Annotated in this window: 47 protein-coding genes, 1 tRNA gene and 2 pseudogenes (2 of these 50 cut by a window edge); 24 read left to right on the top strand and 26 right to left on the bottom strand. The window is 70.3% G+C overall.

What is annotated here, in order from left to right:
• The 3 genes from AB0C36_RS02895 to AB0C36_RS02885 all read left to right on the top strand — a co-directional run.
• A protein-coding gene (locus AB0C36_RS02895) for a sensor histidine kinase (protein WP_358348236.1) crosses the window boundary here: on the top strand, positions 1–519 show its 3' end. Its footprint begins 690 nt before the window's first position; only the last 519 of its 1,209 coding nucleotides appear in the window; its start codon lies off the left edge, out of view; it ends in the stop codon at positions 517–519.
• On the top strand, positions 516–1,181 hold the full coding sequence (locus AB0C36_RS02890; RefSeq protein WP_358348234.1) for a response regulator: 666 nt from the start codon (positions 516–518) through the stop codon (positions 1,179–1,181). Before AB0C36_RS02895 ends, AB0C36_RS02890 begins: the two co-directional genes overlap by 4 nt.
• Positions 1,182–1,344: 163 nt before the next feature.
• Entirely contained in the window at positions 1,345–3,534 is a 2,190-nt protein-coding gene (locus tag AB0C36_RS02885; RefSeq protein ID WP_358348232.1) for an MMPL family transporter, read from the top strand.
• A gap of 160 nt (positions 3,535–3,694) precedes the next feature.
• Here AB0C36_RS02885 and AB0C36_RS02880 read toward each other — a convergent pair whose 3' ends face one another.
• The 3 genes from AB0C36_RS02880 to AB0C36_RS02870 form a co-directional block, all read right to left on the bottom strand.
• On the bottom strand, positions 3,695–4,225 hold the full coding sequence (locus AB0C36_RS02880; protein WP_358348229.1) for an Lrp/AsnC family transcriptional regulator: 531 nt from the start codon (positions 4,223–4,225) through the stop codon (positions 3,695–3,697).
• A gap of 94 nt (positions 4,226–4,319) precedes the next feature.
• On the bottom strand, positions 4,320–5,744 hold the full coding sequence (locus AB0C36_RS02875; protein ID WP_358348227.1) for an NAD(P)/FAD-dependent oxidoreductase: 1,425 nt from the start codon (positions 5,742–5,744) through the stop codon (positions 4,320–4,322).
• A 193-nt stretch (positions 5,745–5,937) separates the two neighbouring features.
• On the bottom strand, positions 5,938–7,386 hold the full coding sequence (locus tag AB0C36_RS02870) for an aldehyde dehydrogenase family protein (protein ID WP_358348225.1): 1,449 nt from the start codon (positions 7,384–7,386) through the stop codon (positions 5,938–5,940).
• Between the two features lie 218 nt (positions 7,387–7,604).
• On the opposite strand from AB0C36_RS02870, the gene AB0C36_RS02865 reads away from it, so the two are divergent.
• A complete protein-coding gene (locus AB0C36_RS02865; protein WP_358348223.1) occupies positions 7,605–9,041 on the top strand; it encodes an APC family permease in 1,437 nt (478 codons plus the stop codon).
• A gap of 110 nt (positions 9,042–9,151) precedes the next feature.
• Positions 9,152–9,475 (top strand): DMT family transporter, encoded by a 324-nt coding sequence (locus AB0C36_RS02860; protein WP_358348220.1) that lies wholly within the window; start codon positions 9,152–9,154, stop codon positions 9,473–9,475.
• A 115-nt stretch (positions 9,476–9,590) separates the two neighbouring features.
• Here the strand turns inward: AB0C36_RS02860 and AB0C36_RS02855 are convergent, their stop codons facing one another.
• Positions 9,591–9,998: a hypothetical protein gene (locus AB0C36_RS02855; RefSeq protein WP_358348217.1), complete on the bottom strand. Its 408-nt coding sequence runs from the start codon at positions 9,996–9,998 to the stop codon at positions 9,591–9,593.
• An 833-nt stretch (positions 9,999–10,831) separates the two neighbouring features.
• Between AB0C36_RS02855 and AB0C36_RS02850 the strand changes: the two genes are divergently transcribed.
• Positions 10,832–12,028, top strand: coding sequence for a hypothetical protein (locus tag AB0C36_RS02850; RefSeq protein WP_358348214.1), 1,197 nt, complete (start codon positions 10,832–10,834; stop codon positions 12,026–12,028).
• 208 nt (positions 12,029–12,236) lie between these two features.
• Here the strand turns inward: AB0C36_RS02850 and AB0C36_RS02845 are convergent.
• A tRNA-Val gene (locus tag AB0C36_RS02845) sits at positions 12,237–12,313 on the bottom strand.
• A gap of 162 nt (positions 12,314–12,475) precedes the next feature.
• Between AB0C36_RS02845 and AB0C36_RS02840 the strand changes: the two genes are divergently transcribed.
• Positions 12,476–13,840, top strand: a complete 1,365-nt coding sequence (locus AB0C36_RS02840; protein ID WP_358348211.1) for a hypothetical protein — start codon at positions 12,476–12,478, stop codon at positions 13,838–13,840.
• A 239-nt stretch (positions 13,841–14,079) separates the two neighbouring features.
• Complete coding sequence (locus AB0C36_RS02835) at positions 14,080–14,562, top strand: hypothetical protein (RefSeq protein ID WP_358348208.1); 483 nt, start codon at positions 14,080–14,082, stop codon at positions 14,560–14,562.
• A 40-nt stretch (positions 14,563–14,602) separates the two neighbouring features.
• On the opposite strand, the gene AB0C36_RS02830 is transcribed toward AB0C36_RS02835, so the two are convergent.
• The 4 genes and pseudogenes from AB0C36_RS02830 to AB0C36_RS02815 all read right to left on the bottom strand — a co-directional run.
• Complete coding sequence (locus AB0C36_RS02830; RefSeq protein ID WP_358348205.1) at positions 14,603–15,460, bottom strand: HAD family hydrolase; 858 nt, start codon at positions 15,458–15,460, stop codon at positions 14,603–14,605.
• Positions 15,457–16,611 carry a cysteine protease StiP family protein gene (locus tag AB0C36_RS02825; RefSeq protein ID WP_435838968.1) on the bottom strand — a complete coding sequence of 385 codons (1,155 nt, stop codon included), beginning with the start codon at positions 16,609–16,611 and terminating at the stop codon, positions 15,457–15,459. The genes AB0C36_RS02830 and AB0C36_RS02825 overlap by 4 nt, the downstream gene beginning before the upstream one ends.
• Entirely contained in the window at positions 16,608–18,164 is a 1,557-nt protein-coding gene (locus tag AB0C36_RS02820) for a phosphoribosyltransferase family protein (RefSeq protein WP_358348290.1), read from the bottom strand. Before AB0C36_RS02820 ends, AB0C36_RS02825 begins: the two co-directional genes overlap by 4 nt.
• A 341-nt stretch (positions 18,165–18,505) precedes the next feature.
• Positions 18,506–19,666, bottom strand: a pseudogene (locus AB0C36_RS02815) (HpcH/HpaI aldolase/citrate lyase family protein); the annotation flags it as partial.
• A 434-nt stretch (positions 19,667–20,100) separates the two neighbouring features.
• On the opposite strand from AB0C36_RS02815, the gene AB0C36_RS02810 reads away from it, so the two are divergent.
• Positions 20,101–21,564, top strand: a complete 1,464-nt coding sequence (locus AB0C36_RS02810) for a TerD family protein (RefSeq protein ID WP_358348202.1) — start codon at positions 20,101–20,103, stop codon at positions 21,562–21,564.
• 105 nt (positions 21,565–21,669) lie between these two features.
• Here AB0C36_RS02810 and AB0C36_RS02805 read toward each other — a convergent pair whose 3' ends face one another.
• The 5 genes from AB0C36_RS02805 to AB0C36_RS02785 form a co-directional block, all read right to left on the bottom strand.
• Positions 21,670–22,356: a TerD family protein gene (locus tag AB0C36_RS02805; protein WP_358348199.1), complete on the bottom strand. Its 687-nt coding sequence runs from the start codon at positions 22,354–22,356 to the stop codon at positions 21,670–21,672.
• A gap of 261 nt (positions 22,357–22,617) precedes the next feature.
• Positions 22,618–23,793 (bottom strand): DUF475 domain-containing protein, encoded by a 1,176-nt coding sequence (locus tag AB0C36_RS02800; protein ID WP_358348196.1) that lies wholly within the window; start codon positions 23,791–23,793, stop codon positions 22,618–22,620.
• Between the two features lie 122 nt (positions 23,794–23,915).
• Complete coding sequence (locus AB0C36_RS02795) at positions 23,916–24,494, bottom strand: TerD family protein (protein ID WP_358348194.1); 579 nt, start codon at positions 24,492–24,494, stop codon at positions 23,916–23,918.
• 174 nt (positions 24,495–24,668) lie between these two features.
• Positions 24,669–25,244: a TerD family protein gene (locus tag AB0C36_RS02790; protein WP_358348191.1), complete on the bottom strand. Its 576-nt coding sequence runs from the start codon at positions 25,242–25,244 to the stop codon at positions 24,669–24,671.
• 197 nt (positions 25,245–25,441) lie between these two features.
• Complete coding sequence (locus AB0C36_RS02785) at positions 25,442–25,900, bottom strand: peroxiredoxin (RefSeq protein ID WP_358348188.1); 459 nt, start codon at positions 25,898–25,900, stop codon at positions 25,442–25,444.
• A 151-nt stretch (positions 25,901–26,051) separates the two neighbouring features.
• On the opposite strand from AB0C36_RS02785, the gene AB0C36_RS02780 reads away from it, so the two are divergent.
• Positions 26,052–27,005: a maleylpyruvate isomerase family mycothiol-dependent enzyme gene (locus AB0C36_RS02780; RefSeq protein WP_358348185.1), complete on the top strand. Its 954-nt coding sequence runs from the start codon at positions 26,052–26,054 to the stop codon at positions 27,003–27,005.
• Between the two features lie 262 nt (positions 27,006–27,267).
• On the opposite strand, the gene AB0C36_RS02775 is transcribed toward AB0C36_RS02780, so the two are convergent.
• Together AB0C36_RS02775 and AB0C36_RS02770 are read right to left on the bottom strand one after the other, a co-directional pair.
• Complete coding sequence (locus AB0C36_RS02775) at positions 27,268–27,714, bottom strand: DUF3052 domain-containing protein (RefSeq protein WP_358348183.1); 447 nt, start codon at positions 27,712–27,714, stop codon at positions 27,268–27,270.
• Positions 27,715–28,010: 296 nt separating this feature from the next.
• Positions 28,011–28,253, bottom strand: a complete 243-nt coding sequence (locus AB0C36_RS02770; RefSeq protein WP_358348180.1) for a DUF1918 domain-containing protein — start codon at positions 28,251–28,253, stop codon at positions 28,011–28,013.
• A 440-nt stretch (positions 28,254–28,693) separates the two neighbouring features.
• On the opposite strand from AB0C36_RS02770, the gene aceE reads away from it, so the two are divergent.
• The 4 genes from aceE to AB0C36_RS02750 all read left to right on the top strand — a co-directional run bounded on the left by aceE (position 28,694) and on the right by AB0C36_RS02750 (position 34,549).
• Entirely contained in the window at positions 28,694–31,459 is a 2,766-nt protein-coding gene (aceE, locus tag AB0C36_RS02765) for a pyruvate dehydrogenase (acetyl-transferring), homodimeric type (RefSeq protein WP_435838967.1), read from the top strand.
• 352 nt (positions 31,460–31,811) lie between these two features.
• Positions 31,812–32,792 (top strand): ABC transporter substrate-binding protein, encoded by a 981-nt coding sequence (locus tag AB0C36_RS02760; RefSeq protein WP_358348174.1) that lies wholly within the window; start codon positions 31,812–31,814, stop codon positions 32,790–32,792.
• 27 nt (positions 32,793–32,819) lie between these two features.
• A complete protein-coding gene (locus AB0C36_RS02755) occupies positions 32,820–33,773 on the top strand; it encodes an amino acid ABC transporter permease (protein ID WP_435838966.1) in 954 nt (317 codons plus the stop codon).
• Positions 33,770–34,549 carry an amino acid ABC transporter ATP-binding protein gene (locus tag AB0C36_RS02750; protein WP_358348171.1) on the top strand — a complete coding sequence of 260 codons (780 nt, stop codon included), beginning with the start codon at positions 33,770–33,772 and terminating at the stop codon, positions 34,547–34,549. The genes AB0C36_RS02755 and AB0C36_RS02750 overlap by 4 nt, the downstream gene beginning before the upstream one ends.
• 96 nt (positions 34,550–34,645) lie before the next feature.
• Here AB0C36_RS02750 and AB0C36_RS02745 read toward each other — a convergent pair whose 3' ends face one another.
• The 10 genes from AB0C36_RS02745 to AB0C36_RS02700 form a co-directional block, all read right to left on the bottom strand.
• Complete coding sequence (locus tag AB0C36_RS02745; RefSeq protein WP_358348168.1) at positions 34,646–35,761, bottom strand: winged helix DNA-binding domain-containing protein; 1,116 nt, start codon at positions 35,759–35,761, stop codon at positions 34,646–34,648.
• 116 nt (positions 35,762–35,877) lie between these two features.
• The gene (locus AB0C36_RS02740; RefSeq protein ID WP_358348165.1) at positions 35,878–36,846 is read right to left on the bottom strand and encodes a carbohydrate ABC transporter permease; all 969 of its coding nucleotides are present in this window, start codon (positions 36,844–36,846) and stop codon (positions 35,878–35,880) included.
• Positions 36,843–38,216, bottom strand: coding sequence for a carbohydrate ABC transporter permease (locus AB0C36_RS02735; RefSeq protein WP_358348162.1), 1,374 nt, complete (start codon positions 38,214–38,216; stop codon positions 36,843–36,845). Before AB0C36_RS02735 ends, AB0C36_RS02740 begins: the two co-directional genes overlap by 4 nt.
• Before the next feature lie 23 nt (positions 38,217–38,239).
• On the bottom strand, positions 38,240–39,562 hold the full coding sequence (locus AB0C36_RS02730; protein WP_358348159.1) for an ABC transporter substrate-binding protein: 1,323 nt from the start codon (positions 39,560–39,562) through the stop codon (positions 38,240–38,242).
• The gene (locus tag AB0C36_RS02725; protein WP_358348156.1) at positions 39,559–40,809 is read right to left on the bottom strand and encodes an ABC transporter ATP-binding protein; all 1,251 of its coding nucleotides are present in this window, start codon (positions 40,807–40,809) and stop codon (positions 39,559–39,561) included. The genes AB0C36_RS02730 and AB0C36_RS02725 overlap by 4 nt, the downstream gene beginning before the upstream one ends.
• Positions 40,810–41,053: 244 nt before the next feature.
• Complete coding sequence (locus tag AB0C36_RS02720) at positions 41,054–42,136, bottom strand: aldo/keto reductase (protein ID WP_358348152.1); 1,083 nt, start codon at positions 42,134–42,136, stop codon at positions 41,054–41,056.
• Complete coding sequence (locus tag AB0C36_RS02715; RefSeq protein WP_358348149.1) at positions 42,133–42,621, bottom strand: MerR family transcriptional regulator; 489 nt, start codon at positions 42,619–42,621, stop codon at positions 42,133–42,135. Before AB0C36_RS02715 ends, AB0C36_RS02720 begins: the two co-directional genes overlap by 4 nt.
• A 99-nt stretch (positions 42,622–42,720) precedes the next feature.
• Positions 42,721–43,914, bottom strand: coding sequence for a saccharopine dehydrogenase family protein (locus tag AB0C36_RS02710; protein WP_358348146.1), 1,194 nt, complete (start codon positions 43,912–43,914; stop codon positions 42,721–42,723).
• Positions 43,915–44,038: 124 nt separating this feature from the next.
• Complete coding sequence (locus AB0C36_RS02705; protein ID WP_435838965.1) at positions 44,039–47,191, bottom strand: DEAD/DEAH box helicase; 3,153 nt, start codon at positions 47,189–47,191, stop codon at positions 44,039–44,041.
• 95 nt (positions 47,192–47,286) lie between these two features.
• Complete coding sequence (locus AB0C36_RS02700) at positions 47,287–48,018, bottom strand: pirin family protein (protein WP_358348140.1); 732 nt, start codon at positions 48,016–48,018, stop codon at positions 47,287–47,289.
• 292 nt (positions 48,019–48,310) lie between these two features.
• Between AB0C36_RS02700 and AB0C36_RS02695 the strand changes: the two genes are divergently transcribed.
• The 10 genes and pseudogenes from AB0C36_RS02695 to AB0C36_RS02650 all read left to right on the top strand — a co-directional run.
• Positions 48,311–49,249: an ABC transporter substrate-binding protein gene (locus AB0C36_RS02695; protein WP_358348138.1), complete on the top strand. Its 939-nt coding sequence runs from the start codon at positions 48,311–48,313 to the stop codon at positions 49,247–49,249.
• Positions 49,246–50,313: a FecCD family ABC transporter permease gene (locus tag AB0C36_RS02690; protein WP_358348135.1), complete on the top strand. Its 1,068-nt coding sequence runs from the start codon at positions 49,246–49,248 to the stop codon at positions 50,311–50,313. Before AB0C36_RS02695 ends, AB0C36_RS02690 begins: the two co-directional genes overlap by 4 nt.
• The gene (locus tag AB0C36_RS02685) at positions 50,310–51,146 is read left to right on the top strand and encodes an ABC transporter ATP-binding protein (RefSeq protein WP_358348133.1); all 837 of its coding nucleotides are present in this window, start codon (positions 50,310–50,312) and stop codon (positions 51,144–51,146) included. The genes AB0C36_RS02690 and AB0C36_RS02685 overlap by 4 nt, the downstream gene beginning before the upstream one ends.
• The gene (locus AB0C36_RS02680; RefSeq protein ID WP_358348130.1) at positions 51,143–52,024 is read left to right on the top strand and encodes an adenosylcobinamide amidohydrolase; all 882 of its coding nucleotides are present in this window, start codon (positions 51,143–51,145) and stop codon (positions 52,022–52,024) included. Before AB0C36_RS02685 ends, AB0C36_RS02680 begins: the two co-directional genes overlap by 4 nt.
• Positions 52,012–53,208, top strand: a complete 1,197-nt coding sequence (locus AB0C36_RS02675; RefSeq protein ID WP_435838964.1) for a PucR family transcriptional regulator — start codon at positions 52,012–52,014, stop codon at positions 53,206–53,208. Before AB0C36_RS02680 ends, AB0C36_RS02675 begins: the two co-directional genes overlap by 13 nt.
• A gap of 79 nt (positions 53,209–53,287) precedes the next feature.
• Positions 53,288–54,214: pseudogene (locus AB0C36_RS02670) on the top strand (ACP S-malonyltransferase); the annotation flags it as partial.
• Positions 54,215–54,521: 307 nt separating this feature from the next.
• Positions 54,522–55,532 carry a beta-ketoacyl-ACP synthase III gene (locus AB0C36_RS02665; RefSeq protein ID WP_358348125.1) on the top strand — a complete coding sequence of 337 codons (1,011 nt, stop codon included), beginning with the start codon at positions 54,522–54,524 and terminating at the stop codon, positions 55,530–55,532.
• 142 nt (positions 55,533–55,674) lie between these two features.
• A complete protein-coding gene (locus AB0C36_RS02660; protein WP_358348122.1) occupies positions 55,675–55,917 on the top strand; it encodes an acyl carrier protein in 243 nt (80 codons plus the stop codon).
• A 151-nt stretch (positions 55,918–56,068) separates the two neighbouring features.
• Positions 56,069–57,367 (top strand): beta-ketoacyl-ACP synthase II, encoded by a 1,299-nt coding sequence (fabF, locus tag AB0C36_RS02655; RefSeq protein WP_358348119.1) that lies wholly within the window; start codon positions 56,069–56,071, stop codon positions 57,365–57,367.
• Between the two features lie 40 nt (positions 57,368–57,407).
• Positions 57,408–57,671: the beginning of an acyl-CoA carboxylase subunit beta gene (locus AB0C36_RS02650; RefSeq protein ID WP_358348116.1), read on the top strand. The gene runs 1,158 nt beyond the window's last position; 264 of the gene's 1,422 nt are visible here — the first part of the coding sequence; it begins with the start codon at positions 57,408–57,410; the stop codon falls past the right edge of the window.

Below are 57,671 nucleotides of genomic sequence, written 5' to 3'. Positions count from 1 at the left end.
GAGGCGCTCGGCGCCATCAAGACGGCAAGCCGCGAGACGCTCCGCGAACTGCGCACGACCCTCGGGGTGCTGCGGCAGGTCGACGAGGACGCGCCCACCGCGCCGGCGGCCGGGCTCGCGCGCCGGGCCGACCTCGTCGCGTACGCCGAACTCGCCGGGCTGGACGTGCGCTCCGAAACCGAGGGCGAGCCCCGCGAACTCCCGGTCGAAGTGGACCTCGCGGCCTTCCGCATCATGCAGGAATCGTTGACCAACGTGACCCGGCACGCCGCCGCCGCGTCCGTGGTACTGCGCGTCGTGTACGGCGTGACCGGGGTGCGCGTCGAGGTGGCGGACGACGGGGCAGGCTCCCCTCGCCGTGCCAAGGAGCCCGCGGGAGAGGGATCCGGCAACGGCATCCGCGGCATGCGCGAGCGCGCCCGGGCGCTCGGCGGCGAGCTGACCGCGGGCCCCCTTCCCGGCGGAGGCTTCCGGGTGCGCGCGTACCTTCCCTACGAGGCAGAGGAGATCTCCGGATGATCCGGGTGCTGCTGGCCGACGACCAGCGTTTGGTGCGGGCCGGGTTCCGCTCGATCCTGGAGGACGAGGACGACGTCACGATCGTCGGCGAGGCCTCCGACGGCGAGCAGGCCGTCGCGCTGGCCCGCGAACACCGGCCCGACGTGCTGCTGATGGACATCCGCATGCCCGGCGTCGACGGGCTGGAGGCCGCCCGCCGCATCGCCGCCGACCCGGCGCTCGCCGACGTGCGGGTGGTCATCCTCACGACGTTCGACCTCGACGACTACATCTACGGCGCGTTGCGCGCGGGCGCGACGGGCTTCCTGGTGAAGGACACCGAGCCCGAGGAGCTGATCCAGGCGGTGCGCGTCGCGGCCCGCGGCGACGCGCTGATCAGCCCGTCGATCACCCGGCGCCTGATCGCCGAGTTCGCGGGGCGCGTCAAGCAGCCGGAGCCGAACCCGCGCCTCAACGGCCTCACCGAGCGGGAGCGCGAGGTCATGGAGCTGGTGGCCGGCGGGCTGACCAACGACGAGATCGCGGCGCGCCTCGTGCTGTCCCCGGCGACCGCGAAGACGCACGTCAGCCGGATCATGACGAAGTTGTCGGTGCGGGACCGCTCGCAGTTGGTGGTGCTGGCGTACGAGTCGGGCATGGTCAGCCCGGGCTGGCTGGGCTGACGCCGACTCCCGCGGTACGCCCGGCCGGGGCGGGCCGCGTCGGCCGTACCCGGACCGCAACCGTGGGGGTACGCGCCCGCGCCGACCCGCAACCCGTGGGGTACGCCGGGTGTCCGCCCCAGGCCGACGCCCGGCCCCGAGCCGTCACCCCACGCTGTGGGACATGACGCAGACACAAGGCACCAGCATCCGTCCCCCGGCGGACCCACCCCGCCGAAGCAGCGTGTTCGCCCGGCTCGCCGGCTGGTCGCAGCGCCGCCGCTGGGCTGCGCTCGCCGTCTGGCTGCTCGTCGTGGTGGCGACCGCGGTGGGCGCGCAGGCCGTCGGCAGCGCGTGGAAGAACGACTTCTCGCTGCCGGGCACCGAGTCGCAGGAGGTCACCGATCTCCTGGAGAAGCACGGCGCGGTGCAGGCGGGCGACACCGTCGAGATCGTCTTCAAGTCGGACGGCGGGGTCGCCGCCGACCGCGACGCGGTGACGAAGGTCGCCGACGCGGTGCGCGTCTCGCCCGGAGTCGCCGACGTCCGCACGCCGTTCGACGACCCGTCCGCGGTCTCCGGGGACGGCCGCATCTGGTTCGCCACCGTGACCCTGACGGGGCTCTCCACGGATGTCCCCGCGGAGGACATCCGCACGATCATCGACATCGCGCAGGACGCCGAGACCGACACGCTGCAGGTCGAGGTCGGCGGGGGCGCCGTGCGCGAGGCCCAGGAGGAATCCGGCGGTGCCGCCGAGGGCGCGGGCATGCTCGCCGCGCTGGTGATCCTGGTCCTGCTGTTCGGCTCGGTGCTGGCCGCCGCACTCCCCCTGATCACCGCGCTGTTCGCGGTGGGCGGCGCGATCGGCGTCATCACGATGGCGTCGCACGTTTTCACGGTGGCCGACTTCACGCCGCCGATCATGATGCTGGTCGGCCTCGGTGTCGGGGTGGACTACGCGCTGCTGATCTTCTACCGCTTCCGCCACGAACTGCTGCGCGGCGCCGAGCCGGCCGACGCGACGCGCACCGCATTGGACGCCGCCGGACGCACGGTCTTCTTCGCGGGCTGCACGGTCATCATCGCGCTGCTCGGCCTGGTGACCCTCGGCCTGGGCTCCCTCCAGGGCGTCGCCCTCTCGGTCGCGCTGACCGTGCTGGTGACGATGGCCGCGTCGTTGACCCTGCTGCCCGCGCTGCTCGCGGTGTTCGGCAAGCGCCTGCGCCGCAACGTGATGAAGAAGGTCGCCAAGGCCGAGCGCAAGGGCAAGGCGGAGGGCGCGGGTTGGCGCCGCATGGCCGCCGGGGTGCAGCGGCGTCCGTTCGCCGCGCTGCTGGTCGCGGTGGTCGCGCTGCTGGCGCTGTGCGCGCCGGCGCTGGACATGCGGCTCGGGTTCGCGGACGCGGGCAACGACGCGGAGAGCACCACGAGCCGGCAGGCGTACGACCTGATGGCGGAGGGCTTCGGCCCGGGCTTCAACGGTCCGCTCGTGGTGGTCGCCGAGGGCGGCGCCGAGACGAGCGAGGAACTGCGGCGTACGCTCGACGAGTTCCCCGGCGTCGCGGCGGCGACCCCGCCGATGCCCTCGCGGGACGGCGTGCTGGGCACGGTGCTGGCGTTCCCCGACAGCGCCCCGCAGGACGAGGCGACCGAGGACCTGGTCCGGGCGCTGCGCGACGGCGGGCTCGACGCGTTCGAGGCCCGGACCGGCGCCGAGGTGTACGTCGGCGGCGCGACGGCCGCCGAGGTGGACTTCTCCGAGACCGTCGCCGACCGCCTGCCGCTGTTCGTGGCGGTCGTGGTGGGCCTGTCCTCGCTGCTGCTGCTCCTGGTGTTCCGCTCGGTGCTCATCCCGCTCAAGGCCGCGGTACTGAACCTGCTGAGCATCGGCGCCTCGATGGGCGTCATGACGCTGGTGTTCCAGCACGGCTGGTTCGGTGTGCAGCCCGGTCCGATCGAGGCGTTCCTGCCGGTCATGATCTTCGCGATCGTGTTCGGACTGTCCATGGACTACGAGGTGTTCCTACTGTCGCGCATCCACGAGGAGTGGGAGCGTACGAAGGACTCCGCGCACGCGGTCCGCGAGGGCCTGGCCACGACCGGCCGCGTCATCACCGCGGCGGCGGCGATCATGATCGTGGTGTTCGGCGCCTTCCTGCTGAGCCCGGACCGCATGATGCAGCAGTTCGGCCTGGGCCTCGCGGTGGCGATCCTGCTGGACGCGCTGGTGATCCGGTGCCTGATCGTGCCGGCCGTGATGCAGCTGCTGGGCGACCGGGCGTGGTGGCTGCCCAAGGGCCTGGCGAAGTGCCTTCCCCGCGTGGCGCTGGAGGGCTCGCCGCGGGAGCCGGCGGCACCGGTCCGCGGCTGACGCGGAGCTGGCTCCAGACGCACGACGCGGCGAGGCCCGCCCCCTTGGTCGCAGGGGGCGGGCCTGGCCGCTTTGCCGGGTCTTCCCGCGTTGCGCGTGCTCGGCGCGTGCTAGGCGTGTGCTCGGCGCGTGCTCGGCGTGTGCTCGGCGCGTGCTCGGCTCAGCGCGGCGCGCGCTGGTCCATGCCGCCGTTCGACCCGGCGTCGGGGACGTCCAGCAGCCCGGTCTCGACGCCGCCGACGCCCCAGCCGTACGCGAGCTTGTGCACTTCGAGCACGAAGAACGAGTCGGTGGAGACCACTCCGTCGATCAGGTGCATCCGGCGGTTCAGCAGGTCGGTGAAGTGGTCGGTGTCCCGGCAGATCACCTCGACCATGATGTCGTACTGCCCGGCGGTCATGACGACGTACGAGGTCTCCGGCAGTTCGCGCAGCGCGCGGCACACCTCGTGGGCGCTGCCGGGCCGCACGCGCATGCCGATCATGGCGAGCCGGTCGAAGCCGATCGTCAGCGGATTGGCGATGCCGACGATCTGCAACACCCCGGTGTCCTCCAGGCGTTGCACGCGGTAGCGCACGGACGAGGCCGGGATGCCGAGGTCTTCGGCGATCTGGCTGTACGCGCGCCGGCCGTCCGCCTGGAGGATGGCGATGATGCGCCGGTCGATGTCGTCGAGCGGTCCTGCGGTCATGCGGGTGCTCCGGGGCTCTCGCGGTGTCTGGTCCTGGTCACCCATGATCGCCTGTGTCTCCCCGTCTGTCGGTGTGCTGCGGCTGCCGTACTGCTCAGGAATCGAAGCCCAGGCCCAGCCGGTCCAGGGTACGAAGCCACAGGTTCCGCCGGCCGTTCAGGTCCTCGCGCGCCATCGACCAGCGGGTGGCCTGGATGCCCAGGTAGCGCACCGGCTCGGGCGGGAACGGCAGCGGCTTGCGGCGGATCATCTCCAACCGGGTCCGCTCGGTGCGGCGGCCCTCCAACATGTCGAGCATCACGTCCGCGCCGAAGCGCGTGGCGCCGACGCCGAGTCCGGTGAACCCGAGGGCGTACCCGACGCGTCCCTGCGCCGCGGTGCCGGCGAACATGCAGAACCGCGTGGTGGAGTCGATGACGCCGCCCCACGCATGCGAGAAGGGCACGTCGGCGAGGGCGGGGAAGGTCTCGGCGAACTGCGCCGCGAGGGTGTCGAAGGTCGCGGGCCGCTGCGTGAGCGCCTCGTCCACGCGCCCGCCGAACGGGTAGATCGCGTCGTAGCCGCCCCACAGGATGCGGTTGTCGGCGGTCTTGCGCAGGTAGTGGAACTGGTTGCCGGCGTCCGTGATCCCGTGGTCGCCGGTCCAGCCGATGGCGGCGAGCTGATCGTGCGTCAGGGGCTCGGTGGTCAGGGCGTAGTCGTAGACCGGGACCATGCTGAGGCCGAGGCGCTTGAGCAGCGGCGGGAAGATGTTGGTGGCGAGCGCGACGCGGCGGGCGGTGACCCGGGCGTACGGCGTGGTGAGCCGGACGCGGTCGGTGCGCTTGGTGTCGATGGCGGTGACCTCGGTGTTCTCGGCGATGCGTACGCCGAGTTCCAGGCACGCGGCGCGCAGCCCCCAGACCAGCCGGGCGGGGTCGAGCAGCGCGTAGTCGGGCTGCCAGAGCCCGGCCGACCACATCGGGGAGTCGACCCACTCGCGGAGCTCGTCGCGGTCGAGGAGGCGGGACTTCTCGCCGTGGCGCTCGCCGAGTGCGGCGGCCTCGCGCAGCGCGTCGGCCTGCCACGGCGTCGCGGCCACCGAGACCTTGCCGGTTCGGGCGAACCCGCAGTCCACACCGTGTGCTTCGAGGTCGCGCTCGAAGGCGTCGAGGTTCGCGTTGCCGAGCCGCTGGAGGGTGTCGATCTCGTCGGGCCAGCGCGTCGCGCCGTTGGCGAGGCCGTGCGTGAGGCTCGGCGAGCAGAAGCCGCCGTTGCGTCCGCTGGCGGCGTGCCCGCAGGTCGCGGCCTCCACCACCAGGACGTCGCGGGCGGGTTCGCGCTGCTTGGCGATGAGCGCGGTCCACAGGCCGGTGTAGCCGCCGCCCACCACGACCAGGTCGGCGGTGGTGTCGGCGGTCAGCCTGGGGAGGGTGTCGGGGCGCTCGGGGCGGTCGAGCCAGTAGGGCTCGGTGGACGTGGCGCGAAGTGCCGAGCGGTGGGCGTCGCGAGCGGGTCCGGTGGTGGTGTCGACGCTCATGGGCGGGTCCTTGCTGCGTGGAGCGGGGCGGCCGCGCGACGGCGGGTGCGGGCTTCGTGCGGCGGCGAACGGGGCGGCGGCGGTTGCCTGTTCGGAAGCGCCCGACCGGACAGGGGAGACCGGTCGGGCGGGCCCGAGTGGCCCGGGTGCGGCGTACCACTGCGAAGTTCCGTACGCCGCACCCGGATTCGCGTCACAGGCTGATGACGCCGGTACGCAGGTCGGACATGTCGAGCAGGGTGTGCTTGCCGCCGATGCGGCCCCAGCCGGTGCCGCGGTTGCCCGCGCCGCCGAACGGCATGTTGATGTCCCAGAAGCAGGTGCTGTCGTTGACGATGACCTGGCCGACCGCCATCTCCTCGATGAACCGGAAGGCGGCGCCCATGTTCTGGGTGAAGACCGCGCCCTGCAGGCCGAGCTTGTCGTCGTTGGCGATGCGCAGCAGCTCGTCGTCGTTGGCGCCGGTGATGATCGGCACGACCGGGCCGAACGACTCCTCGCGCGACAGCAGCGCGTCGACCGGGACGTCGTCGACGACGGTGAACTCGTAGTAGAGGTCGGTCGGCTGGCCGCCGCGGCGACCGCCGCCGGTGAGGATCTTCGCGCCGCGCTCGCGGGCGTCCGCCATGTGGCGGTCCATCTTGGCGGCGACGCCCTCGTTGTTGAGCGGGCCCAGGTTGGTGGTGGCGGCGAACGGGTCGCCGAGCACGACGTCGGCGGCGGCGCGCAGCACGGCCTCGACGAACCCGTCGTGCGCGTCCTGGTGGACGACGACGCGCTCGGTGGCGCAGCACACCTGGCCGGAGCACAGGTACGCGCCGTACACCGCGGCCTTGGCGGCGGCGTCGAGGTCGGCGTCGGCGAGCACGACCAGCGGGCCGTTGCCGGAGCACTCCATGATCGAGCGCTTGAGGCCCGCGGCGGCCTGGATCTTCGCGCCGGTCGCGGACGAGCCGATGAAGCCGATCGCGTCGATGCCCTCGTGGCGGACCAGCGCGTCGCCGGTGGCGCCCTCGCCCGCGACGATGTTGACCAGGCCCTCGGGCAGACCGGCGGCGACGAACGCCTCCATGGCCTTGAGCACCGTCAGCGGCGTGTTGGCCGGGGGCTTGACGACGTGCGCGTTGCCGGTGGCCAGGCCCGGGGCGACGAACTCGGCGAGCATCAGCAGCGGGAAGTTCCAGGGCGTGATGATGCCCCAGGTGCCGACCGGCGCGTGGAAGGTGAACATGCGCTTGTTGCCGACCGTGGACGGCATGGTCTCGCCGTGCAGGCGTACCGCGTCCTCGGCGTGCAGGTGGAACAGCTGCGCGGCTTCCTCGATGTCGGCGACCGACTCGGCGAGCGGCTTGCCCTGCTCCAGGGTCTGGAGGCGGGCGAGCTCGTCGACGCGCTTGGCCAGCTCGTCGCCGATGCGGTGACAGACCTTGGCGCGCTCCCAGACGTTGACGCGGGCCCACTTGGCCTGCGCGTCGTTGGCGGCCTTGACGGCGGCGTCGAGGTCGGCGGCGGAGGGGACCGGGATGGTCCCGACGTGCTCGCCGGTGGCCGGGCTGTGCACGTCGTACGAGTCCGGCCCGGTGCCGTCCACGTAGGCGCCGTTGACGAAGAGCTGGTACTGGGCGGGGCTCGTGGTGCTCATGGGATCCCTCTCCAACGGGGTCGGGCCGCGTCGGGCGGCTGCGGAGACCCCCTCAGAGTTCACCCAACAAGTTGAACCTGTCAATACTTCAGAATCCGCAACTCAGATCGGTCTCATTTGACGATTCCGCAGACTCAACCGTTGACAGGGTCAATTTGACGCGCTTATAACGGGACCCCTCGATCCCCATCACCCCACTTCGTCCGAAGGGCACGCACATGTCCGCCCAGATCTCCACCCAATCGCCGCCGCCGGCGCCCGAACAGGCGCCCGCACTGGCCAAGAAGATGCGCTGGTACGACGGCTTCGCCATGTCCCTGGCCATGCCGGCCGCACTCATCGCGTCACTCGGCGCGTCCATCGGGGGTCTGGGCGCGTGGGGGGCCATCGCCCTGTGGGCCATCTCCATGGTCCTGGCCACCGGAGCCAACTGGATCTACTCCGAGATGGCCGCGATGTTCCCCGAGTCCTCGGGCGGCATCGCGCACTACGCCACCGAGGGCTGGAAGTCCCGCGCCCCCTGGGTCGGCCCGCTGGCCAGCATCGGCTACTGGTTCGCCTGGACCACCGCGCTGTCGGTGTACGCGGGCATCATCGGCTCGCTCGTCCAGGCCCAGTGGTTCTCCGGCCAGGACTGGACGTGGGAGTTCGGGCCCGCGACCGTCACCTTCCCGGTCGCGGTCGGCATCGGCATCGTCCTGCTGCTCTTCGCGGCCGCGATGTTCGGCCTGCACGTGGCCATGTGGGTGGTCTACGTCACCGGCGGCATGCTGCTGGTCCCGCTCGCGGTGTTCCTCGTCGTGCCGTTCTTCAGCGGCGGCTGGAGCGCGAGCGGCCTGCACTGGAACCTGCACGGCATGGGCGGCCTGCGCGAATCGCTGGTCTGGCTGTACGTGATGGCGTGGACGTCCTTCGGCGTCGAGGTCTGCGCGACCTTCGCCCCCGAGTACAAGGACACCGTCCGCGACACCTCGCGCGCGCTGCGTGCCGGCGTGCTCTTCTCGCTCGGCGTCTTCATCCTGCTGCCGCTGTCGCTGTCCGGCTACCTCGGCGAGGAGCGCATCGCGGAGGACCCGACGACCTTCTACGTCGGCGCGTTCAACGACCTGGTCGGCGGGGCCGCGGACCTGATGGTCGTGTTCCTCATCGCGTCGCTGCTGCTCATCATGATCACCGGCCTCGCGGACGGCTCCCGGGTGCTCTACAACATGGGCAAGGAGGGCACCACGATCAAGCAGGTCGGCGTGCTCAACAAGCGCGGCGTCCCGGCCCGCGCGCTGACCGTCGCCCTGGTGATCAACATCCTGGCGCTGGTGTTCCTCGAGACGCCGCTCGCGATCGTGGTCACCGGCAACCTCGGCTACATCCTGACCCACATCCTGGCCATCTCCGGCTTCGCGATGCTGCGCCGGGACCGGCCCGACCTGGCACGGCCGATCCGACTGCCGGGCTTCTTCGTACCGTTCGCGTGGCTGCTCACCGCCCTGCTCGCGGTGATCCTCGTGGTCGGCGCCACCGGCTTCAAGATCACCGGGTACGGCGGCTACAAGGAACTCGGCATCGCCCTGGCCGTCCTGGCATCGGCCGTAGCACTCTGGCTGTTCCGCACGAAGGTCCAGGACCGGCGGGAACCGCAGCAGATCGGCCGCCGCTGAAACCGCGGAGCCCGGTGTTCGGCCGGACCGCCGGACGCTGAACGTCGGACTGCCGAATGGCCGAACCGCTGAACCGCTGAACCGCTGAACCGCTGAAAGCGAACCGCCCCATGCCGTACGTGTTCCTGTCCTTCGCCATCGTCGTCGAGGTCGTCGCGACGAGCCTCCTCAAGTCCACCGAGGGCTTCTCGCGGCCGCTCCCGTCCGTGATCTGCCTGGCCTGCTACGGCGCGTCGTTCTACCTGCTGTCCAAGGCGCTCCAGCACGGGCTGCACGTGGGCGTCGGGTACGCGATCTGGTCCGGCGTGGGGACCGCGCTCATCGTGGTGATAGGCGTCCTGTTCCTGAACCAGGCCGTCAACCTCCCGACGCTGCTGGGCATAGCGATGATCGTCGGCGGCGTGGTCGTCCTGAACATGGCCGGAGCGCACTGAGGACCCGAGCCGGGGACACCGTACGCAACGGGCAGTCCGCCCCGGCGGCCACCGCGACACATGAGGCCAGGCACCCATCGGGGTGCCTGGCCTCATGCTTTGCGGACGGCGGGTGTCAGGCTTTGGCCTTCTTGGCGCTGACAGACCACGCCATGTCATCGCAGTCCCACGCGACGCTGTTCTCGGTGAGGCAGGCGCGGAACCACACGGTCGCGCCCTCCGGGAAGTCCATGTTGAACGCCTTGACCGAGCCCTTGCCGCCGTTGTTGACGAGCAGCGGCTTGGCGTAGCTGTCGTTGATCCGGTACTGGACGGCGACTCCGTGGCTGTCCGCGGACAGGTCCTGTGCGTAGAACCAGTCGCCGTCATGGTCGAACCAGACCTTGCCGGTGGCGGTGCCGCCTGTGTAGACGTAATCGGAGTTGTTGGTGCCCGCGTGGGCCGAACCCGCGGTGGCGGCCACCATGCCAAGGCTCATGGCGATGGCGCCGAAGCCGACGACGATTTTGCGCTGGTGCTTCATGGGGTCCTCTTTCCGGCCGTCGTACGACCAGGACGGCGTGGGGAGGAGGTTGGCACTGGCTTGAAATCGTCGCTATCCAGCAAGAACGCCCGCGTATCGCGCTGCTCGGCTTGACACCGCGCAATCCGGCCGCTCGCGGCGCATTTGCATGTGCCCGGCGAAACTCGTGAGCCAGCTCGTTGGGTCTGGTGAAACCGCCTACGCCGCAAGCCATTTGCTATCCGGACCATGATCTTCCGCTTATCCGCACCTCATGGACGCGATGACATGGCCGGAACCGATCGCCGCCATCGCAAGGCTCTGGCAGATCGACGAAAAAACCCGAGTCCGGGACGAAAGTTGAGGGAGTTTCATGCCACCGCGGCCGTACGCACCCGGGCGGTCCGCTCCGGCGGCCACCGCGACACATGAGTCAGGCACCCAGGCAAGGGCGGCTGGCCTCACCTATCCCCGGTGTGCGCGGCGCCGCTCGGGCGCTGCCCGGCTTGGTACGGAAGTCACCGCGTTCAACCTGGTCTGCGCCGATAACCGAGATGCAAACCGGGTGGCCGCGTCGCGCCGCGGGCGCCGCACGGTTCGGCTCCGGATCACCACATCGCGCCCCTGCGGCCACCACGGGCACGGGCCGGGCGCAGGGCGCTGTCAAACGCGACGGCACCGCCTCGAACGCGGCGCCCCAACGCCTGGGTTGCGACGGGTTGCGGTGGGGCGAAGAGTGGGACTTGTCATACCTGCCCACCGTTGAGTGCTCGTTCTCCGGTGTCCCCCGAGCCGCCTCAGGCCAAGCCGACGCAACGGCGGAGCAGCCACGCCGCCACGCACCTGGAAGCCTCATGCCCAAAACCGCTCGTCACCAGCTCTCTCGCATCGTCGGAACGTCATGCCTGGCCGTCGCGCTCGCTCTACCGGTCACGGCGGTGACCGCGGGCGCCGCCCCCGCGGCGGCGCCCGCCGCACTCCCCGGCGACACCCCGCCCCCGCCGCAACCGCCCGACCCGCCCGATCCGGACACTCCTGAGCCCGACGGACCGAAGACCCCGGCCGAACCCGACGGGCCGAACTCCCCCGCCGAGCCGGACGGCCCGTCGTCCGCCGATCCGGGCACCCCCTCTGATGACGGCCCGAGCACCCCGTCGGACGAGTCGTCGTCAAGTCCCGCCATCCAGAACCTGGTGCCGCCCGAGCAAAAGAAGGCGCTGGAGGACCAGATAGCGAAGCTCGACGCTCCGGACGACGTCAAGAAGCAGCTCAAGGAGAGCCTGGACAAGGCGGCCGCGGCGATCGCGGACCCGAAGACCACGCCGGCCGACAAGGCCGCGTACGAGAAGTACGTGTCCGGGCTCGACACCACCCTGAAGGCCATCAACAACCCGCAGACCACCCCCGAGGACCGGGCCGCCCTCCTGACCGCGATGGACGGGGCCAACGCGGCGATCAAGCTGGCCACCGACCCGAAGACCTCGGCCGCCGACAAGACCTTCTACGCACAACTCGGCGAAGTACTCGCGAACGCCTCGACGCAGCTCCAGGACAAGAACATCACCGTGGAGCAAAAGGCAGCCCTCGTACGGAACATCAAGATAATCAGCGCCGGCCTGGTGGCCCTCGCGGACCCGAAGACGGCGCCGCCGAAGGAAGAGGACAAGAAGAAGGTCCAGGAGGTCCTGGAACGCAACACCCAGGCCCTGGCCACCCTTCAGGACCCGAACGCCTCGACGCAGGAGAAGGCGACGGCCCAGAAGACCCTGGACGAAGCCGCCGCCGCGACGCAGAACCCCCAGTACCTGGCATTCCTCGAAGAGGTCAAGAAGTACGACCCCTCCACGGAGTGCCTCGACACCATCACCGCCCGCACCGAACAGGCCGGCTGGCCCGACGGTTCCTTCTGGGGCCTGGCCGACGAATCGTGCGACGACACCCTCGCCGACGCGGTGAAGGACACCGACAGCAAGTGGAACCAGGTGTTCGAGTGCGTGCAGAACAGCGCCTTCTCCACCTGCGCCGCGTACATCCCCGAGACCGACAACTGACCAACCCCCCCACCGGACTCGGCGTCACCAGCGCCGAGTCCGGAGCCCTTTCATCGGCGCCACCCAGCCCAGCCCCGGTCAGCCGACACAGCTCCGACGAAGTCCCGGCACGAGCAGCACAGTTGCCACCCGCCCCCACCCCAGCGGCGTTGATGTCAGAGATAGATGCCAGAAGCCCCGAAGCGTGGTTGCTTCGGGGCTTCTTGGCTGGTGGGCACAGACAGACTCGAACTGTCGACCCCTGCTTTGTAAGAGCAGTGCTCTAACCAACTGAGCTATGCGCCCGCGCGGACGGGTGGGGCTGTCCGGCAGGGGGACAGCGTACCGAATCGGCGCAGGTGCACGCGCACGTGTTTCGTCGGGGGCGGGTGGGGCGCCTGTCGGCGGTGGCGGGGGCGGACCTGGGAGGATGGGGGCGGCAGTCCGCGGACGGCGACGGGAGCGGGAGTGGCACTCGGGGCGGTACGGCACCGGATCGGTTCGGGGGTGGCTGTGCTGTGGCCGGGGGTCGTGCTGCTGCCTGCGGCGGCTGCGGTGGCGGCGCTTGCGGTGCCCGGCGCGTTCGCCGGGGGTGAGACGCGGCCGTGGCGGCGTCGGCGGGAGGCGGCGCGGGCCGCGGCGGCGACCGCGCGGGAGGCGGCGGGTGAGGCGTTCCTGCGGCTGGACACCGCGCAGCGGGATCTGCGGATCTCGTTGGAGACGGTACGCGCGGTGGAGCCGTCGGACGCCAGTGCGGAGGCGCTGCGCCGGTTCGAGGCGCTGAACGATCTGGTCGACGAGGCGAGTGCCGCGTACATCGGGGTGATGGACCGGCATCCGCTGGACTCGGAGGATCTGGATACGACGGATTACGACGCCGCGCGGCGGGAGTTGGAGGCGGTGGCGCGGCGGCTCGACGAGGTCGGCAAGGAGTTGGAGCGCTTCGGCGAGTCGGTCGGGCCGATGATCGCGCGGGCCGATGTCGCGCTCTCGCAGTTGCCGCCGAAGACCGAGCACGCGCGGCAGATGGTGCGGGCGGCGGAAGCGGCGGTGCAGGTCGCGGTACGCGAGGGCCTGGCGTCGGCGGCGTACGAGCAGCGGTTGGCGGCGGTGCACGCCGACCTTGCCGAGTTGGACAAGGGCGCCTCGGTGCACGGGGTGGGCGGCACGCTGGAGCTGGCCGCGAAGGTGACCGCGACCGCGCAGACGCTGTACGAGGAGGCCGACCGGCTCCCCCGGCTGCGCGACGACGTGACCAAGCGGCTGTCCTCGCTGCGCACGCGCGCGCAGGCCGTGGCGTCGCGCGCCGACAGCCTGGAGCCGGCGCTGAGCCGCCTGCGCCAGGGCTACAGCGCGGCGTGCTGGACCGATCTGGAGGGCACCGGGGCCGCGGTCGCGCGGGCTGTCGAGGTGGCCGGGACGCGGATCGACGAGGCGGGGGCGGCTGCGAACGGCCGCGAGTGGGCGGACGCGGTGAGCCGCCTGGCCACCGCACGGGCCGCGCTCAACAACGCCGACGAGGCGATGGCGGCGGTGCACGACCGACTGCGGGACCTCGACGAGGTCGCCCGCGACCCCGATGCCGAGATCGAGCGCACCCGGTTCGCGCTGCGCGACGCGCAGCGGCTGGCGGTGGGCGCCCGGGCGGCGGCCGAGGAGAAGTACGCGCGGAGCCTGGACGCGCTCGTCTACCGTCTGGAGGCGGTCGGCGGGCAGGTGGACGCCCCGCATCCCGACTGGTGGAGCTTTCTCACCGAGACCCGCGCGATCCGCGCCGAAGTCGGTCGCGTCGTGCAGCAGATCCGCGACGACCGGGCCGGCGGGCAGGCGTGATCTCCACCACAGCACCACCGACAAATTAGGGCATAAGCCACAGAGTGATCGACAGTCGGTCAGTCAACGGCAACCCCCGGCGACGATCGCCACAATCCTCCTGCGACCCCCTGCCTTATCCGGCGTTTCGACGTTTAAGGTGCTCTGAACCGCGGTAAGGCCCGGGACCTTGGTCCCGCCCGCTCAGGACCGAGTCCCCTGTGCCGCGGAAGCCGCAACTGTCACCTCGGGGACGTGCCATGCCCGTGATGCTCATTCCGATGCTCGCCTTCGTCGCGCTCGCCGCCGCGCCCTGCGTCGCCGCGCTGCGCCGTACGCCGAAGGCCTCCAGCGCGCAGCACATACCGATGCACGGCTCGGACCTGCACGAAGTGCGCCGGATGATGCACACCGCCTACGAGGAAGAGCGCGATCTGCTCCACGAGCAGGCCGTACGGTGGCTCAACTCCCTCGGCCGCGGCCCCCTCCGCGTCACCGACGCGCACCCCGCCCCGCGCGGCCTCGGCGGCGACACCGTGGTGCTGAGCGACGGCACCGTCCTGTGCCTGTCCGCGACCGGCAGCGTGATCCACGATCTCGTACGCGCCCTCGACCACTTCACCGAGGTGGCGCTGACCCGCGTACGGGCCGCCCGCGACGGCTTCGAGCTCACCTTCGACATCGAGGGCAGCCCGCTGCACGCCAGCGCCGAGCTCCTCACGGTGCGCGGCGCCGACGTCTGACAGCGGCTCAGGCCCAGGCGGCAGCGCCAGGTAGGCCGGGCTACGCCGCCGCGGCCTCGACTCGGCCGAGCAGCCAGGTCAGGATCTCCTCGCCCGCGCGTACCCCGGCATGGCGCGTCACGGTGACGTGCGGCGCCGTCCACCCGGTCTCGGCCAGTTCACCGTGCGCCGGGCGGATCCCCTCGTCGGCGGCGCGCAGCAGCTCGATGTCGAGCAGCGAGTCCCCCGCGGCGAGGACCGTGTGCACCCCGGTACGCCGGCGTACCTCGTCCACCGCCGCGCCCTTGGTCAGCGACCGCGGCACGAAGTACAGCTTGCGGCCCTGCAGCGAGACGCCCCAGCCGCGCTCGTCCGCCCAGCCGGTCAGCTCCTCGACCATCCCGGCCGGCACGAGCTCGCGCTCCAGCACCAGATAGGTGAACAGTTCCTCGGCGACCCGCAGTTTGCGCACCCACTCGGGGGCCACGACCGCTTCCAAGTGCGCGATGACCTCGGTCAGCGGCGCGGACTCCTCGGCCAGGCGCTTGCGTACGCCCGCGTTCCAGTCCTCGTCCGTGACGCCGTCCACGAGCAGGTGGCCGCCGTTGGCGCAGATCGCGTACTCGGCGGTGCGGCCCGGCAGTTCGATGCGGTCGTACTGCTTGCGTGTGCGCGTGGTGGTCGGAACCAGCATGGCCCGCGCGCCGAGTTCGACGAGTATCCGGGCGGACGCGCGGGACAGGAACGAGATCGGCTTGCCCTCGTGGATCTCGACGCATTCGAGGTCGGGCGGCTGCTCGCCCGGCCCCAGGCCCAGGCGGGCTGCGGCCTTCGAGTAGATGAGGGTGCGGTCCAGGTCGCACGCGGCCACCACGGAGTGGGCGGTCGATTGCGGGTTGTCGTGCCTGGCCTTCGTCACGTGGCTCCAATGTCGCGGCGGAATCCGGGCTTGACCAGGCCCACGCAGGAGTACGGGAGGTCGTCCACCTCGACGACCTCCACCCCCCGCTGGTCCGCGAGCATGCGGACATGGTCGAGCTCGGTGCCGACACCGCGTCGCGCGAGGATCTTCCACGGGACACGGCGCAGCAGAACCCGCGTGGTTTCGCCCACGCCGGGTTTGATCAGGTTGACGTTGTCGATCTCGAACTCGGTTCCGATCCGCTCGACCGCACGCCAGCCGTCCCAGGTCGGCGAGCGGTCGGACGCGGCCAGCACCGGCCAGTCCCGGGCGACGGCCTCGGCCACCGCCGGGAAACGGGCGCTGACGCTGTCGAGGAACTGGTTCGACACGTCGGCGTCGAGGAGGTCGCGGTAGAACTTCGCGCCGTGGAAGTCGTCCGGTCCGATCAGGCCCTCGCGCAGCACGGTGCGCGAGACGAGGCCCGAGACGGTCGAGTTCAGGCAGGCGGACGGGATCAGGAAGTCGTCGCGGGTGCCGTACGTCGTGACGCACGAGCCCGGGTCCGCGAGCACCGCCAGCTCGTCGGAGAAGCGCATCCCGGTCGCCGCGTGCAGTTCGTCGAGGGCGGCGGTCAGCTCGCGCGTGATGGCGCCCTTGCCGGTCCAGCCGTCCACGAACATGATGCGCGACGGGTCGTACGCCCGGCCCAGCCAGCGCAGCGCGACCGCGTCGATGCCGCGCGCCCGGACGATCGAGACGGCGTAGTGCGGCAGATCGAGGCCGTGCGCGTACGCCGCCCACCGCCGCATCAGGATGCCGATCGGGGTGCCGGCCCGGGCCAGCGACACCAGCACCGCGTCGCGCCCGCGCTCGGCGAGCACGATCTCGGTGACGACGCCGACCGCGTGCGCGAGCCGGTCGGCGGACAGCTCCAGCGCGCTGTGGAACAGCGCCTGGTACTCCGGCGAAGGCTGGTACTCGATCGGCAGCGACTCGGCGTAGTGCGCGCCGCCGTGCTGGATCGCCTCTTCGCGCTCCTCCAGCGGGGCTTCGAGTTCGACGTCCGACAGGTCCTTGAGCAGCCAGGCGACCTCGTCCGCGGCATAGGAGGAAAACCCGGGGCCGAAGAGCGGCTCGGGCAGTTTTCCGGTGTCGCGAACGGTCATACGGCTACCTCGCTGTCGGGGACGGTTCCTGTGCTGCTGCTTGTAACACTGCCCGGGACGCCGCCGGGGACGCGGCTGGGCTGGTGGCCGGGCTCGTGGTCGGGCTCGTGGTCCGCGGCCTGGCGCGGGATGTAGCTCGGCACGACGACGAGGGCGACGCGGTCCGCGACGCCGGCGAGCACGTCGAGGAGCCCGTCCTCGGCGTGCAGCGCGGGTGTGTTGGCCGTCGAGTCGACGACCAGGACAATCGTGTCGAACCGCCGTGCCGGGTCGGCCCCCGGGTCCACGTTGTAGGTGTACCGGTCGCCCGGGCCGTCCGCCGGATCGTCGTGGGAGGGGAAGGTCAGGCGCGTCCGGATCGCATAGCCGGGGTCGTCGACCGCGAGGACGGGGGAACGCGTCGTCGTCGAGTAACGGACCTCGGGGACGGGAGGTCCGGCGGGTACGGCCGGTCCGTCCGCGGAGTCGGCCGCGGCGGAGCCGGACGCGGAACCGACAGAAGCGGATCCGGATGAGGCAGATTCGGATGAGGCGGAACCGGGCGCGGCGGAACCGGCCGGCGAGGCGGTCGCGTCGGCGAGCGCGCGGGCGAGGCGGAGCGGGACGTACATCAGCTCCTCGCAGCCCAGGACCAGCACACGCCGGGCGCCGGGAAGTCCGCCCGCGATACGCGCGCCGAGTTCCGGCAGCGCCTTCTCCAGGGCCGCCTGGTGGTCGGCGGTGAAGCCGTGCCGCCCGCCGTCCGGCAGGCCCTCCGGCCAGTCCAGGGCGATCCGTTCGACCGAACCGCGTGTGGTCTCCAGCGCCACCGGGTTCGCGGCCTGTCCTTCCTGCCCTGTCTGCCCTATTTGCTCGGTCCGTCCGGCCTGTCCGGCCCGTCCGGCCTGTCCGGCCTCCTCTGCGGCCACCAGATCGGCGCCGCGCGTCAGGGCGTCGTGCGGCAGGTCGACGACGCCCGTCGCGAGCGAGACCACGTCGACGCGCGCGCCCAGCCGCTCCGCGAAGGCGGCCATCGTGCGGCGGTCGGCGGGTGTGCGGACGTCGATGAGTGCGGCGATGACGTACCGTTCGCGCGGCGCGAGCTCGTGGAGCGCCTCGATGGTGTTCAACACCGTGCGCCCGGTGGAGAGTTCGTCGTCCACCAGCACCAGCGGCCCGGGGCCGGTCAGCAGATCGCGGTCCTGCGGCAGCAGCAGGTGGGAGGTGGCGTGCGAGTGCTCCTCCTCGAAACCGCCCAGCGGGGCCACGCCTTCGACCGGGCGGCGCGTCGAATGCAGGTACGTCGCGCCCGGCAGCGCCTCCGCCACGCAGTGGCCCAGGCCGGTCGCGGTCTCCGCGTACCCGAGCACGACCGGCGTCACGCCGTCGCCGCCCAGGACCTCGCGGACTTGCGCCCCGAGGGCGAGTCCCGCGTCGTGCACGATGTGCGGCAGCTGCGGCACGTGCTTGCCCAGCACCGTCGAAACGAGCAGGTGCGCGCGGCGCGGGTTGCGGCGCAGCGCGAGGCCGACGAGAGCGCGCAGATCACCGGTACCGTCGTCGGCTGCGAGCATGTCGGTCGAGATGCGCGGGCCTATGGACGCCGCGGCGGAGCCCAGGCGTACGCCCAGACGCCGCGAGACCCACGTCCCGCTCCATTCGGCGGCGGCCGCCGTCACCAGCCCGCTCACGCCGGTCCGCTCCCGTCCAGATCACCCTGGTTCGTTTCGTCACGGCTCATGTTGGCGCGGCCCGCGGTGCCATGGCTCGTGTTGGCGCTGCCCAGGTCACCGTGGTCCGGATCCGCGCGGTTGGGGTCGTCGCGGTACCGCGGCGCCACGACCGCCCGCACCGGACCCTGCGCCGACGCGTCGTCGAGGGTCGTCTGCGTCCACCCCGCCTGCGCGTTCGCCGTCGCCGCCAGCAGGTCGACGAAGCTGAGCTCTTCCGCGGCCACCCCGAACGCCCCGGCACGCCGCATGACGGCCTCGGCCCACGCGCGGTGCGGCTTCACCTCGTTCATCTTGTTCGTGTACGCCGACCGCAGCACGCCGCCGCCCGACGCACTCTCCGCCAGGATGTCCGACGCGTCGCTGAACTCCTCGTGCGTCACCACCGACATCGCGTGGATGACCGCCACGTGGCTCGGGTGGATCGCGGTTTTTCCAAGCAGGCCGTTGGCCTTGTCGAGTTCCAGCTCGCGGATCAGGCCGTCGAGGTCCGCCGAGATCAGGCGCGAGCGCAGCGCGACCGCCTCGTCCGGGTCCTCGGCCTCCGCGAACGGCGACCGGCGCAGCTGCGGCTTGAAGAGCCGCTCGCCCTGCGGGAAGTACTCCCACACCGGTCCGGAGATCACGAAGCCGGTGCCGTCGGAGCGGCCGAAGACGTTGACGATGTCGGCGATGAGGCCCGCGACCAGGTGCACGTCGTAGGCGGTAAGGTCGCGCGAGCGGCGCAGCGCGTACGCCGACGCGAAATCCGTGGCGCCTATCCGCACCGCGAGGATGTGCTCGCGGTGCGCCTGGATCAGCGTCGACAGTTCGGTCAGCATGCGCTGGCGGTACTCCAGGTACGCGATGCACGGCGACTCAAGCACCGGCATGCCCAGCAGGCGCCGCCCGCTGTCCAGGCTCGCCTCCACCAGGGCCTTGAGGTAGCGCGCACCGCTGTCCGGCTCGAACTTGGGCATGACAAAGCCCGTCAGGGCGGACAGGGACGGCCCCAGGCGCTCGGTGAGGTCGGTGATCTGCTCGGGTGCGCGTACCCGGACGAAGAGCATCGGCCCCTTGGCCCCGGACTCCGCGTGCTCGGTGAGCTGCGCGACGAGGTTGTGCTCACCCATCTCGACGTCGCGGTCGTCGATGGCGTCCTCGAGGCACAACACCATGGACGTGACGCCGCGCGCCGCCTGCTTGGCGATGTCGGCGGCAAGGGTCGTACGGGTGGCGGGGCTGTAGAGGGTGGCGCCGAGCGCCGCAGCCAGCACGGCCGGTTCCGAATCGCGGCCGAACTCCTGCGGCGGTCGGTGGAACAGGTGCTTCAACTCCCGGTCGTCCAGGAAGGCGAAGTGGCGCATCTTGTTCCCCCTTGCTGTCGGGTATCCGGACGGGCGCGTCCCCCACGCGCGTCTGCGGTTGCGGGACATGTTTCGCGCCCCTTGGCGCGGTCGCGCCCAACCGGGAATCCCGGCAGGCACACATACGGTAACTGAAAAGCAAAATGACAGAAGATCTCCCGGGCGCATGCGTCAGACGTTCACGGGCTTGTCACAGAGGTGACACACACGGTCCGATCCGGAGGGCCTTCGTCCATCCCTGAGGGGAAATGCCTGACGGGAGTACACACCGGTTCCCGCGGTCACACAACGTAGCGGCCCGGAAACGCCTGTAACACCGGCACAGATCAGGCCGCGCATTCCGGATAACGGACGACCCCGCCCTTCCGGTTCCCCGGCGCCGCGCCGCGTCGCCCGCGTTGAGTACGGGGTACGGAAGCGGGCAGGATGGGCGCATGACGCAGGTGATGACCAAGGGCGCGAACACGGTCCTGGGCGCGGACTCGGTCCGGGTCGTCCTGGAATGGCGTACCGGTCCGGGGGTTCCGGACATCGACTGCTCGGCGCTGCTGCTCGGCGACGACGGGCGCGTGCGCAGCGACGCCGACTTCGTGTTCTACAACCAGCCCACGCACCCTTCGGGCGCGGTTGTGCACGGGGACAAGATCGTGGCGCCGTCCGGGTGCTCGGACGCCTTCCGGGTGGACGTGAAGGGGCTGGAGGCGGGCATCACGCGTGTCGTGGTCGCCGGTTCCGCGGACGGCGGACGCGTGAGCGCGGTGCCGGGCCTGATCCTGCGGGTCTTCGACGCGGCGGGCGGGCGCGAGTTGCTCAACTTCCCGATCGCGGGCGCCACGACCGAGACGGCGTTCGTGTTCGGCGAGATCTACCTGCGCAACGACCAGTGGAAGTTCCGCGCGATCGGCCAGGGGTACGACGCCGGGCTCGCGGCCCTCGCGACCGACTACGGCATCAACGTCGATGACGACGACGAGCCGGAGCCGCCCGCGGCCGTTCCCGCGGCATCGACGCCGGGGCGTTCGCCTGCGTCCGCTCCCGCCGCCACGCCGGCGCCGGCGCAATCGCAGACACCCCCTCGGACGCCCGCGCAGGCGCCCGCTCAAACGCCCGCGCAGACGCCGCAGAGTGCGCCTGCCGCGTCGTCGTGGCCCACTCCGGCCCCGACCACGGCAGGCCCGAACACCCCGTCTGCGCCGTCCCCGACGCCGGCTCCGGCCGGCCCTGCCGCCGTGCGACCCGGTGCCGCCGGGCCGGGCGCGTCCGGGCCCGGGTCCGGTCGGCCGGGTGCCCCGACGCCGCCGTCCGACCTCGCCCCGACCGCGCTGATGCCCGCGTCGCTGCCGCACGATCCGCCGCCGCTGCCCGCGTCACCCGGCCGACCGGGCGCGGGTGCCCCGGCCACCCCCGGTGGTGCGTCCGCGGGCGCCACGGGCCCCCAGACGCCGTACGGCGGGGCGCCCATCCCCCCGCCGCCCGGCCCGCACACGCCCGTGGGCGGCTCCGGCTTCCCGCAGACGCCGTCGCAGGGTGCGCACGTACCGCCGCCGCCCACACTGGGCACACCGCCCGGTGCGAGCGGGCCGGGGGCCGGCAGCACGCCGGGGGCCGCCTTGTCGACGCCGCCCGGGATCATGCGGATGCCGCAGGGCGGTCCGCAGTACGCGGTCGGTGCAGCCGCCCAACACTTCGGCGGTTCCCAGCCGGGCTCCGGCCCCGGGTCCGCTCCGGGCTCCGGCCCCGGGCACCAGCCGTACCAGGGGCAGCACCACCAGATGCAGCCGCACCCGGGCCAAGGGCACGCGCCCCAGGGCCACATCCAACCGCCGGCAGGCCCGGCCGGTCACCCCCCGCAGACCCAGTGGCTCAACTCCCCGCCCCAAGGCCCGCAGTTCCAGTAACCCGCGTTGGACCGACACCGCGTTGGACCCACGTCGACGCGCCTCCCAGCGCGCACCGCCCGCGGAGACGCGCACTCGACCAAGCCGCCGCTCGCGCGGCACGCCCTACTTGTAGCCGCGCGCCCAGACCAGGCCCCAGCCGAACGCGCGGTCCAACTCGGCCTGGAAGCCGTCGATGTAGCGCACCACGCGGCGCACGGTCATGTCGTCGCCGTGGTTCTCCAGCAGCGCCACCGCGCACGTCCGCGCGCCCGCCGAGCGGTCGTCGAGGCGCACCTCGATGGGGCGGCCCGCGTTCGGGAACAGGCTGACGACGCCGTTCGCCTGGTCGAACGCCGGGGTGCCGTCGTAGATGTAGACGAAGATCAGCAGCCGCTTGAGCAGCCTGGTCTGGTCGAGGTTGATGAACATCGTCTCGCCCGACGCCGACCCGGTGCGGTCGTCGTGGTCGAGGCGCACGTACGGAGCCTGGTTGAAGTCCCCGTAGAGGTTGCCCAGCGCCTGGACGACGCCCTTGGAGCCGTCCGACAGTTCCCACATGCAGCCGAGGTCCAGGTCGATCTTCTGCGGCAGCGGCGGTGCGTCGACCTGTAGCGGGCGGAAGAGCCCGCCGCGCGGTTTCGCCGGCGGCTCCTCGTAGAACTGGTTCCAGTGCAGGTTGACGCGCAGCGTCCCGGTCGCGGAGCCCTGCCGGGTCAGCGACACCTCCGGCGAACTCCGCGTCAGCGTGACCTTGTGGCTGCCGGTGTCGGTCTCACCGACCAGCCCCTGTTGCCGACCGAACAACGGCATTGCGCCCTCCCCGCCGTGCGACCCACCGCGTGCAGTGACGGTGTAGCCACAAAAATAGCCGTACCGCACGCGCCGTGTGGCTGCGCGTGCGGTACGGCCTTCCCGGGACCGGGCGCCGGGGACGGGCCGCGTACGGTCCGGGCCCCGGGTCAGGGCCCGCGGGTCGGAGCTTCAGGGCCCGGGCAGGACCCTCTCCGGACTGTCCGACCGAACGTTTCGGCGGACCCGGCTGTCAGGTCCCGAAGGTCCGACGAGCGGTTGTCAGACCTTCGCCTCGACTTCCGATTCGGAGCCCTGCCCGTTATTTTTTCCCGGTTCGTGGCCGATCCGACGGTTGCGCACCACCGATGACCAGAACGCCAGGGCGATCAGCGCGACCCCGATGACGCCGGTGACCACCTCGTTGATGTGCTGGCCGATGGTGACCAGCAGGATGATCGCCAGCGCGCCGATCGCGTAGTGCGCGCCGTGCTCCAGGTAGACGTAGTCGTCGAGGGTGCCCTTGCGGACGAGGTACACGGTCAGCGACCGGACGTACATCGCGCCGATGCCGAGGCCGAGTGCCATCTCGAAGATGTCGTTGGTGATGGCGAAGGCACCGATGACGCCGTCGAACGAGAACGACGCGTCGAGGACTTCCAGGTAGAGGAACAGGAAGAAGGCCGCCTTGCCGGCGAGTCCGACGAGTTCGCGGTTGCCGCCGTTCTTGGTGGCTCCGCCGCCCTCTTCCGCCTTTTCGGCCTTCTCGTCGTCCTCGGCCGCGTCCTCGTCGTCCTCTTCGAGTTTGTTCTCGAAGTGGTCGGACAAGCCGCCGACGACAAGATAGGTGATCAGTCCCAGAAGACCGGAGATGAGGACTGTGGCGGTCTTGTCGGCCGTTTCGTGGTCCCCGACGAGCGCTTCCGCGCCGTACGTCGTCGCGACGACCAGCAGCGCGCTGAGCGCCACCAGGACGGAGAGGACGTCGAGCTTGCCGAGCCGGGCGAGCGGCTTCTCCAGCCACGCGAGCCACTTGTGCTCGCGGTCCTCGAAAATGAAGTCGAGGAAGATCATCAAAAGGAAGATGCCGCCGAACGCCGCGATGGACGGGTGCGCCGCGGTGACCAGGCGCTCGTATTCGTCCTTGTCGTTGATCGCCAGGTCGATCGTCTCGATCGGTCCCAGCTTCGCCGTGATGCCGACGATGAGCAGCGGGAAGACCAGGCGCATGCCGAATACGGCGATCAGAATGCCGATGGTGAGGAAGATCTTCTGCCAGAACGCGTTCATCTTCGCCAGCACGCTGGCGTTGACCACCGCGTTGTCGAAGGACAGGGAGATCTCCAGGATGGACAGGATCGCGACGACCGCGAAGCCCTCCCACCCCCAAAGAATGAAGGCCAGTGCCAGGCCGACGCCGGTGACGGCGAAGGACCAGCCGAAGGTACGGAGCAACACGGGGCAGGAGTCCCTTTCCTAGTCCAGAGTCCAGACTTCCGAGCGATTACGAGGGTGCGGGCTTCGGGCCCGAAAACAGCAGAGGGCCGGTCACCGTGGCAACCGACCCTCGACCGGACCGATCACTGCACGCTGACCCCGAAGTCCAGGGCGATGCCCCGCAGCCCCGAAGCGTACCCCTGGCCTACTGCGCGGAACTTCCACTCCCCCTGGTAACGGTAAAGTTCTCCAAAGATCATGGCCGTCTCGCTTGACGCATCCTCGGTCAAGTCGTAGCGCGCAAGCTCGTTTCCGTCCGCCTGGTTCACGATGCGGATGTAGGCGTTGCGGACCTGTCCGAACGTCTGGCCCCGTGTCTCGGCGTCGTAGATCGACACCGGGAAGACGACCTTCTCGACCGTCTGCGGTACGAGCGTGAGGTCGACCATGAGGACCTCGTCGTCGCCCTCACCCTCACCGGTCAGGTTGTCGCCGGTGTGCTCGACCGAACCCTCGGGGCTCTTCAGGTTGTTGTAGAAGACGAAGTAGTCGTCGCCCAGCACCTTGCCCGCCGCGCCGCACAGCAGGGCGCTGGCGTCCAGGTCGAACGACGCGCCCGTGGTGGCCCGCGCGTCCCAGCCCAGACCCACCAGCACGGTGGTCAGGTTCGGAGCGGCCTTGGTGAGCGAGACATTGCCGCCCTTGGCGAGGGTGACCCCCATGAATTCCTCCTGCTTCGCATAGTCCCCGGTCGAAGCGTAGTCAGCAGTGGTATGCCGCGTCTCGACCCCTGATGAGCTTCAAGGGATATCCCTCTGGAATGCGCCCGAGAACGCGCGAGAACGCGCGACGCCCGCCGGCTCGGGGCCGGCGGGCGTCTTCAAGGCGTTTGTTCGTCAGACGTTCACGCCGAAGTCCTGCGCGATGCCGCGCAGACCCGACGCGTAGCCCTGGCCGACCGCGCGGAACTTCCACTCGGCACCGCTGCGGTACAGCTCGCCGAAGACCATGGCGGTCTCGGTCGAGGCGTCCTCGGTGAGGTCGTACCGGGCCAGCTCGTTGTTGTCCGCCTGGTTCACGATGCGGATGAACGCGTTGCGGACCTGGCCGAACGACTGCTGCCGCGTCTCGGCGTCGTAGATCGACACCGGGAACACGATGCGCTCGACGTCGGCGGGGACGGTCGCGAGGCTGACCTTGATCGCCTCGTCGTCGCCCTCGCCCTCACCGGTGAGGTTGTCGCCGGTGTGCTCGACGGAGCCGTCCGGGCTCTTGAGGTTGTTGAAGAACACGAAGTGCCCGTCGGACAGGGTCTTCCCGCCGGCATTGAGCAGAATCGCGCTGGCGTCGAGGTCGAAGTCCTGACCGGTGGTGGTACGGACGTCCCAGCCCAGGCCGACCAGGACGGCCGTAAGGCCCGGGGCCTCCTTGGTCAGGGAGACGTTGCCGCCCTTGCTCAGGCTGACTCCCACGAGTCCTCCATAAGATCGTGGAGCTCGCCGCGGTGGCGGTGCTCCGGAATTTGCCGTGTACGGCTGGACAACGATCCGATCCTAGTCACGAGTTCCTGACCCCGGCATGATCTGGCAGGTGTCGTCGGCAAAGCCGAGGGATCTCCCGAATTCCAGGGGCGTGCGCCGGCGCACTCGGACCGGCGCCGTAGCCGGGCTCAGAGGGTGCCGAGCGCCTTGACGTACTCGTTCAGGTCGCGCGCGTCGGGCAGCGCGTTGACGACGCTCCAGCGCACGACGCCGTCCTTGTCGATGATGAAGGTGCCGCGGACCGCGCACCCCTTCTCCTCGTTGAACACGCCGTACGCCTGCGCCACCGCGCCGTGCGGCCAGAAGTCGGACAGCACCGGGTACTCCAGGCCCTCCTTCTCCGCGAAGACCTTCTGCGTGAACATCGAGTCGCACGACACCGCGAGCAGCTGCACGTCGTCGTTGACGAACGTCGGCAGCTCGTCCCGCAGCGCGCACAGCTCGCCCGTGCACACACCGGTGAAAGAGAACGGGTAGAAGAGCAGGACGACGCTCTTGCTGCCCTGGAAGTCCGAGAGCTTGACGACGCTCCCGTGCTGGTCCTTCAGCTCGAAGTCGGGGGCCTTGCTGCCGATCTCGACGGCCATTGGTGCGTCCTTTCGACCAACTGCGGTGTGACTGCGGTGTGACGGTGTCGCGCCCCGGGCGGGGCTTCACAGCCCACAGTCTGGCACCCGGCCCGAGCATGCGTTCGGCCCGGCCGCTTGGCAGCGATATGTCCCGGGAAAGATGTTCGTCATGTCCACGACCGCACGGCCGTACGAACCGGCGGGCCCGCCCGGCCCCGCGTCCGAGGGTGCCGCGCTCGGCGCAGCGTCCGCCCCGCTCGCCGAGCAGCGCACCCGTGCCCTGCTCGCGTGGGACGCGTTCCGCGACCTCGCCGCCGCGGCCGACCCCGACGCGCCGTCGCGCCTGCCTGGGTGGACGGGCCGGGCCGTCGTCGCGCACCTGGCGTCGTGGCCGGACGAGCCGCTGCTCGCCCGCCTGCTGGCCGAGGCGCGCGGCACCCGCTCCGCGGACGCCGAACCGCTCGACCAGGACACCGCGAACGCCGCCCTCGTCGAGGCCCACCGCGACGCGACCGCCGCCGAACTCCTCGCCGCGCTCGACGACGGCCGCACACGCCTCGTGGCGGCCTTCGACGCGGTGGAGCGGGAGGGCATAGGGCTGGCCCGCACGGGCTCACAGGTGGGACCGGTGCCGTTGCTGACGCAGTTGGGGGCCATCGCGTACGAACTGGCCGTGCACGCCGCCGACCTGGTCCCGTGCGGCGCGCCCGAGGCGGACGCCGAGCTGGTCGACGCGGGCCTGCTGGCACTCGCCGACATCACCGGAGCACTGGCCGCGCGGTACGGCCTGACCGCCGAGAGCGCACTCGTCGGCCCCGGCGGAGGCTGGGCCTTCGCGGCCGACGGCGGCGGTTGGTCGGTGCGGGCGGTCCCGGCCGGGAAGAGCACCGGCCCCGCGGTTCGCGCGAGTTCCGCCGCCCTGCTGCTGGACGCCTCCGCCGGACGCCGCTCGGTGCCGCCGCTGCTCGTCAAGCGCGACCTGCGCCTCGACAACGTGCCGGGACTGCTCGCGCTGGCCCCGCTGCTGGACCGCGTCCCCGGTCTGCCGGGCGGGCCCGCCCTGAACGTCGCGGCGGGCTGGCTGGGCGGACTGGGCCGCGCGATAGGCCGCTTCCAGCGCTGACCGAACACCCCGGATCGGACCCCGCACACAACCGGGCACCGGCATTACACCGGGACGGGCAGCCGAAGCGACCAGTTGCCGACGTGACCGGCTGCCGAGTCGACCGAACACCGACGGGGGCGCGAGGCCGGTCGGAGCGCACATGCGCCCACCGGTCCCGCGCCCCCGCCGGGTGCGCTGGTTCGTCCGATTCCCCGGGCCGCCCGGTCGTGTCTCCCCGGGTCCCAGGACGGTACGGCCTGCCGGCCGCCGCCTCGGGCCGCTACTTGCGGCCGCTGCTGCGGGCCGTCTTCGGGGCGACCAACCGGGCTCCGGACCAGTCCTTGGCGATTGCCGTGGTGGTGGTTCCCGACAGACCGGCCGTCTGGGCCGACTCGCCGATGTCGCTCGGCTCGACGTACCCGTCCCGACCCGTCTTCGGGGTCAGGAGCCACACGGTGCCGCCGTCCGTGAGCGTGGTCAACGCATCCACCAGGGAGTCGGCGAGGTCGCCGTCCCCGTCCCGGAACCAAAGGATGACAACGTCGGCGACGTCCTCGTCGTAGTCCTCGTCGACGAGGTCATTGCCCGTGATCTCCGCGACGGCGTCGCGGAACTCCTCGTCGCAGTCGTCGTCATAACCGAGCTCCTGGACCACCTGTCCGGGCTGGAACCCAAGCCGCGTCAGCGGGTTGGACCGTTCCTCCGCGTGGTCCGCGGTCGCGCTCACGAAGTGACCTCCCATGTTCGGCCCCGCTGTGTTCCGGAGCTGTGGCCGTAGTCCACACGCGCCGGGCTGTTCGCGCAAGTACCCAGGTCACGCCGCCACCCAAACACCACCGCGGGGACGTATGTGGCGGACGCTCCGGCGTACGCCCGGCGCGCTGTCGCCCGAAGCCGCGCCCGCGCGCGCCCCGGGGTCGCCACGGAGTCGGCCAGAAGCCGACCCGGAGCCGGGCCGAAGCCGCCGCGGACCGCCGCCGGCCGCCGACTTGCCGCCGCCCGGGCGCCCGTCGGCCCGGCCGCCTACCAGCCCTGCCGCCGCCCACCTGGCACCGGAGCCCCGGCGTGTCCGGGCAGCCCCGCCGAGGCCGCCTCGACCTCCGCGTCAGGCCCCGGGAAGATCAACCCGGTGTGTCCGTCGTCGAACCGCACGACGTACGGCGGCGCCCCGTCGGGGCCCCGTACCTCGAGGATCTCGCCGATCCGGTCGGCCCGGCCGACCGCGTTGCCGTGGACGTGGAGCCGGTCGCCGATCGTCGCGTGCATCGGATCTCCTTCCGCCGAGGATGCCCCGCTGTGTCCCCCCTCACGGCATCCATACACCTCCCAGACAACTACGCCGGTGCGGTCCGCGAAAGACTCCGGGCGTAATCTTCTTGATGGTTCGCGGATGCGGTTACCCCGTACCCGCGTGCCGCCGCGTGTGGCGTCCGGCGACAGCCGGAGTCAGGGCATCGCCGCCCCTTGTCGCGGTAGCCGGAGAAAGAGTGATACGGATCCACGAGATCGATACGGCAGGGATGAGCACGTCTGGGCGCTAAGACCAGCACCAGCCGGGTTCATTACCGATCGGTAGAGATGACGGATACGACGTCCGGGTACCACGATGGAGGCGGCGCGACACCGCTCAGTGGCGGCCGATGTGCGAAGCGGCCGAAGAAATTCGGACATTTCGCGCCCGGCCGATGATCGCAACATCTACCGATATGCGAAGGAACAGCGTGGCATCCGGACGAGAGCGCTTCTCGATCATCAGTGACGGCCTGCCGAGCCAGCTGCCGGACATCGACCCGAGCGAAACCGGCGAGTGGCTGGAGTCGCTGGATTCCGTCATCAACGAGCAGGGGCGGCAGCGCGCCCGCTACATCATGCTCAAGCTGCTCGAACGCGCCCGCGAGCGGCAGGTCGGCGTGCCTGCCCTGCGCAGCACCGACTACATCAACACGATCCCGCCGGAGAGCGAGCCGTGGTTCCCCGGCGACGAGGACATCGAGCGCCGCATCCGCGCCTTCGTGCGCTGGAACGCCGCGATCATGGTGTCGCGCGCCAACCGCCCCGGACTGGGTGTGGGCGGCCACATCGCGACGTACGCCTCGTCCGCGAGCCTCTACGAGGTCGGGTTCAACCACTTCTTCCGCGGCAAGGACCACGGCGAGAGCGGCGACCAGATCTTCTTCCAGGGCCACGCCGCCCCCGGCATCTACGCCCGTGCGTTCCTCGAGGGCCGGCTCACCGAGCAGCACCTCGACGGCTTCCGCCAGGAGCACTCGCAGGCGCCGTACGGTCTCTCGTCGTACCCGCACCCGCGGCTCATGCCGGACTTCTGGGAGTTCCCGACCGTCTCGATGGGCCTCGGCCCCCTCGGCGCGATCTACCAGGCGCGGTTCAACCGCTACCTGCACAACCGCAACATCAAGGACACCTCGCGCAGCCACGTGTGGGCGTTCCTCGGCGACGGCGAGATGGACGAGCCGGAGTCGCTGGGCAACATCGGTCTGGCGGCCCGTGAGGAGTTGGACAACCTCACGTTCGTCATCAACTGCAACCTGCAGCGCCTCGACGGCCCGGTACGCGGCAACGGCAAGATCATCCAGGAGCTGGAGTCGTACTTCCGCGGCGCCGGCTGGAACGTGATCAAGGTCGTGTGGGACCGCTCGTGGGACTCCCTGCTCGCGCAGGACACCGACGGCGTGCTCGTCAACAAGATGAACACGACCCCCGACGGCCAGTTCCAGACGTACGCCGTGGAGTCCGGCGCGTACGCCCGCGAGCACTTCTTCGGCGACGACGCGCGCCTGCGCAAGATGGTCGCGCACCTGACCGACGACGAGCTGGTCAAGCTCGGCCGCGGCGGGCACGACTACCGCAAGGTGTACGCGGCGTTCAAGGCGGCCCGTGAGCACACCGGCCAGCCGACCGTGATCCTCGCGCAGACGGTGAAGGGCTGGACCCTCGGTCCGAACTTCGAGAGCCGCAACGCGACGCACCAGATGAAGAAGCTCACCAAGGCCGACCTCAAGATGTTCCGCGACCGGCTGTACCTGCCGATCTCGGACAAGGACCTGGAGGCCGACGTCCCGCCGTACTTCCACCCGGGCGAGAAGTCCGAGGAGATGGAGTACATGATGGAGCGCCGCGCGGCGCTCGGCGGGACCATGCCGCAGCGGATCGTGCGCGCCAAGCCGGTCAAGCTGCCCGGCGACGACGTCTACGCGCCGATCAAGAAGGGCGCGCGGCAGCCGATGGCCACCACGATGGCCTTCGTGCGGCTGCTCAAGGACCTCATGCGCGACTCCGAGATCGGCAAGCGCTTCGTGCCGATCGCGCCGGACGAGTACCGCACGTTCGGCATGGACGCGATGTTCCCGACCGCCAAGATCTACAACCCGCACGGCCAGACGTACGAGGCCGTGGACCGCGAACTGCTGCTCTCCTACAAGGAGTCGTCGAGCGGTCAGATGCTGCACGAGGGCATCTCGGAGGCGGGCTGCACCGCGTCGCTGATCGCCGCCGGTTCGTCGTACTCGACGCACGGCGAGCCGATGATCCCGGTGTACGTCTTCTACTCGATGTTCGGGTTCCAGCGCACCGGCGACCAGTTCTGGCAGATGGCCGACCAGCTCGCGCGTGGCTTCGTGCTGGGCGCGACGGCGGGACGCACCACACTCACCGGCGAGGGCCTCCAGCACGCGGACGGGCACTCGCACCTGCTGGCGTCCACGAACCCGGCGGTCGTGGCGTACGACCCGGCCTACGCGTTCGAGATCGCGCACATCGTCAAGGACGGCCTGCGGCGCATGTACGGCTCGTCCGACGAGCACCCGCACGGCGAGGACGTCTTCTACTACATCACCGTCTACAACGAGCCGATCGACCAGCCGGCCGAGCCGGAGGGCGTGGACGTCGAGGGCATCCTCAAGGGCCTCTACCGGCTCAAGGAGGGCGAGCCGCGGGACGGCGCGCTCCGCGCCCAGATCCTGGCGTCCGGCGTCGGCCTGCCGTGGGCACTCGACGCGCAGCGCATGCTCGCCGATGAGTGGAACGTCGTCGCCGACGTGTGGTCCGCGACCTCGTGGAACGAGCTGCGCCGCGAGGCGGTGGAGTGCGAGGAGCACAACCTGCTGCACCCGGAGGAGGAGCCGCGGATCCCGTACGTCCAGCAGGTGCTGGACGGCAAGCCGGGTCCGGTCATCGCGGTCTCCGACTGGATGCGCTCGGTGCCGGACCAGATCGCCCGCTGGGTGCCGTCCGACTACGCGTCGCTCGGGACCGACGGCTTCGGTTTCGCGGACACCCGCGGCGCGGCGCGGCGGTACTTCCACGTGGACGCCGAGTCGGTCGTCGTGGGCGTGCTCTCCGAGCTCGCCCGCCGCGGCGAGGTGGACGCGGCGACGGTCAAGAAGGCCATCGACCGCTACCAGATCCTCGACGTGAAGGCCGCGGGCGTCGGCACGGTGGGCGGAGACGCGTAACCGGCACGACATCAGCGCACGGCACCGCCGGAGGGCCCGGAACGCATCCGCGTTCCGGGCCCTCCGGCGTTCGAGCGGTCGGTCCGCGGGAGCGGTACGCGGAGTTCTCACAGCGGGTCAATGTCGGGCCACAGGACTACTGGAGAGTAGGATTCCGCTCCCGAGGCCCTATGATCACGCAGCTACGCGCGTCATCCGTTATGTGAATTTGACATGACTGGCATCCCATCTGAGGTCCACATGATGGGAAACTGCGTCGTGATCTCGGCACGGACAACAAGTGTCCGTATCGATCTTTTTCACGCACGACCCGTCCCGGTCGGCTGATCCGCTTCCCCATGGAGGACCCTCGATGACTGCACTCTCGGCGCGTCGCCGTACCCTCGCGGCCGGCGCCGTGCTTGTGGCCGGAGCGCTCCTGCTCACCGGTTGCGGCGACGACGACAAGAAGGACGACGTCAAGTCCACCCCGTCCGGCGGCACCGCCCCCACTTCGGCGGGTGCGTCGGCGCCGCCGGCCGGCGGCGCGCTGTTCGTCAAGCTCCCGAAGCAGTACCAGGACTCCAAGGTCGTCAAGATCGGCTCCGAGGTCGCGTACCCGCCCGTCGAGTTCAAGGACAAGGACGGCAAGACCTTCATCGGCTTCGACATCGACCTCGCCAAGGCCATCGGCGAGAAGCTCGGCGTCAAGGTGGAGATCGAGGACATGACCTTCGGTTCGCTCATCACGGGGCTCGACTCCAAGCGCATCGACCTGATCATGTCGGCGATGAGCGACAACAAGGACCGCCAGACCGGCATGGACGAGGGCAAGAAAGTCGGCGACGGCATCGACTTCGTCGACTACTTCAACGCCGGCGGCTCGATCCTGGTGAAGAAGGGCAACCCGCAGAACATCAAGACCCTCGACGACCTCTGCGGCAAGACCGTCGCACTGCAGAAGGCGACCACGCACGAGGAGACCGCCAACAAGCAGAGCGACAAGTGCAAGGCGGACGGCAAGGGCGCCATCACGATCCAGGCCTACGAGCACGACAACGAAGCCCTGTTGCGCGTCAAGCAGGGCGCCGCGGCCGCCGACATCAGCGACTTCCCGGTCGCCGCCTACGCGGCGCAGACCGGCGGCGACGGCAACGACTTCGAGGTCGTCGGCGAGCAGATCGATCCCGGCCCGTACGGCATCGGCGTCGCGAAGAACAACAGCCAGCTGCGCGACGTCGTCAAGGAGGCCGTCGAGCAGCTGATCGCAGACGGCACCTACGGCAAGATCCTCGAGAAGTGGAACGTCAAGCAGGGCGCGGTCACCGAGGTCAAGATCAACGGCGGCTCCTGATCCGCCGGCTCCGAAAGGTCATCCCCGGTGCCCCCCTCCAGTGACAAGGAGCCGGCCGGCAAGACGCCGGCCGGCTCCGGCCCGGCCATCGTCGCCGGCCCTGTCCCGATCAAGGCGATCCCAGTACGGCACTACGGTCGTTGGGCCGGCGCGGTAGTCGTCCTCGGCCTCCTGGGCCTGCTGGTCAACGCCTTCGCGACCGCCAACATCAACTGGGACACGGTCGGCGAGTACCTGACGTTCGACACGATCCTCGAAGGTGCCGGCAACACCCTCCTCATCAGCGTGTGCTCGATGATCCTCGGTGTCGTCCTCGGCGTGGTCCTCGCGGTCATGCGCCTTTCCGACAACCCGCTACTGCGCTCCGTCGCCTGGGGATACATCTGGATCTTCCGCGGCACGCCGGTCATCGTGCAGCTCACCATCTGGTGGAACCTGTCGCTGGTCTTCCCGAACTTCAACCTCGGGTTCTACAGCGAGCCCATGAACACGTTCATGACCCCGTTCCTCGCCGCGCTGCTCGGCCTCGGGCTCAACGAGGCCGCGTACATGGCGGAGATCGTGCGGGCCGGCATCCAGTCGGTGGACGAAGGCCAGAGCGAGGCGTCGCACGCGCTCGGCATGAGCAAGCGCAAGACCATGCAGCGCGTGGTACTGCCGCAGGCCATGCGCGTGATCATCCCGCCGACCGGCAACGAGTACATCAACATGCTCAAGACGTCGTCGCTCGCCTTCGTCGCGCAGTACAACGAGCTCTACAAGCGCAGCACCGACATCTCCTCCAGTTCACTGGCGGTCATCGAGATGATGCTGGTGGCGTCGGTCTGGTACCTGATCCTGACGTCGGTGTTCAGCATCGGCCAGTTCTACCTGGAGCGGCACTACGCAAAGGGATCGCTGCGGAGCCTGCCGGACACGCCGATCCAGAAGATCAAACGCATGGCGTTCTCGCTGCGCCGCCCGGAGGTGCCGCGCTCATGACCGTCGTGGACAAGAGCCGGCCGATGGTGCTGGCCGAGCAGGTGCACAAGTCGTTCGGTCTGATCGACGTGCTCAAGGGCATCGACTTGCAGGTGATGCCGCAGGAGGTCTTCTGCGTCGTGGGCCCGTCCGGGTCCGGCAAGTCGACGTTTCTGCGGTGCATCAACCACCTGGAGAAGATCAACGCGGGCCGGCTGTGGGTCGACGGGCGCCTGGTCGGCTACCGGCAGAAGGGCGACAAGCTCTACGAGCTCAAGGACTCCGAAGTCGCCTTGCAGCGCCGGGACATCGGCATGGTGTTCCAGCGGTTCAACCTGTTCCCGCACATGACGGCGCTCGGCAACGTCATGGAGGCGCCCGTCCAGGTCAAGCGCGAGACGCGGGCCGTGGCCCGGGAGCGCGCGCTGAAGCTCCTGGACCGGGTGGGGCTCGCGAACAAGAAGGACGCGTACCCCGCACAGTTGTCCGGCGGGCAGCAGCAGCGCGTCGCCATCGCGCGGGCGCTGGCGATGGAGCCGAAGCTGATGCTCTTCGACGAGCCGACGTCGGCGCTGGACCCCGAACTGGTCGGCGAGGTGCTGGACGTCATGCGCGGGCTCGCGGAGGACGGCATGACGATGATCGTCGTGACGCACGAGATGGGCTTCGCGCGCGAGGTCGGCGACGCGCTGGTCTTCATGGACGACGGCGTGGTGGTGGAGTCCGGGCATCCGCGCGAGGTCCTGACGAACCCGCAGCACGACCGGACGAAGGCGTTCCTGTCGAAGGTGCTGTAGCCGTAGGTGGGTTGGTGTGCGGGGCGTCCCGGTCGGGGCGCCCCGTACGCGTGTCCGGGGGCGCTGCCGGGCGCGCCGCGTGTCAGGCGTCAGGCGTCAGGCGTACACGATGTCGTGCTTGTCGCGGTCCTGGGCGGCGAAGGCGAGCAGGCGGCGGCCTTCGTCCTCGATCGCGCCGCGCTGCGCCTTGAGGGCGTTCCTCGGCTCGGGACCGGAGGAGATCAGCAGCGTGGCGGTGTCCTTCGTACGCTCGATCCGCCACGCGGCCCGGCCGAACCCGTCGACCAGCAGGCCGCCCCAGAGCATGTTGCCCTGGTCCATGCCCCACTGCTGCCATTCCTTCGTGACCACGCGGGAGCGGTCGTCGTGGGAGAGGAAGATGTTGTCGAAGTCGGCGAGGAAGCGTACGGGCGCCGGGGTGTCCGCGGCCGGGCGCGGGGCGTCGGGCAGGTCGAACAGTTCGCGGCCGTTCTCGTCGCGGAAGGTGGTCAGTTGGGGCCGCAGGCGCTCCAGGACCTCCTTGAGGCGGGTGAGCCCGCACCACACCTGCACGTCCTTGACCGACATCGGGCCGAGCGCGGCGACGCAGCGCAGCACCATGGCGTCGACCGACGGCTCGGCCTCCAGTGGTCGGCCAAGCCAGTGCTCCAGCGTGGTGTGCGCGACGGCCCCGCTGCGCCCCCACAGGCCGCGCGGGGGCACCTGGACGAGCGGCGCCCACGTACGCAGGGCGGCCGACAGCGCGGACGGCTGCGCGTCCGGCCAGCGCGCCCCGAGGTGCGTGCCGACCTCGGCGAAGGTACGCGGCTCCGCCTCGATGAACGCGCGTCCTGTCGCGGTGAGTTCGTCGCGGTCCGCACCGGCCGTCCGGCGCGAGTGCGACGACTTGTACATGCGCTCCATGACGGGAAGCAGCAGCGGCCGCCAGGCGAGCGCGTCGTCCGCCGTGACGGTGTGGATGGTCGAGCGCATGAGCGCGATACGGACGACCTGACGGCCGGTCATGAGCCCGACCAGTTCCTCGGGGTCGAAGTCGGCGATGCGCGTCCAGAGCGTGAAGTAGGACGAGGTCGGGTGCTGGGCCTGGAGCCCGGCGAGGTGGCGGACCATGTCGAGCGCGGGCATGCGTACGCGTTCCAGCAGGTGCTGCCGCGCGAGGGTGGCGCGGTTGAGCTCGCGGAGGGTGAGCGTGCGTGGGGCTGCGTTCGTCATGCCACCGACTCTACGAGCCAATCAGGAACGGAACGCTCCTATATACGTTCCTGTTTCTGGTTCTTGTTTCTGGTTCCGGATTCTGGTTCCTGGTTCTGGTTCCTGCTTCTGGGTGCCTACTTGACCGCGCCCGCCATCACCCCCTGGACGAAGTAGCGCTGGAAGGCGAAGAAGACCATCAGCGGCACGATCAGCGACAGGAAGGCCCCGGGCGCCAGCACGTCGATATTGGCGCCGAACGCGCGCGTCTGCGACTGGAGCGCGACGGTCAGCGGCGCGGAGTCGGTGTCGGCGTAGATCAGCGCGATGAGCATGTCGTTCCACACCCACAGGAACTGGAAGATGCCCAGCGAGGCGATCGCGGGGAGGCCGAGCGGCAGGATGACGCGGAAGAAGATCGTCAGGTCCGTGCCGCCGTCCATGCGGGCGGCCTCCAGCAGGTCCTTGGGGATGCCGGCGAAGTAGTTGCGCAGCAGGAACACCGCGAACGGCAGGCCGAAGGCGACGTGGAACAGCACGACGCCGAAGATCGTGCCGAACAGGTTCGTCTCGCCGTACAGCTTGGAGATGGGGATGAGCGCGACCTGCACCGGCACCACGAGCAGCCCCACGACGATGAGGAACAGCCAGTCGCGGCCCGGGAATTCGAGCCAGGCGAAGGCGTACGCCGCGAGCGAGCCGATGAGGATCACCAGCAGCGTGCTCGGCACCGTGATCCAGATCGTGTTGAAGAACGCCCGCATCATGTCGTCGTTCGACAGCAGCTTGTCGTAGTTCGTCCAGGTGATCTGGCCGGGCTCGGAGAAGACCTTCCACCACCCGGACGTGCTGGTCTCCTTCGGCGGCCGCAGCGACGACACCAGCAGCCCGAAGGTGGGCATCAGCCAGAACAGCGCGACCAGGACCAGTCCGACCGCGACCGCGCCGCCGCCGGTCCGCGCCACGATCCGCGACGCGACACCGCGCTTGATGCCTCCCGTCCCACCCGGCTCCGGACCTCCGGAGCCGGGTTCCGGGCCAGTTCCGACGCCCGTGGCGGTCGCCTTCGCGCCACCGGCCGGCGCCCCTTCTGCCCCCGCGGTCATTTGTTCTCCCTTCGGAAGCGCCGGATGTTGAAGAGCATCGCCGGCAGGACCAGGAGGAACAGGACGATGCCGATCGCGCTGCCCAGGCCCTGGTTGTTGCCGCCGCCGAAGGAGGCCAAATACATCTGCAGGGCGAGGACGTTGGCCTCTTTCTGCGACGAGCCGAGCGAGATGATGTAGACGAGGTCGAAGACCTTCAGGACGTTGATGACGAGTGTCACCATCACCACGACGAGCACGGGTGCCAGCAGCGGCACGGTGACGCGGCGGAAGACCTGCCACTCGGTGGCGCCGTCGACCCGGGCCGCCTCCAGGGCGTCGCGCGGGATCGCGGCCAGGCCGGCGGCGATGAGGACCATCGCGAAGCCCGCCCACATCCACACGTACGCGCCGATGATGGCCGGGGTGATGAGGTTGGGGCCGAGCCAGTCGTAGCCGGCGAAGGACTGGGCGAAGTTCGACTCGGCGAGCCGGACTTGCACGGGTCCGTCGGCGGTGGCCTCCTCGGGGAGCGTGAAGGATCCGTCGGTGCCGGTCGTCGCGGAGCCGACCGTACGGCCGTCGCGCACCGCCTCGACGCGCACTCCCGGCAGGCCGCGTTCGCCCGGATCGACCTGGCCCGGCTTGCCGACGTTGCCGCGGCTGAAGTCGAGCCACACGACGCCGGACAGCGCCGGTCCGGTGGCGGGCGGCGCCGCCGGGGCCGGGAGGGCGTCCGCCGGGATCTTGTCGTCGGGCAGCGCCACGAGCGGCAGCAGCACCGGGGTGCCCGGGCCGCTCGGCGCCGCGGTGATGAAGCCGCCGCCCTCCTCGTCGATGCCGCCGTTCGGACGCGGTCGGGCGCCGGGATAGGGCGCGCCCTCGGAGAACGCGTCGTGCACGGTCACCAGCGCGGCGTTGGCCACGCCCTTGTCCGCGTCGCGGTCGTAGACGAGCCGGAAGATGATGCCGGCCGCAAGCATCGAGACGGCCATCGGCATGAAGATGACCAGCTTGAACGCCGTTGCGAACTTCACCCGTTCGGTGAGCACCGCGAAGACCAGCCCGAAGGCCGTCACGACCGCGGGCACCACGAGCACCCAGATGAGGTTGTTCTTCAGTGCGGTGAACGTGTCGTCGTCGGTGAACAGGTCCTGGTAGTTGCCGAGCCCCGCGAAATCCGACCAGCCTTCCGCACCGAAAAGGCTGCGGATCAGCGTCCAGACGATCGGATAGACCACCAGCACCGCGAGCACCAGCAGCGCCGGGAGCAGGAACAGCCAGCCCAGCAGCCGCCCGGTACCGAGGCCGCGGGAGTCGTCCCCCGCGGCCTCGGCCGGCTTGCGCGGCGGCGGCTGGTCGATGCGGGTCGGGTCGGTCGTGTCCGCCATGTCCGCGATGACCCCCGTCGGTGTCAGGTGCCGGTGTACGCCTTGGCCGCGCTCGCCTCCAACTTGGCCTGCGCGCCCGCGACATCGGACGGGTTGCGCAGGAAGTCCTGGAGGTCGCGCCACATGCCCTCGCCCTTCGTGCCGCCGAACGCCGCAGGCGCCTGGTCGGACATGTCGAAGCGGAACTCGTCGCCCGCGCCGATAAGGTTCTGGGCGATCTCGCGGTACGCGTCGTCCCGGTACGCCGCGAAGTCGAGGTTCTTGTTCGGCGACAGGAACCCGCCCTGCTCCGCCCACACCTTCGCCGCGTCGGGCGAGGCCAGGAAGTTGAGCAGGGCCATCGCGCCCGGGCTGTCCTTCATCGCCACGGCGACGTCGCCGCCGCTGACCACCGGGGCCTTGCCGGGCGAGACGGCGGGGAACGCGAAGAACTTCGCGTCGGTGCCGATCTCGGAGTCGGTGTCCTTGATGATGTTGGTGCCGACGAAGTCCGCGCCGGGCAGCATGCCGGCCTTCGGCGGGTCGCCGAACACCAGCGGGACGGACGCGGGGAACTCGGTCTGGAGCGCGCCGCCGGGGCCGCCGGGGAACCACGCGTTCTGGCCCCACACCTTGGCGAGCGTCTCGAGCGCCGCCTTGACGCTCGGGTCGGTCCACGGGATCTGGTGCGCGGCGAGCTTGTCGTACATGTCGGGTCCGGCCTGGCTGAGGTAGACGTTCTCGAACCAGTCGGTGAGGACCCAGCCGTCGGCCCCGCCGGTCGCGAACGGCGGGGTGCCGGAGTCGGACACCAGGCCGGCCGTCTTGACCAGGTCGTCCCACGTCGTGGGTTCGGTGGCGCCGGCGTTGGTGAAGACGTTGGCGTTGTACCAGACCAGGGACTTGTTGGCGCCCTTGTAGTAGACCCCGTACAGCTTGTTCTCGTACGACCCGAGCTTCTGCCACTGCGGCGCGAAGTTCGCCTGTACGGACTGCTGCACCTCGGCGGAGACCGGCTTGATCCAGCCCTTCTGCGCGAACTGCTTGAGTACGCCCGGCTGAGCCAGGAACGCGACGTCGGGCGGCGCGTTGCCCTCGACCCGCTGGCCGAGGAAGGTCGAGGCGCTGTCGCCGGTGGGGATGAACTCGGTCTTGGCGCCGGTGCGCTTCTCGAACTCGGACAACACCTTCTTGAAGGACGCCAGTTCGTCGTCCGTCCACACGCCGGCGACACTGACCGTCTGTCCCTTGAGGGACTGCCCGGCCGGTGGGTTGGCACCGTCGCCGCCGTCGTCGTCGTCGCTGCAAGCGGCCAGCCCCAGCGTCAGCATCGACGCCGCCGCCAGCGCCCCCACGAGTCGCCTCACGATTCCTCCCTCACGGAAAGACCCGTCTCCGGGTCGAAGAAGTGCATGCGATCGGTGGCCACCCGCAGCATCGCGGTGTCGCCCTCACGGACCCGGGTACGCGGCCCGAAGCGGGCGACGAGTTCCGAGTGCGCGGTCCCGGGATCGGGCACCTGGTCCTCGGCCCCGACGTCCTCGGCGAGTTCCTGCACGTCGGCGGTCACGGCCGGCGGGGCGGCGAGGCGTACGTGCACGTGCACCTCGGACCCCATCGACTCCACCAGGTCGGTCTCGGCGCGCAGGAGCATCCCGTCGGGCGCGGGCGCGTCGTCCTCGGCCGCGTCGAACAGGTCCTCGGGACGGATCCCGACGACGACGGAGCGGCCCACGTAGGCACGCAACGCCGGTCGTTCGGCGAGGAGTTCGGGTGGTACGGCGAGTGTCTGGTCGCCGAGCCGCACGGTTATGCCCCCGCCTGTGCCCGCCCCCTCGCCCGCCGCCTCGCCCTTGCCGTCGGGCGCACGGTCCAGTTCCCCGCTGAAGAGGTTCATCGCGGGAGAGCCGATGAAGCCGGCGACGAAGAGGTTCACCGGCCGGTCGTACAACTCCTGCGGCGGGGCCACCTGTTGCAGGATGCCCTTGCGCATGACGGCCACGCGGTCGCCGAGCGTCATCGCCTCCACCTGGTCGTGCGTCACATACAAGGTGGTGACGCCGAGTTCGCGGGTGAGCCGGGCGATCTGGGCGCGCATCTGCACCCGGAGCTTGGCGTCGAGGTTCGACAGCGGCTCGTCCATCAGGAACGCCTGCGGTTCCCGGACGATGGCGCGACCCATCGCCACGCGCTGCCGCTGACCCCCGGAGAGTTGGCGGGGCTTGCGGCCCAGGTGCTCTTCGAGGCCGAGCGTACGGGCCGCCTGTTCGACGCGCTTGCGGATCTCCGGCTTGGGCAACTTGCGCAGCCGGAGCCCGAATCCGATGTTGTCGCGGACATTGAGGTGCGGGTAGAGCGCGTAGCTCTGGAACACCATCGCGACGTCGCGGTCGCGGGAGGGCACCCGGTTGACGACGCGTTCGCCGATCCGGATCGTGCCCTCGCTGATGTCCTCCAGCCCCGCGACCATGCGCAAGGCGGTGGTCTTGCCGCACCCGGACGGACCGACGAGCACCAGGAACTCGCCGTGTGCCACTGCCAGGTCGAGCGAATCGACGGCTCTGGTGCCGTCCGGATAGATCTTTCCGACCCCGTTCAAAACCACGTCAGCCACAGCACCCCCAGGGGTGACACGATCGCCTCGATCCCCTGTTGCTACGCCTCGTGGTGCGAAGGTCACAACCCCCCAGGTGGTGACCGACGCCCATTTGTAATCTTAGGAGTACGGTGTGTGATCACTTTTGCTACGCGCGTCGCGCTGTGTAGGCGAATTGCGCAATTTGGCTGAGCTGGTTGCGAATTCCGGTGCGGTGTGCGGGCTGTGGCCGTGCGCTTGCGCACCGCACCGGCGGATCTCGCTACTCGCGGCCCGGGCCGACGTACGTGTGCGTCATGACCGCGTACCGGTCGCCCGACACCTGGGCGCCGATCGGTTCGAGCGCGGCCAGTTCGGCGTCGTCGAGGACGATGCCGACGGCGGCCGCGTTCTCGGCGAGGCGGGCGCGCTTGGTGGTTCCGGGGATCGGGACGACCGGCATCGCCCACACGTCGCCGCGCATCTGGATCCAGGCGAGCGCGACCTGCGCCGGGGTGACGCCGCGCGCCTGCGCGATGTCCTTGAGCGGGCGCAGGAGTTCGGCGTTGTTCTTGGCGTTGTCCCCGGTGAAGCGCGGCTGCGCGCGGCGTGTGTCGCCGTCGGGCAGGTCCTCGAAGGACGTCCACAGCGCGCTCAGGAACCCGCGGCCGAGCGGCGAGTAGGGCACGACGGCCGCGCCGACCTCACGCGCCGCCGGCACCACCGAGTCCTCGATGTCCCGGGCGAACAGCGACCATTCGGCCTGCACGGCGGCGATCGGGTGCACCGCCGCCGCGGCGCGGATCTCCTTGGCGGTCACCTCGGAGAGCCCGAGGTGGCGTACCTTGCCGGCGGCGACCAGCTCGGCCATCGCGCCGACCGTCTCCTCGATCGGCACGGCGGTGTCGCGGCGGTGCATGTAGTACAGGTCGATGGTGTCCACGCCGAGGCGCGCAAGGCTGGCGTCGCAGGCGGACCTGACGTACGCGGCGTCCCCGCGGATGTCGCGTCCGCCCGGCGCCGCGTGGCGGTCGATGCCGAACTTCGTGGCGAGCAGTACCTCGTCGCGCCGGCCGCCGCGGAAGAACTCGCCGAGCAGCTCCTCGTTGGCGCCGGTGCCGTACATGTCGGAGGTGTCGAAGTGGGTGACGCCCAGGTCCAGCGCGTACGCGAGGGTCGCCGACGACTCGGCGCGGTCGGGCGCGGCGCCGACGTAGAAGTCGCTCATGCCCATGCAGCCCAGGCCCTGGAGCGAGCTGATCGGACCGTTGGTGCCGAGGGCGGTGGTGCCGAGGGCGGTGGTGCCGGTGGTGCCGGTGGTGCCGGTGGTGCGGGTGGTGCGGGTGGTGCGGGTGGTGCGAGTCATGGGGTCTCCGCCTTCCCGGTAGTCGCGGCGGGTTCCTCCGCGACGACGGCGCCGTAGTACTCGATCTTGTAGTCGAGGACGAGCAGGCAGGAGGTCAGGTCGGTGATGCGGGCGCGGACCTCCTCGCGGTGGTCCACCAGGATCTGGTGGCGCTCGGCGAGGGTGTGGTCGCCCTCACGGGCGAGTTCGGCGTACCGGATCATGTCGGCGACGGGCATGCCGGTCGCGCGCAGTTTGCCGACGAAGTCCAGGAAGCCGAGATCGCGTTCGCTGTACCGGCGCTTTCCCGCCTGCCCTCCCCCGCTCCGGGAGGTCTCGCGGCCGACGTGCGGCATGAGGCCGATGCGCTCGTACCAGCGCAGCGTGTGCGCGCTCAGGCCGGTCCGGGCCGCGACCTCGCTGATCGTGTACCGGCCGACCTCGGTCTCGTCGAGGACGTGGTGGTCGGTCACCTCGTGGACGGCGGTCGACTGGGCCGGCGACATGGCATGCCTCCTGGAGCTGGGGTACGGCCGCCCTCGTGCGACGGCCGCGACGACGACGCTACGGACTTCGAGTGCACTCTAAGCAAGACCCGGTGGCGCTCACCCGGTCGACTCCAGCTGCCGGAACTCGATCCCCGCCCGGCGCAGCCGCCCGATCAGCGCATCGCCCATCGCGACCGCGGTCGTGACCTGCCCGGACGTCTTGGGGACCTGGTCGAAGGCCAGGCAAAGAGCCGCCTCCGCGAGCATCTTGGCGGTCTCGTCGTAACCCGGGTCGCCGCCTCGCACCTCGGTGACGACCCGCTCGCCACCGCCGTCCGCGACGAAGCGCACGCTGAACCAGGCCTTCGCGCGGCGGGCCGGGGCGGGGCCGTCGCCGGGGGCGAGGCGGGTCTGCAGCGCGCGGCGTACGGGCGCCACCTGGGCGAGCAGCACCAGCGACCCCACGCCGACGGCACCGGCTACGGCGGTCGGAAGGCGGCGTACCGACGCATAGTGCGTGTACGAGAAGTCCGGCCCGTACGACTCCAGCGCCCGCGCGGACCGGGCCACGATCTGCGGGTCGATCGTCGGCAGCGGCACCAGCCAGCCGCCGGTCTCCCGGTCGCGCCGCGGCTTGCCCTCCACCGCGCGCGCCCGGCGCCCGTGCGGGCCCTTGTCCACCCGGCGGCGCGCGTGCGCCGCGTCGCGCGTCGAGCGCAGCCGCGAGAAGGCGGTGAGCGCCGAAGCGAACGTCCCGCCGGAGACCGCGCCCCCGGCCCGTACGCGCCCCTCCACCCGCACCGGCACCCCGCGCGGCAGCAGCCCGACCGTGAACAGCACGCCCAAATCGTGCGGCACCGAATCAAACCCGCACGCGTGCACGAGCCGAGCCCCGGTCCGCACCGCGGTCTCGTGGTGCGCGACGAACATCCGGTCGACGAACTCCGGCTCACCCGTGAGGTCGAGGTAGTCCGTCCCGGCCTCCGCACACGCCGCGACCACCGGCTCGCCGTACTCGATGTACGGCCCGACCGTCGTCGCCAGCACCCGCGTGCTCCCGGCCAGCGCCCGCAGCGACGCCGGATCCCCGACGTCCGCCGTCAGCAGCTCCAACTCCGCACACGCCGGATTGATCTCCACCAGCCGATCGCGCACCGCCCGCAACTTCTCCGGACTCCGCCCCGCGATGGCCCACCGACACGCGGCCGGCACATGCCGCGCCAAATACTCCGCCGTCAACCCCCCGGTGAACCCGGTGGCCCCCAACAACACCACGTCGAACGCCCGGTCCAGCGACGGCAACCCCGCCACCCCACCACCAGAACTCCCAGACCCCATCCCACTCCTTCCCTCAGCGCCCCCTAAACGCAACACCCCACCCCAACGTTCCCCAACCACAGCCTATTGACCCAAGGTCAACAATCCTTGCGGCGGATCAGCCGCTGACGATGCGCGAAGACTGGAACACGCTTGTGGGCATTGGGACGGCCAACTCCCAGGTGACACTCATCGGCCGCGCACCGGCATGCTCGATGTAGCGAGCAGGCCCGAGCAGCATGTACGGAGCACCAGCACCGGCCGCCGTACTCTTCGCTTCCCGGATGAACAGCAACACCCGCGTACCCAGTTGCTCGTGCGTGATGTATCGGCGCCCTGTCTCCGTTTCTGGTGACGTACTGTTCTGCGATTCCCAGTGAAAGAGCTTGGGGCTGATTGCATAGTCTTTATAGAGAGTTTGCGGGGAAAAGTCCTTTTCATCCTTTTTGCTAGTGATCAGTAGCGCGTCTGCGGCTACGGCGTCAGACCACGCAACGCCAGCTACCCACTTCCCTGGCATCCGTTCCATGGATGACCACTTGAGAGCGGTCAGGAGCTCTTCGCGCGTGTAGTACGCGTGCATCGCGAGCGGCAGATCCTGGAGGGAGCCACTCATCGCGATGGGTACATGCGCCGCCTGGGCAAGGCCAAACTGGAGAACATCCCGAAGCTCCGCGCGGAAGGTCCGGCACGGCCGCAAGGTTTCCAGACCTTCCTCGTACGCTGCAAACGTTGCGCCGCCGTTTGGCCAGATGTTGTAGAACAGCATCTGGGCGTAGAGCTGTTGCTCTTCCGTGAGTTGCGCGTACGGCGGAACGTCGTCGCTCAGCAGGTACGTGTAGGCGTCCACGCGGCGTCGGTCATCAACGTGCAGGAATGCGCGGATGCGCTCCAAGAGCTTCGCTTCGCCGTCAACAAGGGAAGGCTCGACAAGGCCGGCTCGGCGCAGGAGGTCCGTCCAGCTCCGCTTCGACACATACAGTTCGCTGATCTCGCGCTGGCTCTCCCGGAGAAACTTCGCGAAGCTCAGCTCCCCATAGGACTTCACCTCCAACGCCAACTTGCTCACGGTCAAGCCAAGTTGGCTTTGCAGGTTCTCGATGACGATATGCTTGGCGACCCGATCGAGAATGATCTCGCACCCTGTCGGCAGGTGCGGGAAGTCGTTCTCGACATGCGTCTGCAGCAAATGACGCCGCACGCCTGTCAGCGCACGGAAGCGTGACTCAAAGCGGAACTCCTTGCGCTGCTGTCCAATGAAGTCGAGAACCGTAAGAACGGCCTTGTCCGGCGAACGACGCAGCCCCCGACCCAGTTGCTGGAGAAACACGGTGGCACTCGATGTAGGCCGGAGTAGCAGCAAGGTGTCTACGTGCGGAATATCGAGGCCCTCATTGAAAAGATCCACACTGAAAATGACCTGGAGCTTGCCCGCCCGCAAGTCTGCGAGAGCTTGCGCACGCTGCTCCTTCGATGAACCACCGGACAATGCCATCGCGTTGAGCCCTGCCGCATTGAACTCTCGCGCCATGTACTCAGCGTGTGCCACCGTTACGCAGAACCCAAGCGCCCGCATGCCGTCGGGGTTCGCGACCTTGTCCTCAATAGCCTTTAGGACATACAAAACTCGTTCCTTGTTGCCTACATATAGTTCGCTGAGTGCATCCTGGTCGTAGCTGCCGCCCTTCCATCGGATTGCGGTCAGGTCGGTGTTGTCGGACACGCCGAAGTAATGGAAGGGGCACAGAAGATCCGCCTCAAGAGCATCCCACAGGCGCAACTCAGAGGCGATGCGGCCGTCAAAATATTCATCGTGGACATCCTTACCGTCCATACGCTCTGGGGTGGCGGTCAGGCCTAGAAGTTCCAGGCCATGAAAGTGGTCAATTACCCGGCGATACGTGGGCGCCGTCGCGTGGTGAAATTCATCAATGACCACGACATCAAACTGGTCAGGCTGCAGAGATTCTAGCGTTTTCGGAGTCAACGACTGCACGCTCGCAAAAACGTGCCTCCACTGATCAGGTCGCTTCCCATCAACGAGCATTTCACCGAACGTCGCGTCGCCCAACACCTCGCGATACGCTCGCATCGACTGAGCCAGGATCTCTTTACGATGTGCCACGAAAAGCAGGGAGAGATCGCGCCCGTGCTGTGCCCGCAGTTGCTTGTAGTCCAATGCGGCAATGACCGTTTTCCCGGTACCCGTGGCAGCAACGAGCAAGTTGCGATGGTTATCGTGCACCTCGCGTTCCACGTCCAGGTCTTCCAGCATCTCCTTCTGATGCGGATAGGGACGCACCTCAAGCCCGGACAACGCCAAAGAGAAACCGGCGTCCCCGAAATCCGACCGCCCGGCAGCGTGCAGCGCGTCGTCAAGCCGCTGGGCATCGGCTGCAGGGTCGTACATTTCAAAAGCGGAGTCATTCCAGTAGGAATCGAAAGCCGCTTCAAACTTGTGCAAGACCTCCGGGGTGGCGACGCTCGATAGCCGCACGTTCCACTCAAGCCCGTCCAGCAGAGCCGACTTGGAGAGGTTCGAGCTTCCGACGTACGCGGTGTCGAACCCCGACTTTCGCCGGAACAGCCACGCTTTCGCGTGCAGCCTCGTGGACTTGGTCTCGTAGTTGACCTTGACCTCGGCTCCGAACTCCTTGACCAGCCGGTCAAGAGCTCGTCGCTCAGTGGCACCGATGTACGTGGTGGTGATGACGCGGATCGGCACGCCACGTTCATGCACCGAGCGCAGCGACTGCTCCAACACGCGGAGCCCGTGCCACTTGACGAAGGCACACAGCAGATCGACGCGGTCTGCACTCTCCAGTTCGGCGCGCAACTCGTAGCCCAGGCTGGGGTCATCGGGCGAGTTTGTGAACAGGGCTGTCTCGGACAGCGGCGTCGCAGGCCGTATCCGGTAGACGCCCGGGGCTTCTTGCTCAGCAATGCTAATGAGCTGCCGAGGACCCTCGACGATCTTCGCCGGCGTGCTTCCCACACGGTCCAAGTCGCGGATGACGTCCAGGATCCGGTTGGCCGCGGGAACTCTCGCCTCAGGAGAGAGGCTGCCGAGAGCCCGGATGAGAGCGTGCGCAAGATGTCTGCTCAGCACCTGACTTGATGCGTCGTCACCCACCCGCTGATCGACAACGATGCCGCCTGCGTCGCGCAAGGCGCCGAGCGCGGCTTCCAGTTCGTCGGTCATGAGCAGTTCGTACACACCCGCCGCGGGTGCCTTATCGGTGCCTGAAGCATCGACCACGCTGGTCCCCATCCCCTGAGCCCGGCCAACCGCACTTGAGTGCGTCCGGCAATTGCGTTGGACGTACTCAACCACCAACTGGCATGTCCACGCGGCTGGGGCCCGCGTCAGGGGAGGGTGGTGTGCATTTCCCAGAGGAGGAGTTCTGTGGGGGTGGTGGCGGTCAGGTGGGGGGTGTCGGGGGTGGTGAGGCGGACGGCGTCGCCTTCGGCGAGGGGGCCGGCGCCTTCGAGGGTGGCGGAGCCCTGGGCGATGAAGAGGTGGAGGTAGGGGGCGGTGGGGAGGGTGACGGTGTCGCCGGGGGCGAGGCGGGCGGCGTGGAGGGTGGCGTCCTTCTGGTGGATGCGGATCGCCGAGTCGTGGGCGGGGTTGCCGGAGGCGACGGGGACGAGGGCGCCGGGGGTGAGGTCGGCGGAGACGTCGCGCTGTTCGTAGCCGGGGGTGATGCCGGTCTCGTCGGGGAGGACCCACATCTGGACGAAGCGCACGGGCTCGGGGGTGGCGGAGGCGCGCACGTCGTTCTTCTCGGAGTGCAGGATGCCGCTGCCCGCGCTCATGCGTTGGGCGAGGCCCGGGTGGATGACGCCGTTGTGGCCCTCGGAGTCCTGGTGCACGAGCGAGCCGGAGAGCACCCAGGTGACGATCTCCATGTCGCGGTGCGGGTGGGTGTCGAAGCCGGTGCCCGGGGCGACGATGTCGTCGTTGCTGACGAGGAGGAGGCCGTGGTGCGTGTTGGCCGGGTCGTAGTGGCGGCTGAAGGAGAAGCTGTGCCGGGAGTCGAGCCAGCCCGCCTCGGTGTGGAAGCGGTCGGCGGCGCGGCGTACGTCGTACGTGGTCATCGGGCGTTCCTCGGATCGGCACGGGGCGGGGGTACTCCTCCCCGCAACGGTACGGCGCACGGTCGGTTGGTATCGTCCTGAATCCGGCGGAACCGTTCTGCCGAGACGCTGTGCGCAGCGAAGTCCGGTGTGATCCCGGCGCTGTCCCGCAACTGAGATGCTCCCGCGCCCGTGCGGTCCGGGGGATGAGCCAGGTCGCCTCGCCTGCGTCGACGACATCTGCCCTCGTAGGAAGGGCGAGCCGTCCACGGGTCCTGCGTCCCCTTCCCCGTGGTGCACGCGGGAGAAATCCATGAAGCTCACCACGCTGCTGCGGCCTGCCGCGGCGGTCGTCCTGGGCGCGCTGGTCCTGACCGGCTGCGGCGACGACGACAAGGACAAGAAGGACGACCAGGGCTCCGCTCCGTCCGGTTCGCAGTCGGCTCCCGCGACCGCCGGGCAGGTGCCGGCCGACGCGCCCAAGAAGATCGTCTCGCTGGCTCCGACCGCGACCGAGATGCTGTACGCGATAGGCGCCGGCAAGCAGGTCGTCGCCGTGGACGGCCTGTCGAACTTCCCGGCCGACGCCCCCAAGACCGACCTGTCGGCCTTCAAGCCGAACGCCGAGGCGGTCACCAAGTACACCCCCGACCTGGTGGTCATCTCCGACGACATCGACGGCATCAAGCAGAAGCTGGAAGCCGTCAAGATCAAGGTCGTCGAGGTGCCGGCCGCGAAGACGTTCGCGGAGATGTACACCCAGTTCAACACGCTCGGCACGGCCACCGGCCACACCGCCGAGGCGGCCGCGCTCGCGGAGAAGATGAAGAAGGACATCGACGACGTCGTCGCGAAGGCCAAGAAGCCGGCCAAGCCGCTGACCTACTTCCACGAGCTCGACAGCACGGGCTACAGCTCGACCTCGAAGACGTTCATCGGCGAGGTCTATGCGCTGTTCGGCCTGCAGAACATCGCGGACGCGGCCGACAAGGACGGCTCGGGCTACCCGCAGGTCTCCAGCGAGCACATCGTGCAGTCCAACCCGGACCTGATCTTCCTGGCCGACACCAAGTGCTGCCAGCAGGATCTTGCCTCGGTCTCGAAGCGTCCGGGCTGGGACAAGATCAAGGCGGTGCAGACCGGCAACGTGGTCGCGCTGGACGACGACATCGCGTCGCGCTGGGGTCCGCGCGTCGTCGACCTGGTCAAGACCGTCGGTGCGGCAGTCGAGAAGGCCGGCACGAACGCGTGATCCGCGGCCTCGCGATCCGGCGCCGCGCGGCGGGAGAGGGCCACGCGTACGTCGCGTACGCGGTCGGCTCCCTCGCGCTGCTCGGCGCCGTCGTCGCGGGCCTGCTCGTCGGCGCCGCGGACCTGCCGGTGCGCGGCGTACTGCTGGCCCTGGTCGACGAGTTGCCCTTCGTCGACGTCGACCACGGGCTCAGCCCCGTGCAGCACTCGGTGCTGATGGAGATCCGCATGCCGCGCGTGCTCGGCGCGGTCGTGGTCGGGTCGCTGCTGGCCGTGGCGGGCGCGGGCTACCAGGGCGTGTTCCGCAACCCGATGGCCGATCCGTACCTGCTCGGTGCGGCGGCCGGGGCGGGCGTCGGCGCGACGGTGGTGATCGCCTACTCGGACGTCGAGTCGGTGGCCGGGATCGGGGTGATCCCGCTCGCGGCGTTCGTCGGGGCGATCGGCGGCGTGCTGATGGCGTACGCCCTCGGCTCGACCGCCGGGCGCGCCGACGGCACCGTCACCCTGGTCCTCGCGGGCGTGGCCGTGTCGGCGTTCCTGTCGTCGGTGCAGACCTTCGTCATGCAGGCGAAGGTCGACGAACTGCGCCGCATCTACTCGTGGATCCTCGGCAGCCTGGCCACGATCGGCTGGAAGGAACTCGGGCTCGTGCTGCCGTACGCGGCGACGAGCACCGTCGTCCTGCTGCTGCACGGCCGCCTTCTGGACGTCATGACGGTCGGCGACGAAGAGGCCGCGGTGCTGGGCGTCAACGCCGGCCGGGTGCGCTTCGTGGTGCTCTTCGCGGCCTCGCTCGCGACCGCGACCGCGGTGGCGATCAGCGGCCTGATCGGATTCCTCGGCATCGTGATCCCCCATGTGGTGCGCCGTCTGGTGGGCGGCAGCTACCGGCGCATCCTGCCGCTGTCCGTGCTGGTCGGCGGCGCGTTCCTGGTGGTCGCCGACATCGTCGCGCGAACCGCGACGGCACCCGGGGAGCTGCCGATCGGCGTCGTGACGGCGTTCATCGGCGCGCCGTTCTTCGTGGTGGTGCTGCGCGCGACCCGCAGGATCGACCTGTGACCGGGGTCGACGTCGCGGCGCTCGACGTGACGCGCGAGCGGCGGCGCATCCTGCACGGCATCGACGCGCACGTGGGCACCGGCGGCTGGCTCGCGGTGATCGGGCCCAACGGCGCGGGGAAGTCGACGCTGCTCAAGGCCGTCGCGGGCCTGCTGCCGTACTCCGGCGACGTGCGCGTGGACGGAGTGCGGCTGCGCGACCTGCCGCCGCGCGAACTCGCCCGCACCATCGCCTACACGCCGCAGAACCCCGTCGTGCCCCCGCAGATGTCGGTACGCGAGTACGTGCTGCTCGGCCGCACCCCGCACCTCGGCTACCTCGCGGTGCCCGGACGCCGCGACCGGGCGGTCGCCGATGGCGTCATCGAACGCCTGGACCTCGCCGACTTCGCCCACCGCGAAGTGGGCCGCCTGTCCGGCGGCGAACGCCAACGCGTGGTGCTGGCAAGGGCGTTGACGCAGCAGACACCGGTCCTGCTGCTCGACGAGCCGACCACCGCCCTCGACCTCGGCCACCAGCAGCAGGTCCTCGAACTGGTCGACCTGCTGCGCCGCGACGACGGCCTCACGGTCATCACGACGCTGCACGACCTGGGCCTCGCCGCGCAGTACGCCGAACGCATGCTTCTGCTCGTCGAAGGCCGCGCGGCCGCCGCGGGCACGGCGGCCGAGGTGCTGACGCCGGACAGCATCGCCGAGCACTACCAGGCGCACGTCGAGGTGGTGGCGGGGCGGGACGGCCGGCCGCAGGTGCACCTCGTGCGTCCCCGTGACAATGCCCGTGGCGGCCAGGCACGGCCGGCGGCCGACGTGGGAGGGAAGGCGGGACCATGACCGGGGTGTGCGAGGAGGGCGCGGAGCCGTCCGATCCGACCGAACGCGACCAGGGCGCTCACGACCTGATCGATCCCGAGGCCACCAACGCCGCGATCACCGGCCCCGAACTCACCGGCCCCGAACTCGCCGGCCCTGAACTCGCCGACCCCGAACTCGTCCGCCACGACGGCTGGCCCGCGCTGCTCTGGCGCGCCGGACCCGGGTGGCGGATGGTGTCGAGCGCGATCCTCGGCGGCGGTCTCGGCCCGCGCGCGTGGGTGCTGAACATGCAGGTGCCGCCCGGGTATTCGCGTATGGACCCGGTCGACCACCTCACCGAGACCGCGGCCGCGGAAGGCCTCTCCGGGGCCGACGGCGCGGGCGTCGGGCTGATGACCGCCGCGGACGTGGCCGCGTTCACGACCGGCGAGGACCACGGCGTACGCGCGTGGGTGACGACCGGCATCGGCATCCCCGCCTGGGCCGCCGCCCCCGAACCAGCTTCTCTGCCAAGCCCGTTGGCGAGGGGCGAGGACGGCGACAGGAGCCCCGCGTACCCTCCCCCGGGCACCATCAACACGATCGTCGCGATCCCCGCGCCGCTCACCGACGCGGCGCTGGTCAACGCCGTGGCGACGGCCACCGAGGCCAAGGTCCAGGCGCTCGTGGAGACGGGGTACGCCTGCACCGGCACACCCTCCGACGCCGTCTGCGTCGCCGCGCTCACGCCCCAGCCCGGCGACTCCCCCGAACTGTTCGGCGGCCCCCGCTCGGTCTGGGGCTCCCGGCTCGCCCGCGCGGTCCACGCGGCGGTCGTGCAGGGCGCCCGCGACGACCGCGTCCGGCGCGACGGTGTGCGCCCCCGCCTCCCGAAGGGGTCATCATGGTCCCCGTGACCTCCCGATCTTCCGGCTCCGACGCCACCAAGCGCGCCGCGACCGTACGCCGCCTGGAGAAGTCCGCCGGCACCCTCGCCGGCGCGGCCGCCGCGCGGATGGACGAGACGCTGCCGTGGTACCGGAACATGCCGGCCGACAACCGCTCGTGGATCGGCCTGGTCGCGCAGGCCGGCATCGCCGCGTTCACCGAGTGGTTCCGGCACCCGGAGGCGCCGTACGCGGTCAGCGCCGACGTCTTCGGCACCGCGCCGCGCGAGCTGACCCGGGCGATCACGCTGCCCCAGACCGTCGAACTGGTGCGCGTCACCATCGAGGTCGTCGAGGCGCAGATCGACGAGCTGGCCGCGCCCGGGTACCAGCAGGTGCTGCGCGAGGCGCTGCTGCTGTACTCCCGCGAGATCGCGTTCGCCACCGCGCAGGTCTACGCGCACGCCGCGGAGGCGCGCGGCGCGTGGGACGCCCGGCTGGAGGCGCTGGTCGTGCACTCCCTGCTGCGCGGCGAGGCCGACGAGGGCATCCTGTCGCGGGCCGCGGCACTGGGCTGGGGCTCGCCGGAGTCCGTGATGGTGGTGGTCGGCAACGCGCCGGACGCCGACACCCAGGCGGTCGTGGACAGCATCCACCGCGCGTCCCGGCACGCCCGGCTGAACGTCCTCACCGGCGTGCAGGGCGACCGGCTCGTGGTCATCCTCGGGGGCGCCGACGACCCGCTGCGGGCGACGCGTACGCTGATCGGGCAGTTCGGCCCCGGTCCGGTCGTGGTGGGCCCGACCGTCCCGGACCTGCTGGCCGCTGTACGGTCGGCACAGTCCGCGACCGCCGGGCACCGGGCGTGCGCCGCGTGGCCGGACGCCCCGCGCCCGGTCCTCGCCGACGACCTGCTCCCCGAGCGGGCGCTCGCCGGGGACGAGGAGGCGCGGCGGCAGCTGGTGGAGGAGATCTACATACCGCTGCACGGCGCGGGGTCCGCGTTGCTGGAGACACTGTCGGTGTACCTGGAGCAGGCGTCGTCGCTCGAAGGTGCCGCGCGGATGCTTTTCGTGCACCCCAATACCGTTCGTTACCGGCTGCGACGCGTCATGGACGTGACCGGCCTGGTACCGACGGAAGCCCGTTCCGCTTTCACGCTGCAGGTCTCGCTGATCCTCGGGCGCCTGGCCGCAGCCGAGGGCGTTTTGTAGGGATCCCACAAAACCGTCTTCTGATCTTCGTCGGCGACAATACGGGGTCTCGACCCCCTGATAGCGAGAGGGTTGATACGTGCTCGTACTCGTCGCGCCCGGACAGGGTGCCCAGACTCCCGGTTTCCTCACGCCCTGGCTCGACCTGCCCGGGGTCGCCGACCGCCTCACGTGGTGGTCCGCGGTCACCGGCCTCGACCTCATCCACTACGGAACCAAGGCCGACGCCGAGGCGATCCGCGACACGGCGGTGGCCCAGCCGCTGCTGGTCGCGTCCGGTCTGGTGGCGGCACTCGCGCTGTTCCCGCACCCCTCCGACGCGTACCGCGTGGTCGGCGGCGCGGCCGGGCACAGCGTCGGCGAGCTGACCGCAGCGGCCGGCACCGGCGTGATCACCGCCGAGTCGGCGATGGTCCTGGTGCGCGAGCGCGGCAAGGCGATGGCGGCCGCGGCGGCGGTGACCGAGACGGGCATGTCGGCCGTCCTCGGCGGGGACGCCGAGCAGGTGGTCGCCAAGATCGCCGAGCACGGCCTGACCCCGGCCAACATGAACGGGGCCGGCCAGATCGTCGCGGCCGGCACCCTGCCGCAGCTCGCGGCGTTCGCCGCCGACCCGCCCGAGAAGGCGCGGGTACGCCCGCTCGCGGTCGCCGGCGCGTTCCACACGCACCACATGGCCCCGGCCGTCGACCGGCTCGCCGAGCTGGTGCCCGGCGTCACCGTGCGGGACCCGCGCACGCCGTACATCTCGAACACCGACGGGACCGTGCTGCACGACGGGCGCGAGATCGTGAAGCGCCTGGTCAGCCAGGTGTCGAACCCGGTGCGCTGGGACCTGTGCATGGAGACCATGCGCGACCTCGGGGTCACCGCGATCATCGAGGTGCCCCCGGCCGGCACCCTCACCGGGCTCGCCAAGCGCGCGCTGCCCGGCGTCGAGACGCTGGCCCTCAAGACCCCGGACGACCTCGACGCGGCCCGCGTCCTCGTGGAGAAGCACGGGACGCCGAGCCAGATCGACGCGTCGCCCACCTGGCGCCTGGTCGTGGCGCCGTTCAAGGGCACCGTGCACCGCGGCGAGGTCCGCCCCGGCGACGACCTGGCGCCGGGCGCCGAGGTCGGCGTCGTACGCTCGCACCGCGACGAGCAGGCCGTCACCGTCCCGCACGGCGGCACGGTGGTGGAATGGCTCGTCGAGGACGGGGACCCGGTCGCCCCGGGGATGCCGCTGCTGCGCATCCACCCGCAGGGATCGGTGTGACTCGCGTGACCGTTCGCGCAGGAACCAGCATCGTCGACCGGGAGGCCGCAGCGTGACCGCATCCATCCGTCCCGCCGTCGGAGCACCGCACGCCCGCATCCTGGGTGTCGGCGGCTACCGTCCGGTGCGGGTCGTGCCCAACTCCGAACTGATCGAGCGCATCGACTCGTCCGACGAGTGGATCCAGTCGCGCTCCGGGATCAAGACGCGCCGCTGGGCCAACCCCGAGGAGACCGTCGCCGAGATGTCGATCGCGGCGGCCGGCAAGGCCCTCGCGCACGCCGGTGTCTCCGCGGAGCAGGTCGGTTGCGTCATCGTCTCGACGGTCACCCACCTCAAGCAGACCCCCGCGATCGCGACCGAGATCGCGTACCGGCTCGGCGCCGGCGGCGGTCGCGCGGCGGCCTTCGACGTGTCGGCCGCGTGCGCGGGCTTCTGCTACGGGCTCACCCTCGCGAACGACATGGTGCGCGGTGGCAGCGCCGAATACGTGCTGGTCATCGGCGTCGAGCGGCTGTCCGACCTGACCAACCCCGACGACCGCTCGACGGCGTTCATCTTCGGCGACGGCGCGGGCGCCGTCGTGGTGGGCCCGTCCGACGTGCCGGGCATCGGCCCGGTGGTCTGGGGCTCGGACGGCGCCAACAAGGACACCATCACGCAGACCGAGTCGTGGGAGGAGCTGCGGAACAACTCCGAGGCCCCCTTCCCGACGCTGCGCATGGAGGGCCAGACGGTCTTCCGCTGGGCCGTGTGGGAGATGGCGAAGGTGTGCAAGGAGGCCCTGGACGCGGCCGGCGTCGAGGCCGCCGAGCTCGACGCGTTCATCCCGCACCAGGCCAACATGCGCATCACCGACGCGATGATCAAGGCCCTCAAGCTGCCCGCCGAGGTGCCCGTCGCACGCGACATCGCGGAGACCGGCAACACCTCCGCGGCGTCCATCCCGCTGGCCATGGAGCGCATGCTCGAAACCGGTGAGGCGCCCAGCGGCGGCACCGCGCTCGTCATGGGCTTCGGGGCCGGTCTCGTCTACGCGGGCCAGGTCATTACGCTTCCCTAGTCCCGCGCAGACCCGCGGTCTTCCCCAGGACCTTCCCGGCTTCCGGGGTTCCCGGGGCATCCAGGACTTCTGCACATCGGCCGGCACACCGCACGGCCGAGGACAACCACCACAGGCAACACCGACGCATTCAAGGAGCACCATGGCAACGCAGGAGGAGATCCTCGCGGGTCTCGCCGAGATCGTGAACGAGATCGCGGGCACGGACGTCGAGGACGTCCAGCTCGACAAGTCGTTCACCGAGGACCTGGACATCGACTCGCTGTCGATGGTCGAGGTCGTCGTCGCCGCCGAGGAGAAGTTCGACGTCAAGATCCCGGACGACGACGTCAAGGGCCTGCGCACCGTCGGCGACGCCGTCAACTACATCCTCAAGGCCGCCTGAGACCCGACCGAGGCCGACCGCGGGTCCGGGTCCCGGGCACGACCGCCCGGGCATCCCGCCGGGACAACCGGGACCCGGACCCGCCGGCCGCCGGCCGCCGACCGGCGTCAGAACCACCTTCCGTTCCAACCTTCGTGGGAGTGATCTTCCAGTGAGCCCGACCAAGCGCACCGAGACCCCGCGCACCGTGGTCGTCACCGGTCTGGGCGCGACCACTCCGGTCGGCGGCGACGTCGCATCGACCTGGTCCGCACTGCTGGCCGGCAAGTCCGGCATCCGCACGCTGACCGAGGAGTGGGCAGAGCAGCTCCCCGTGCAGTTCGCCGGTCGCATCGCCGTCGAACCGCTGGACGTGATGCCGAAGGTCGAGGCACGTAAGCTCGACCGGTCCGCGCAGTTCGCCATGATCGCCGCCCGCGAGGCGTGGCTGGACGCGGGCTACACGGCCAAGAACACCGCCGCCGAGGACGGCACCGGTGCCACCGTGGAGCCCACCCGGCTCGGCGTGGTCATCGCGTCCGGCATCGGCGGCGTCACCACGCTGCTGGACGCGTGGGACGTCTTCAAGGAGAAGGGCCCGCGCCGCGTCGGACCGCTCGTGGTCCCGATGCTGATGCCCAACAGCCCGGCCGCCAACGTCGGGATCGAGCTGAGCGCGCGGGCCGGTGTGCACACCCCCGTGAGCGCCTGCGCGTCCGGCGCCGAGGCCGTGGCGTACGCCCTGGAGATGATCCGCTCGGGCCGCGCCGACGTCGTGGTCTGCGGCGGCACCGAGGCGGCCATCCACCCGCTGCCGATGGCCGCGTTCGCCAACATGATGGCGATGTCGAAGCGGAACGACGAGCCGCAGCGCGCGTCGCGCCCGTACGACAAGGGCCGCGACGGCTTCGTCATGGGCGAGGGGGCCGGCTGCCTGGTGCTGGAGAGCGCCGAGTACGCCGCCGCCCGCGGTGCCCGGGTGTACGCCGAGGTCGCCGGCGCCGGCATGACCTCGGACGGCCACCACATCGCGCAGCCCGAGCCCGAGGGCCGCGACATCGCCCGCGCGATGGCCTACGCCATCGAGGACGCCGGCGCCTCCGTCGACCAGGTCGTGCACATCAACGCGCACGGCACCTCGACGCCGGCCGGCGACATCACGGAGCTCAAGGCCATCCGCTCGGTGCTGGGCGACGAGGCCGCCGACAAGGTGACCGTCACCTCCACCAAGTCGATGACCGGCCACCTCCTCGGCGGCACCGGTGCCGTGGAGTCGGTCGCCACCGTCCTCGCGGTCTACCACCGCATGGCTCCGCCCACCATCAACGTCGACGACCCGGACGACGAGGTCTGCCTCGACATCGTCCGGAACGACCCGCGTCCGCTCCCGGACGGGGAGATCGTCGCGCTCAACGACTCGTTCGGATTCGGCGGACACGACGTGGTCGTCGCCTTCCGCAGCGCGGGCTGACGCCCGTTCAGGACGGAGCTTTCCCCTCAACATGACAGTCATGGAGAACCGACCGGCGGCCGCCGTACCCGGCAAGCCCGACCGGGACAGCGATCCGCGCAACCCGCGGCTGCGCTTGCAGCGTCTCGTCGACGAAGGCAGCTACGAGGAGATCTCGCCTTACGACCGCTCCGGCATGCTCGCGTGTGTCGGCACGGTCAACGGCGCGCGCGTCGTCGCGTACGCCTCCGACCCGACCGTGCAGGGCGGCGCCATGGGCGTCGAGGGCTGCCAGGTCGTCGTCGCGGCCTACGAGCGGGCGCTG

The organism is Streptodolium elevatio, from assembly GCF_040649515.1.
In the GTDB taxonomy this organism is placed as follows: domain Bacteria; phylum Actinomycetota; class Actinomycetes; order Streptomycetales; family Streptomycetaceae; genus Yinghuangia; species Yinghuangia elevatio.
Note: the sequence above shows the minus strand (reverse complement) of the source record. Positions and strands in the feature narration are given on the sequence as shown.

Excerpts from the sequence above, each read along its gene's own strand:
- AB0C36_RS02890 (WP_358348234.1), top strand. The coding sequence starts at position 516 with ATGATCCGGGTGCTGCTGGCCGACGACCAGCGTTTGGTGCGGGCCGGG.
- AB0C36_RS02885 (WP_358348232.1), top strand. The coding sequence starts at position 1,345 with ATGACGCAGACACAAGGCACCAGCATCCGTCCCCCGGCGGACCCACCC.
- AB0C36_RS02880 (WP_358348229.1), bottom strand. The coding sequence starts at position 4,225 with ATGACCGCAGGACCGCTCGACGACATCGACCGGCGCATCATCGCCATC.
- AB0C36_RS02875 (WP_358348227.1), bottom strand. The coding sequence starts at position 5,744 with ATGAGCGTCGACACCACCACCGGACCCGCTCGCGACGCCCACCGCTCG.
- AB0C36_RS02870 (WP_358348225.1), bottom strand. The coding sequence starts at position 7,386 with ATGAGCACCACGAGCCCCGCCCAGTACCAGCTCTTCGTCAACGGCGCC.
- AB0C36_RS02865 (WP_358348223.1), top strand. The coding sequence starts at position 7,605 with ATGTCCGCCCAGATCTCCACCCAATCGCCGCCGCCGGCGCCCGAACAG.
- AB0C36_RS02860 (WP_358348220.1), top strand. The coding sequence starts at position 9,152 with ATGCCGTACGTGTTCCTGTCCTTCGCCATCGTCGTCGAGGTCGTCGCG.
- AB0C36_RS02855 (WP_358348217.1), bottom strand. The coding sequence starts at position 9,998 with ATGAAGCACCAGCGCAAAATCGTCGTCGGCTTCGGCGCCATCGCCATG.
- AB0C36_RS02850 (WP_358348214.1), top strand. The coding sequence starts at position 10,832 with ATGCCCAAAACCGCTCGTCACCAGCTCTCTCGCATCGTCGGAACGTCA.
- AB0C36_RS02835 (WP_358348208.1), top strand. The coding sequence starts at position 14,080 with ATGCCCGTGATGCTCATTCCGATGCTCGCCTTCGTCGCGCTCGCCGCC.
- AB0C36_RS02825 (WP_435838968.1), bottom strand. The coding sequence starts at position 16,611 with ATGACCGTTCGCGACACCGGAAAACTGCCCGAGCCGCTCTTCGGCCCC.
- AB0C36_RS02820 (WP_358348290.1), bottom strand. The coding sequence starts at position 18,164 with ATGCTCGCAGCCGACGACGGTACCGGTGATCTGCGCGCTCTCGTCGGC.
- AB0C36_RS02810 (WP_358348202.1), top strand. The coding sequence starts at position 20,101 with ATGACGCAGGTGATGACCAAGGGCGCGAACACGGTCCTGGGCGCGGAC.
- AB0C36_RS02805 (WP_358348199.1), bottom strand. The coding sequence starts at position 22,356 with ATGCCGTTGTTCGGTCGGCAACAGGGGCTGGTCGGTGAGACCGACACC.
- AB0C36_RS02795 (WP_358348194.1), bottom strand. The coding sequence starts at position 24,494 with ATGGGGGTCACCCTCGCCAAGGGCGGCAATGTCTCGCTCACCAAGGCC.
- AB0C36_RS02785 (WP_358348188.1), bottom strand. The coding sequence starts at position 25,900 with ATGGCCGTCGAGATCGGCAGCAAGGCCCCCGACTTCGAGCTGAAGGAC.
- AB0C36_RS02780 (WP_358348185.1), top strand. The coding sequence starts at position 26,052 with ATGTCCACGACCGCACGGCCGTACGAACCGGCGGGCCCGCCCGGCCCC.
- AB0C36_RS02770 (WP_358348180.1), bottom strand. The coding sequence starts at position 28,253 with ATGCACGCGACGATCGGCGACCGGCTCCACGTCCACGGCAACGCGGTC.
- aceE (WP_435838967.1), top strand. The coding sequence starts at position 28,694 with ATGCGAAGGAACAGCGTGGCATCCGGACGAGAGCGCTTCTCGATCATC.
- AB0C36_RS02760 (WP_358348174.1), top strand. The coding sequence starts at position 31,812 with ATGACTGCACTCTCGGCGCGTCGCCGTACCCTCGCGGCCGGCGCCGTG.
- AB0C36_RS02750 (WP_358348171.1), top strand. The coding sequence starts at position 33,770 with ATGACCGTCGTGGACAAGAGCCGGCCGATGGTGCTGGCCGAGCAGGTG.
- AB0C36_RS02745 (WP_358348168.1), bottom strand. The coding sequence starts at position 35,761 with ATGACGAACGCAGCCCCACGCACGCTCACCCTCCGCGAGCTCAACCGC.
- AB0C36_RS02740 (WP_358348165.1), bottom strand. The coding sequence starts at position 36,846 with ATGACCGCGGGGGCAGAAGGGGCGCCGGCCGGTGGCGCGAAGGCGACC.
- AB0C36_RS02735 (WP_358348162.1), bottom strand. The coding sequence starts at position 38,216 with ATGGCGGACACGACCGACCCGACCCGCATCGACCAGCCGCCGCCGCGC.
- AB0C36_RS02720 (WP_358348152.1), bottom strand. The coding sequence starts at position 42,136 with ATGACTCGCACCACCCGCACCACCCGCACCACCCGCACCACCGGCACC.
- AB0C36_RS02715 (WP_358348149.1), bottom strand. The coding sequence starts at position 42,621 with ATGTCGCCGGCCCAGTCGACCGCCGTCCACGAGGTGACCGACCACCAC.
- AB0C36_RS02705 (WP_435838965.1), bottom strand. The coding sequence starts at position 47,191 with ATGGGGACCAGCGTGGTCGATGCTTCAGGCACCGATAAGGCACCCGCG.
- AB0C36_RS02700 (WP_358348140.1), bottom strand. The coding sequence starts at position 48,018 with ATGACCACGTACGACGTACGCCGCGCCGCCGACCGCTTCCACACCGAG.
- AB0C36_RS02695 (WP_358348138.1), top strand. The coding sequence starts at position 48,311 with ATGAAGCTCACCACGCTGCTGCGGCCTGCCGCGGCGGTCGTCCTGGGC.
- AB0C36_RS02680 (WP_358348130.1), top strand. The coding sequence starts at position 51,143 with ATGACCGGGGTGTGCGAGGAGGGCGCGGAGCCGTCCGATCCGACCGAA.
- AB0C36_RS02675 (WP_435838964.1), top strand. The coding sequence starts at position 52,012 with ATGGTCCCCGTGACCTCCCGATCTTCCGGCTCCGACGCCACCAAGCGC.
- AB0C36_RS02660 (WP_358348122.1), top strand. The coding sequence starts at position 55,675 with ATGGCAACGCAGGAGGAGATCCTCGCGGGTCTCGCCGAGATCGTGAAC.